At 65.3% G+C, this 57,671-nt stretch carries 42 protein-coding genes (2 of these 42 cut by a window edge); 21 read left to right on the top strand and 21 right to left on the bottom strand.

What is annotated here, in order from left to right:
• The 3 genes from CAG44_RS15860 to CAG44_RS15850 all read left to right on the top strand — a co-directional run.
• Positions 1–112, top strand: partial view of a helix-turn-helix domain-containing protein gene (locus CAG44_RS15860; RefSeq protein ID WP_003260206.1) — the 3' portion only. Its footprint begins 173 nt before the window's first position; 112 of the gene's 285 nt are visible here — the last part of the coding sequence; its start codon lies beyond the left edge, outside the window; it ends in the stop codon at positions 110–112.
• 307 nt (positions 113–419) lie between these two features.
• Positions 420–1,475: a tetratricopeptide repeat protein gene (locus tag CAG44_RS15855; protein WP_085588518.1), complete on the top strand. Its 1,056-nt coding sequence runs from the start codon at positions 420–422 to the stop codon at positions 1,473–1,475.
• Between the two features lie 80 nt (positions 1,476–1,555).
• Entirely contained in the window at positions 1,556–3,172 is a 1,617-nt protein-coding gene (locus CAG44_RS15850) for a response regulator (RefSeq protein WP_085692490.1), read from the top strand.
• Between the two features lie 6 nt (positions 3,173–3,178).
• Here CAG44_RS15850 and CAG44_RS15845 read toward each other — a convergent pair whose 3' ends face one another.
• Complete coding sequence (locus CAG44_RS15845) at positions 3,179–5,245, bottom strand: ATP-binding protein (RefSeq protein ID WP_085692489.1); 2,067 nt, start codon at positions 5,243–5,245, stop codon at positions 3,179–3,181.
• A gap of 174 nt (positions 5,246–5,419) precedes the next feature.
• Here CAG44_RS15845 and CAG44_RS15840 point away from each other — a divergent pair, with 174 nt between their 5' ends.
• Both CAG44_RS15840 and CAG44_RS15835 read left to right on the top strand, forming a co-directional pair.
• On the top strand, positions 5,420–6,100 hold the full coding sequence (locus CAG44_RS15840; RefSeq protein ID WP_085692488.1) for a type 1 glutamine amidotransferase domain-containing protein: 681 nt from the start codon (positions 5,420–5,422) through the stop codon (positions 6,098–6,100).
• Positions 6,101–6,233: 133 nt separating this feature from the next.
• Positions 6,234–7,019 (top strand): CSS-motif domain-containing protein, encoded by a 786-nt coding sequence (locus CAG44_RS15835; protein ID WP_256573533.1) that lies wholly within the window; start codon positions 6,234–6,236, stop codon positions 7,017–7,019.
• A 39-nt stretch (positions 7,020–7,058) separates the two neighbouring features.
• Here the strand turns inward: CAG44_RS15835 and hppD are convergent, their stop codons facing one another.
• Positions 7,059–8,135, bottom strand: a complete 1,077-nt coding sequence (hppD, locus tag CAG44_RS15830; protein ID WP_025339331.1) for a 4-hydroxyphenylpyruvate dioxygenase — start codon at positions 8,133–8,135, stop codon at positions 7,059–7,061.
• Between the two features lie 299 nt (positions 8,136–8,434).
• Here hppD and CAG44_RS15825 point away from each other — a divergent pair, with 299 nt between their 5' ends.
• Together CAG44_RS15825 and rarD are read left to right on the top strand one after the other, a co-directional pair.
• Positions 8,435–10,021, top strand: a complete 1,587-nt coding sequence (locus CAG44_RS15825; protein WP_085615482.1) for an EAL domain-containing protein — start codon at positions 8,435–8,437, stop codon at positions 10,019–10,021.
• Positions 10,022–10,053: 32 nt separating this feature from the next.
• The gene (gene rarD, locus CAG44_RS15820; RefSeq protein WP_025339333.1) at positions 10,054–10,941 is read left to right on the top strand and encodes an EamA family transporter RarD; all 888 of its coding nucleotides are present in this window, start codon (positions 10,054–10,056) and stop codon (positions 10,939–10,941) included.
• Here rarD and CAG44_RS15815 read toward each other — a convergent pair.
• Complete coding sequence (locus CAG44_RS15815) at positions 10,904–12,475, bottom strand: TerC family protein (RefSeq protein WP_085615478.1); 1,572 nt, start codon at positions 12,473–12,475, stop codon at positions 10,904–10,906. The genes rarD and CAG44_RS15815 overlap by 38 nt on opposite strands.
• A 395-nt stretch (positions 12,476–12,870) precedes the next feature.
• On the opposite strand from CAG44_RS15815, the gene CAG44_RS15805 reads away from it, so the two are divergent.
• Positions 12,871–13,458, top strand: coding sequence for a LysE family translocator (locus CAG44_RS15805; RefSeq protein WP_085615474.1), 588 nt, complete (start codon positions 12,871–12,873; stop codon positions 13,456–13,458).
• Positions 13,459–13,749: 291 nt separating this feature from the next.
• On the opposite strand, the gene CAG44_RS15800 is transcribed toward CAG44_RS15805, so the two are convergent.
• Entirely contained in the window at positions 13,750–14,532 is a 783-nt protein-coding gene (locus tag CAG44_RS15800; protein ID WP_085692486.1) for an AraC family transcriptional regulator, read from the bottom strand.
• 162 nt (positions 14,533–14,694) lie between these two features.
• Between CAG44_RS15800 and CAG44_RS15795 the strand changes: the two genes are divergently transcribed.
• The 4 genes from CAG44_RS15795 to CAG44_RS15775 all read left to right on the top strand — a co-directional run bounded on the left by CAG44_RS15795 (position 14,695) and on the right by CAG44_RS15775 (position 22,113).
• Complete coding sequence (locus tag CAG44_RS15795) at positions 14,695–18,522, top strand: leucine-rich repeat domain-containing protein (RefSeq protein WP_085692485.1); 3,828 nt, start codon at positions 14,695–14,697, stop codon at positions 18,520–18,522.
• A gap of 147 nt (positions 18,523–18,669) precedes the next feature.
• Positions 18,670–20,289, top strand: a complete 1,620-nt coding sequence (locus CAG44_RS15785) for an NADP-dependent glyceraldehyde-3-phosphate dehydrogenase (protein WP_025339338.1) — start codon at positions 18,670–18,672, stop codon at positions 20,287–20,289.
• 111 nt (positions 20,290–20,400) lie between these two features.
• Positions 20,401–20,868 (top strand): VOC family protein, encoded by a 468-nt coding sequence (locus CAG44_RS15780; protein ID WP_025339339.1) that lies wholly within the window; start codon positions 20,401–20,403, stop codon positions 20,866–20,868.
• Positions 20,869–20,931: 63 nt separating this feature from the next.
• Positions 20,932–22,113: a hypothetical protein gene (locus tag CAG44_RS15775; protein WP_085588495.1), complete on the top strand. Its 1,182-nt coding sequence runs from the start codon at positions 20,932–20,934 to the stop codon at positions 22,111–22,113.
• A 230-nt stretch (positions 22,114–22,343) separates the two neighbouring features.
• Here the strand turns inward: CAG44_RS15775 and ilvA are convergent, their stop codons facing one another.
• The gene (gene ilvA, locus CAG44_RS15770) at positions 22,344–23,903 is read right to left on the bottom strand and encodes a threonine ammonia-lyase, biosynthetic (protein WP_085692483.1); all 1,560 of its coding nucleotides are present in this window, start codon (positions 23,901–23,903) and stop codon (positions 22,344–22,346) included.
• 181 nt (positions 23,904–24,084) lie between these two features.
• Positions 24,085–24,516, bottom strand: coding sequence for a PACE efflux transporter (locus tag CAG44_RS15765; RefSeq protein ID WP_025339342.1), 432 nt, complete (start codon positions 24,514–24,516; stop codon positions 24,085–24,087).
• A 193-nt stretch (positions 24,517–24,709) separates the two neighbouring features.
• Here CAG44_RS15765 and nrfB point away from each other — a divergent pair, with 193 nt between their 5' ends.
• The 4 genes from nrfB (at position 24,710) to CAG44_RS15745 (ending at position 31,958) form a co-directional block, all read left to right on the top strand.
• Positions 24,710–26,884 (top strand): cyclic di-3',5'-guanylate-activated glycosyltransferase NrfB, encoded by a 2,175-nt coding sequence (gene nrfB / locus CAG44_RS15760; protein ID WP_085692482.1) that lies wholly within the window; start codon positions 24,710–24,712, stop codon positions 26,882–26,884.
• Complete coding sequence (locus CAG44_RS15755; protein WP_085692481.1) at positions 26,881–29,886, top strand: phage receptor; 3,006 nt, start codon at positions 26,881–26,883, stop codon at positions 29,884–29,886. The genes nrfB and CAG44_RS15755 overlap by 4 nt, the downstream gene beginning before the upstream one ends.
• Entirely contained in the window at positions 29,886–30,725 is an 840-nt protein-coding gene (locus CAG44_RS15750) for a DUF4434 family protein (protein ID WP_085692480.1), read from the top strand. The genes CAG44_RS15755 and CAG44_RS15750 overlap by 1 nt, the downstream gene beginning before the upstream one ends.
• 141 nt (positions 30,726–30,866) lie before the next feature.
• Positions 30,867–31,958 (top strand): diguanylate cyclase, encoded by a 1,092-nt coding sequence (locus CAG44_RS15745; protein ID WP_025339346.1) that lies wholly within the window; start codon positions 30,867–30,869, stop codon positions 31,956–31,958.
• A 116-nt stretch (positions 31,959–32,074) separates the two neighbouring features.
• Here CAG44_RS15745 and CAG44_RS15735 read toward each other — a convergent pair whose 3' ends face one another.
• Together CAG44_RS15735 and CAG44_RS15730 are read right to left on the bottom strand one after the other, a co-directional pair.
• Positions 32,075–33,373: an ATP-binding protein gene (locus CAG44_RS15735; RefSeq protein WP_085692479.1), complete on the bottom strand. Its 1,299-nt coding sequence runs from the start codon at positions 33,371–33,373 to the stop codon at positions 32,075–32,077.
• Positions 33,374–33,379: 6 nt separating this feature from the next.
• Positions 33,380–34,081, bottom strand: coding sequence for a response regulator transcription factor (locus CAG44_RS15730; protein ID WP_003259958.1), 702 nt, complete (start codon positions 34,079–34,081; stop codon positions 33,380–33,382).
• Between the two features lie 273 nt (positions 34,082–34,354).
• On the opposite strand from CAG44_RS15730, the gene CAG44_RS15725 reads away from it, so the two are divergent.
• From CAG44_RS15725 to mobA, 3 genes are all read left to right on the top strand, one after another.
• Positions 34,355–35,530, top strand: a complete 1,176-nt coding sequence (locus tag CAG44_RS15725; protein ID WP_085692478.1) for an efflux RND transporter periplasmic adaptor subunit — start codon at positions 34,355–34,357, stop codon at positions 35,528–35,530.
• Positions 35,531–35,541: 11 nt separating this feature from the next.
• A complete protein-coding gene (locus tag CAG44_RS15720) occupies positions 35,542–38,670 on the top strand; it encodes an efflux RND transporter permease subunit (RefSeq protein ID WP_085692477.1) in 3,129 nt (1,042 codons plus the stop codon).
• A gap of 61 nt (positions 38,671–38,731) precedes the next feature.
• The gene (mobA, locus tag CAG44_RS15715) at positions 38,732–39,307 is read left to right on the top strand and encodes a molybdenum cofactor guanylyltransferase MobA (protein ID WP_085692476.1); all 576 of its coding nucleotides are present in this window, start codon (positions 38,732–38,734) and stop codon (positions 39,305–39,307) included.
• Between the two features lie 218 nt (positions 39,308–39,525).
• Here mobA and CAG44_RS15710 read toward each other — a convergent pair whose 3' ends face one another.
• The 5 genes from CAG44_RS15710 to peaA form a co-directional block, all read right to left on the bottom strand.
• Complete coding sequence (locus CAG44_RS15710; RefSeq protein ID WP_085692475.1) at positions 39,526–41,199, bottom strand: fatty acid CoA ligase family protein; 1,674 nt, start codon at positions 41,197–41,199, stop codon at positions 39,526–39,528.
• A gap of 138 nt (positions 41,200–41,337) precedes the next feature.
• The gene (peaD, locus tag CAG44_RS15705) at positions 41,338–42,459 is read right to left on the bottom strand and encodes a quinohemoprotein amine dehydrogenase subunit beta (protein ID WP_015270567.1); all 1,122 of its coding nucleotides are present in this window, start codon (positions 42,457–42,459) and stop codon (positions 41,338–41,340) included.
• A 32-nt stretch (positions 42,460–42,491) separates the two neighbouring features.
• A complete protein-coding gene (qhpC, locus tag CAG44_RS15700) occupies positions 42,492–42,815 on the bottom strand; it encodes a quinohemoprotein amine dehydrogenase subunit gamma (protein WP_004375838.1) in 324 nt (107 codons plus the stop codon).
• Between the two features lies 1 nt (position 42,816).
• On the bottom strand, positions 42,817–44,247 hold the full coding sequence (gene peaB, locus CAG44_RS15695) for a quinohemoprotein amine dehydrogenase maturation protein (protein WP_085692474.1): 1,431 nt from the start codon (positions 44,245–44,247) through the stop codon (positions 42,817–42,819).
• 49 nt (positions 44,248–44,296) lie between these two features.
• Entirely contained in the window at positions 44,297–45,862 is a 1,566-nt protein-coding gene (peaA, locus tag CAG44_RS15690) for a quinohemoprotein amine dehydrogenase subunit alpha (RefSeq protein ID WP_085692473.1), read from the bottom strand.
• A 494-nt stretch (positions 45,863–46,356) separates the two neighbouring features.
• Between peaA and CAG44_RS15685 the strand changes: the two genes are divergently transcribed.
• Together CAG44_RS15685 and CAG44_RS15680 are read left to right on the top strand one after the other, a co-directional pair.
• The gene (locus CAG44_RS15685; RefSeq protein WP_085692472.1) at positions 46,357–47,850 is read left to right on the top strand and encodes an aldehyde dehydrogenase; all 1,494 of its coding nucleotides are present in this window, start codon (positions 46,357–46,359) and stop codon (positions 47,848–47,850) included.
• 152 nt (positions 47,851–48,002) lie between these two features.
• Positions 48,003–49,316, top strand: coding sequence for a hypothetical protein (locus CAG44_RS15680; protein ID WP_085615438.1), 1,314 nt, complete (start codon positions 48,003–48,005; stop codon positions 49,314–49,316).
• A 120-nt stretch (positions 49,317–49,436) separates the two neighbouring features.
• On the opposite strand, the gene CAG44_RS15675 is transcribed toward CAG44_RS15680, so the two are convergent.
• From CAG44_RS15675 to CAG44_RS15640, 8 genes are all read right to left on the bottom strand, one after another.
• Entirely contained in the window at positions 49,437–50,729 is a 1,293-nt protein-coding gene (locus tag CAG44_RS15675) for an NAD(P)/FAD-dependent oxidoreductase (RefSeq protein ID WP_085692471.1), read from the bottom strand.
• A complete protein-coding gene (locus tag CAG44_RS15670) occupies positions 50,722–51,399 on the bottom strand; it encodes a peptidase S8 and S53 subtilisin kexin sedolisin (RefSeq protein WP_085692470.1) in 678 nt (225 codons plus the stop codon). Before CAG44_RS15670 ends, CAG44_RS15675 begins: the two co-directional genes overlap by 8 nt.
• Positions 51,389–53,122, bottom strand: a complete 1,734-nt coding sequence (locus CAG44_RS15665; protein WP_085692469.1) for an ABC transporter ATP-binding protein — start codon at positions 53,120–53,122, stop codon at positions 51,389–51,391. The genes CAG44_RS15670 and CAG44_RS15665 overlap by 11 nt, the downstream gene beginning before the upstream one ends.
• A gap of 1 nt (position 53,123) precedes the next feature.
• Entirely contained in the window at positions 53,124–55,034 is a 1,911-nt protein-coding gene (locus CAG44_RS15660; protein ID WP_085692468.1) for a sigma-54-dependent Fis family transcriptional regulator, read from the bottom strand.
• 880 nt (positions 55,035–55,914) lie between these two features.
• The gene (locus tag CAG44_RS15655; protein WP_015270587.1) at positions 55,915–56,763 is read right to left on the bottom strand and encodes a CsgG/HfaB family protein; all 849 of its coding nucleotides are present in this window, start codon (positions 56,761–56,763) and stop codon (positions 55,915–55,917) included.
• 33 nt (positions 56,764–56,796) lie between these two features.
• On the bottom strand, positions 56,797–57,210 hold the full coding sequence (locus CAG44_RS15650; protein WP_085692467.1) for a curli assembly protein CsgF: 414 nt from the start codon (positions 57,208–57,210) through the stop codon (positions 56,797–56,799).
• Positions 57,207–57,608, bottom strand: coding sequence for a curli production assembly/transport protein CsgE (gene csgE, locus CAG44_RS15645; protein WP_013972855.1), 402 nt, complete (start codon positions 57,606–57,608; stop codon positions 57,207–57,209). Before csgE ends, CAG44_RS15650 begins: the two co-directional genes overlap by 4 nt.
• A protein-coding gene (locus CAG44_RS15640; RefSeq protein ID WP_013972856.1) for a type II secretion system protein crosses the window boundary here: on the bottom strand, positions 57,605–57,671 show its end. Its footprint extends 461 nt past the window's final position; only the last 67 of its 528 coding nucleotides appear in the window; the start codon falls outside the window, past its right edge; it ends in the stop codon at positions 57,605–57,607. Before CAG44_RS15640 ends, csgE begins: the two co-directional genes overlap by 4 nt.

Raw genomic sequence — 57,671 nt, 5'->3', positions numbered from 1 at the left:
GAGTGAGCTGTTGAATGGGAAGATTGACAAGTTTTCCCTGGATGCCTTGGTAAATCTGCTGGCCAATGCCGATCTGGAAGTGGATTTCACGGTGAAGGAAAAGCTCGCCTGAATCGGTGGCTGGACCATGAGGGCCAGGCCTTGCCGTTTTCAACCCGCACCGAACTGAGGCGTCGTAAGACATTTCCGAACCTGAAACCAAGCGCTACCTTCGATATCGTGTCGTACAAACAAGGGGTCGCGCGCGCCAGGCACAGAAGAGACTGGCCCGAAACAGATGTGGGAGCTGGCTTGCCGGCGATGCGCCGCGCGGGCGGCGCTCGGTCTCACAGGCGCAGAAAATGTCGAGACAGGCACCTGGTTGCAATTACCCTCCGGCTAGCCCAAGCTCTGCCCTTCCTGCTGCCACGGATCGTCCGATGCCCAGACGCAACCGCTACCTGATCGCCCTGTTGCTGTTGATCCTGGTATCGGCCCTGTTCGGCTACCTGTGGCGCGACACTCCGCCAGCCCCGCCAACCCTGCCCGCGCACAGCTACGCCAAGGCCCTGCGCCAGGCCCATGAGGGCCAACCCGGCGCTGCACGGGTGCTGTACCAACAATTGCAGCGCACCGACCTACCACCCATCCGCCGAGCGGCCTTGTATGCCGAACTGCCCAACTACCCTTCGCCCCAGGCGTTGAAACTCGCCCGCCAGGACCTGGAACATGCCGACCCGCTGGTGCGCCGTGCAGCCATTGCCGGCATCCGCCGCCTGCTGCCGGCGGCGCAGCGCAGCCTGGTACTCGGCCCGCTGCTGGATGACGACGAGCAAAGCGTACGCTTTGCCGCGGTAGATGCCCTGCTCGGCCTTGCCCCGGATGACATCGGCCTGTATTTCGGCCCGCTGCAGGTCGCCCTGGAGCAATACCAGCAGGCCCTGGAGCAACAACCCGAAGACGCAGACGCCCAGGTCCACCTGGCGCGCCTGTACCTGCACGAAAACGACTACACCCTGGCCGCCACAGCCCTGCAACGAGCCCTGACGGTAGCGCCAGGCAACCTCGACGCACTGGCGACCCAGGTACGCCTGCTGGAACGCCAGGGCCATCACGACGCCTCGCGTCAGGTACTGGGCAAAGCCCTGGCGCTGAGCCCCGACTCGGCCTTTCTGCAGTACGAACTGGGGCTCTGGCTGAACCGCCACGAGCAGCGCGAATACGCCTTGCTGGCCTTGTCCCGCGCCGTCGAACTGGACCCGGACAACGCCGACTACCGCTATACACTGGCGGTCACCCTGCATGAACTGGAACAACTCGACGCCGCGCAAAAGCAACTGGAAACCGTGCTCAGCCGCCAGCCGGCCAATCGCCGGGCACGGGTGTTGCTGATCCAGTACTGGAAGGAAACCGGCCAGTTGCAGAACGTGCAGGTACTGCTGGCCGAACTGGAGCGGCAGAACCCGGACGACCCCGTGCTGCAACAGGGCCTGTAGGCAACGTCCGAAAATTTGTTGAACCCTGGGGCCGTGCCCAAGGTCCAGTGGATATCAGACCACCCTGCAGGAGAGTCGTTTTGGCCAGTTCGTTGGCGCTGGACGAACGTGCATTGATCCTGGCGCCCCCGCCAATAGCCGCGGATACTGCTCGCCTGCTCGCTTCTGCGGGCATCGACAGCCTGTGCGCGGTCGACCTGGCCAACCTGCAAGCCTGCCTGGCCGAAGGCGCGGGCCTGGCGATCATTGCCGAGCAAGTGTTCAAACAGGGCCCAAGCGCGTTGCTGCAGGCATTCATCGACCAGCAACCGTGCTGGTCGGACCTGCCCATCGTGCTGCTCGGTCAAGGGAGCCAAGCGGCCAAGGGCTCGACCAACCACCCGGTAGGCAACCTGTTCCTGCTGGTCGCACCGTTCGAAAACGCCCTGCTGCTGCACACGACCCAGTCCGCCCTGCGCAACCGGCGCCGGCAGTACCTGGCGCGCGACCAGCTGCAGGACCTGCAGCAACGCCTTGACGCCCAGGCCGCGCCTCCCGGCGAAGACCAGCAGCGCAGCGAGTTCGCCCGCCACCAGACGCGCAAGATGGAGGCCATCGGCCAACTGGCCGGGGGGGTCGCCCATGACTTCAACAACCTGCTCACCAGCATCGGCGGCAGCTTCGAGCTGATCGACCGGCGCTTGCGCCAGGGCCGCAGCGATGGCCTGGACAACGTGCTGCGCATGGGCCGCGAGGCGGTGTCACGCGCCGCCCGCCTGACCCACCGCCTGCTGGCTTTCTCTTCCCGGCAATCGCTGCACAGCCAGCAGGTCGACCTGCACGACCTGCTCCAGGCCAAGCGTCTGAAGGCTTGCCTGAGCCCGGCAGTGAACCTGCACGTGCAAATCGCCAAGGGCCTGTGGTCGGTCGAAGCCGATGACCAGCAGTTGCAGGAAGCCCTCGACAACGTGCTACTCAATGCCTGCGAAGCCATGCCCAGTGGCGGCCAGCTGCGCATCGAGGCAAGTAACCAGCACATCGGCGCCGGGCAATTCCCCGGCGGTGCCCTGTGCGCCGGCGACTATGTACGCCTGCGAATTGTCGATGACGGCCAGGGCATGGCGCAAAGCACGCTGGATCATGCCTTCGAGCCGTTCTTCAGCACCAAGGCGATCGGCCAGGGCATCGGCCTGGGCCTGTCGATGGTGTACGGCTTCAGCAAGCAATCCCACGGCCATGTCACCCTGCACAGCCAGATCGGCCAAGGCACCCGGGTGGACCTGTACCTGCCGCGCCATGTCGACCAGGACCAGGCACCGGTCAACCCCGTGCAGGCCGTGCGAGGCTACCAGGGCCATCACGTGCTGGTGGTCGAGGACGACCCGCATGTACGCCAATTGCTATGCCAGGCCCTGCGCGAGGATGGCTTCGCCTGCCACAGTGCCGCCGACGCCAACGAGGGCCTGAAGGTTCTGCGTTCGACACAACCGGTGGATCTGCTGGTCAGCGATGTCGGCTTGCCCGGCATGAATGGCCGCCAGTTGGCCGAGATTGCACGCAACCTGCGGCCACGCTTGCCAGTGCTGTTCATCACCGGCTATGCGGAAACGGCCATGGCCCGCGAGGGTTTCCTGGAGGCGGGCATGCACCTGATCTGCAAGCCCTTCGAGCTGAAGCAGCTGCAGGCCCAGGTGACCCAGATACTGGGCAAGCCCTGAACCGCTTCACTCCTCGAGCATGCGTAGCGCCTCATCCACCAGATCCGCCAGCGCGAACGGCTTGTTCATCAATGCCGTGCCCGGCTGCTCGAGCAACTGCGCTTCGATCGGCTGACCCGCATAGCCGGTGATGAACAGGATCTTCTGCAACGGCAGCTGCATGCGCATGGCCTTGGCCACCTGGCGGCCACTGAAACCACCCGGCAAGCCGATGTCGGTGATTACCAGGTCGAACGGGCCGTCATGGCGGAAGCGCTCCAGCGCACTATTGGCGTCGCCCACATCAATGACCTCGAAACCACGCTCGGTCAGGTACTCGCGCATCACCGCACGCAAACCGAGCTCGTCATCGACCAGCAACAGGCGCTGCCCCCCGGCCAGGCGCTGCGAGCGCTGCACCAGCGCGGGCGCCTCGGGTACCGGGTCATGGCACCTTGGGAAAAGCATGCAGACCTTGGTGCCCTGGTTCGGCTCCGACTCGATCCAGGCGTAGCCCCCCGACTGGCCGACAAACCCATACACCATCGACAAGCCAAGCCCTGAGCCACGCCCGATCGGCTTGGTGGTGAAGAACGGTTCAAAGGCCCTGGCAATGTCCACCGCCGGCATGCCGCGGCCATCATCCTCCACATGCAAGGCAACGTAGTCGCCTGACGGCAGGCCGCCCTCATCCGGGAAACACGCCGTCAGCCGCTGGTTGACACTGCGCAGCGTGACATTGCCGCGATCCAGGCACGCTTCGCGGGCGTTGGTGCATAGATTGATCAAGGCATTTTCAAGCTGGGAAACATCAAGGTTCACCGCCCACGGCGTGACATCCAGCTGCCAGTGCAAACGCATCTCGGCGCCCAGCGTGCTGCGCAGCAGTGGTTCGCTCAAGCGCAATTGCCGGTTGAAATCCAGCGGCCTGGGCGCCAAAGGTTGATGACGGGAAAACGCCAGCAAGCGATGGGTCAGCTCCATGGCACGCTGCACCGAATCACGCGCCACCTCGACATAGGTCTCCACGCGCTCCAGCCGTCCTTCCTGCAGGCGCCGTTGCAGCAATTCCAGGCTGCCGCCGATGCCGGACAACAAATTGTTCAGTTCATGGCCCATGCCCCCGGCCAACTGGCCAACCACTTCCAGGCGTTCGTTGTTGCGCATCAGGGCTTCGGATTGACGCGCGGCCTCTTCATGCTCCTCGGTGATGTCCCGCCCAACGGCAGTCAGCAGGCTGCCATCGAACCGCGCACTCCAGCGAAAACAGTGGTAATGGCCATCGCAGTGACGCAGGCGCGTCTCTATCTGCTCGGCATTGCGGTATTGCAGGCACCCGGAAACGGCCACCTCAACCTCGGCGCGATCGGCCGGATGTACCAGGTCCAATACCGGAACACCCTGTACCTGCTCCTCGGCCCAGCCCAGAATGCGGTACCAGGCGGGGTTGGCGGCATGCACCTTCAGCTCGGGCGTAACCGTCATCATTGCATCACGCGACAACTGCCAGAACTGCTCGCGCTCCACCAGGTGTCGCTCGACCTGCTGCTCGAAGCCTTGCGCCTGCTCCCGCCAGTGGCGGTGCGCCTCGACGCTGGCCGTGGTCTCGATCACCGCGTGCAGAAAACCTGCCACGTTGCCCAGTTCATCGCGCAACGGTGTGTAGCCGAACGCATACCACAACGGCTCCCCGCCTTCGCCGCAGCCAATACGCAGTGGTGGGTCCTCGACAAAACTCGAGTGCCCCTCAAGCGCCTTGAACACCCACGGCCCCATCGCCGGCCATACATCGCTCCAAAGCGCATCGAAGGCCATGCCCAATGCATCCGGGGCAACCGGCCGCAACGCCCGGTAGCCAGCATTGTGGACAACGTTGAGGTCTGGCCCCCAGACCACGGCACACGGGAACGGTGACAAGTGCATCATGTCGACGGCAATGCGCAACGAGGCCGGCCAGCGCGGCAGCGGCCCGAGCGATGTGCGCCCCCAGTCGAACAGTGCAATCCGTTCGCCCATGGGGTCGATCGGTGCCAGCACAGGCGCCTGCAGAATGACCGGCGACGCAGGCTCGCGCGGCGTACCGTTTTCGACCACTATCGTGACTCCAGCATGGTTCAGGAAAAGTTTGGGCGCCCCGTGAATGTGGTTCACGGTAGCACAACACACGCCACGCAATATGGCGTACTTGCACCTGGGAGCTATGCTCATTAGGTTTTCCCTCGGGCCAGGGAGCAACGGCCCATTCAGGTTGCCGACGGGAGCGTGGTCATGAGCAAGAAAATGCTGGTGGTGCTGACCAATACAGCCAAGTATCCGACCCTCAAACGGGCGACCGGGTTGTGGCTGGGGGAAGCCGTGCACTTTGTCGAAAAAGTCGAGAAAGCCGGTTACACGGTCGATTATGTCAGCCCGCTGGGCGGCTACGTACCCGTCGACCCGCATAGCCTGCAAATGGCCCCCGACCTGGACTGGCAGTGGTATGACGACAAGCGCTTCATGGCCCGCCTGGGCAACACTTTGAGCCCTGGCCAGGTGAAGGCCGATGAGTACCGCGTCATCTATTACACCGGCGGGCACGGGGTGATGTATGACTTTCCCGACAACCAGCCGCTGCAAGACCTGGCACGCCGGGTCTACGAGAACAAGGGCATAGTCGCAGCGGTCTGCCATGGTGTTGTCGGGCTGCTGAACATCAAGCTCAGCGATAACAGCCTGTTGCTCAAGGACCGTCAGGTGACCGGCTTCTCCAATACCGAGGAGAAACTGGTCGAACTGGACAAGGTGGTCCCCTTCCTGACGGAAAACGAGCTGGGCGCGCGCGGCGGCAACTACAGCAAGCATGATGACCCGTGGCAACCGTTCGTCGTGTCCGATGATCGTCTGATCACCGGGCAGAACCCGGCCTCCACGGCACTACTGGCCGAAAAAGTGCTCGCCAGGCTGAAGTAAAGCCGACAACGAGGTTCTGCTTTTCTGTAAAACTGCAACACTTTTGGCCTACAGCCGGGGGCGTCATCAAGCACATAGGATCAGCGCTGACCTGTTCAACCCGAACAGCAAGGTTCTACGGAGCGGCGGTCCTATGGCAGCAATACCGAGTCTCGGCATCAACTGGCGGAAACTACTGCTGATATTGTCCATCGGCGCAATACCGGTGCTATCCGGGTTACTGATGATGGACTATCAGTTGCAAAGAAAACTTGAAGAGAATGCCAAGGTTTCTGTTCAGGAGGCGATTTTCAGCATCGACCAGGCACTGGGCCGCATGGAAGGCGATCTGGACCTGATCCTGCCATTGGCAGGCAAGCCCTGTGACGAAGCGCTCGGTACGCTGGAGCAGAGAGTCGCCAACAGCCCGCACCTTCGCTCATTGATACTCACCCGCGACCAACAAGCCTATTGTGCGACGGACATGGACCCTTTGGCGTATAACTCGGCATTTGCCCTGTCCGGACGGCAGACGGAGCTGGCATTCGACGCGCCATCGTCGCCTAACGCGGCGATCATCAAGATCCAGAGACCGCACAGCGACCCCGGGATAATCGCAACCGCATACGGTCGGCAGTTGCGTGACGAACTGCGTGCTTTCCAGGACGGGCTGACATTGCTTCTGGAGTTCAACGACCTGTATATCTGGAGCGAGGGAGACAGCCGCGACGCACGACGCCCCTCCCAGGCCGAATTCACCGAGCGAACGGTGTCCCAGAAATATGGCTACATGGTGATCGGCGGCTACCCAAAAGGGTACGCCGCCCAGGAGTTTCGCCTATCCCTTCACCAGGTGCTGCCCTCGCTGGTACTGGTCGGGGTCGCCAGCATGTTCATCATGTACCTGGGCCTGACCATTTCGGGCAAGAAGAAGGGTTGATACCGCCGCCATCGAATCGTGACGGCGGTACTCTCGGGATCAGTCGGTGCTCAACACACCACGGCGTACCTGGTCGCGCTCGATCGATTCGAACAGGGCCTTGAAGTTGCCCTCGCCAAAGCCGTCGTCACCCTTGCGCTGGATGAACTCGAAGAACACCGGGCCGAGCAGGGTCTCGGAGAAGATCTGCAGCAGCAGGCGCTTGTCGTCAGGCTGGGAGGCGCCATCGAGGAGGATGCCGCGTGCTTTCAACTGATCTACCGGCTCGCCGTGACCTGGCAGGCGCTCTTCGAGCATCTCGTAGTAGGTTTGCGGCGGTGCAGTCATGAAACGCATGCCGAAGCCCTTGAGGGCGTCCCAGGTCTTGAGCAGGTCATCGGTCAGGAAGGCGACGTGCTGGATGCCTTCGCCGTTGAACTGCATCAGGAACTCTTCGATCTGCCCGGAGCCCTTGGACGATTCTTCGTTCAGCGGGATACGGATCATGCCATCCGGTGCGGTCATGGCACGCGAAGTCAGGCCGGTGTACTCACCCTTGATGTCGAAGTAGCGGATTTCGCGGAAGTTGAACAGCTTCTCGTAGAAGCCGGCCCAGTACGACATGCGCCCGCGATAAACGTTGTGGGTGAGGTGGTCGATGATCTTCAGGCCGGCACCCACCGGGTTGCGATCCACACCCTCGATGAACTTGAAGTCGATATCGTAGATCGAGCTGCCTTCCTCGAAACGGTCGATCAGGTACAGCGGCGCACCGCCGATGCCCTTGATCGCCGGCAGGCGCAGCTCCATCGGCCCGGTTTCGATTTCCACCGGCTGGGCGCCCAGTTCCAGGGCGCGGGCATAGGCCTCGTGGGCGTTGCGCACGCGGAACGCCATGCCGCATACCGACGGGCCGTGTTCGGCGGCGAAGTACGAGGCGATGCTCTTGGGTTCGTTGTTCAGGATCAGGTTGATGTCACCCTGGCGATACAGGTGCACATCCTTGGAACGGTGGGTAGCCACCTTGGTGAAGCCCAGCATCTGGAATACTGGCTCGAGGACGCCAGGGGTCGGCGAAGCCAGTTCGATGAATTCGAAGCCCATCAGGCCCATTGGATTGTCGAAGATATCAGCCATGTTCGTGTCCTCATCTGCAGCGAAAAATTATTGATTGCGTGGGATGTGGCACGGAAACGGCGGTGAGCACGGGATACCCCGCACGCTGCGGGCGAGGAAGTCACCTATTATCAGCTTGAACCCATGGTATGTCATATGGACCCATTCTCGGCGGGCTTGATCCTTCGGTATCGAAGGACCTTATTGTTGTATTCGTAAATCGATTCTACATTGCGTAAAATGGTTTGTCGCGCTTTAGTTGCTCACGGCTTCCGACAAGCGGCTATCCTCTCGTAATCCTTCATACATATCAGGTCAGCATGCCCCTTACCGTCAAACGCCGCGCCGGCTTCGGCTGGCGCACCCTGTTGCCCTGGGTCGTCGGCGTGCTGCCGGTGGCGTGCGGCCTGGCCGTGATGAACTGGCAGATCGAGCGCGAAATGCAGGCCAGCAGCCAGGCCACCGCCCGCCAGGTGGTGGAACACGTCGAGCGCATTCTCGACAACCTGTCCAGCGCTGCCAATGCCCTGCTGCCACTTGTCGACAGCCCGTGCGACGAGGCCCAGCTCATGCTGCGCGCCCAGGTCACGCGCAAAGCCTTCGTACGCTCGACCAACCTGTTCCGGCACAACACCCTTTATTGCACGTCGCTGTTCGGCGCATTCGACGAGCCGGTCAACCCCGGTGACTACATCGACGGCAAGCTGTGGCTGATGGACGGCAACTCGGTCACCCCGGGCCACCCGCTGCTGGTGTATCGGGCCAGCGACGGCGATCGCGGCGCGATCAGTACGGTGGATGGCGAACACCTGCTGACGGCGCTGCGCCTGATCGGCCCCGATGAAGAGCTGCAGATCCGCGTGGGCGATGCCTGGCTGGGCAAGGATGGCATCGTGCACAAGGGCGTGCCCCCTGCCGCGGCCAGCGCGAATGTGCAACTGGGCTCGACCCGTTACCCGTTCAGCGTGCATGGCGGCTACGGCGCCGACAAGCAGGGCCAGCTGTGGCGCAGCCACTACCCCGCCCTGTTCGGCTTGCTGCTGGTACTGGGCGCGGTGGCCGCCCTGGTGTGCCGCTGGCAGGTTCGCCGCGCCACCTCGCCCCGTGCCGAACTGCGTCGGGCCCTGGAGGCCGACGAGTTCCTGCCGTACTTCCAGCCGGTGGTGCGCAAGGGCGACTACCGCTGGGCCGGCGCCGAAGTGCTGATGCGCTGGAACCACCCGCGCGAAGGCCTGGTACGCCCCGACCTGTTCATCCCCTACGCCGAACACAGCGGGCAGATCGTCGCCATGACCCGTGCGCTGATGATGCACACCGCGCAGAACCTGGCACCCTATGCCGGGCTGCTGGAGGACGGTTTCCATATCGGCATCAACATCACTGCCGACCACTGCCGCGACTTCAGCCTGCTGGACGACTGCCGCACCTTCCTCCAGCACTTCCCGCCAGGCCGGGTGGTGCTGACCCTGGAGCTGACCGAGCGCAAGCTGATCGAGGCCACGCCGGTGGCTCTGGAACTGTTCGAAAAGCTCGACGCCATGGGTGTGAAGATTGCCCTGGACGACTTCGGCACCGGCCAGTCAAGCCTCAACTACCTGCGCCAGTTCAAGGTCGACTACCTGAAGATCGACCAGAGCTTCGTCGCCATGATCGGTGCCGACGCGCTGTCGGTGCACATCCTCGAGACCATCATCGAGCTGTCGGCCAAGCTGGGCCTGGGCATCGTTGCCGAGGGCGTGGAAACCGAAGCCCAGCGCGATTACCTGGCCCGTCACGAGGTGGACTTCCAGCAGGGCTACCTGTTCGCCAGGCCCATGCCGGCTGCCCAATTCCTCGAGGCGCTGGCGGCACGCCCGGCTGCGTCGCGGTTGCCGCAAGCCGCGCCCCCTGAGATCATGCGCGGCTGATCCACCCGCTCAATTCCCTATTCGAGGCATTCGTGTCAAAAGGCATTCTTTCGTCGGTCATGGCGTCCTGTCTGTTCGCCGTGATGTACTTCTATACCTCTCTGCTCACGCCGCTCGATGGCGAAGAGATCTTTGGCTGGCGCACCCTGTTGACGCTGCCCTGCCTAACCCTGTTCATGCTTGTCTCGAAAGACTGGAAACGGGTGGGTGAACTGCTTGCCCGGGTAAAACGCACGCCGCTGCTGTTACTGGGCATGGTCGCCACATCGTGGCTGATGGGCGTGCAGCTGTGGCTGTTCCTCTGGGCACCCCTGCACGGGCGCAGCCTGGAAGTGTCGATGGGCTACTTCCTGCTGCCGCTGGCCATGGTCCTGACCGGGCGGCTGGTGTATGGCGAGCGCCTGTCACGCCTGCAGAAGGTGGCCGTGGCCTGCGCCGCGCTGGGCGTGGGCCACGAGCTGTACCAGCATGGCAGTTTCGCCTGGGAAACCCTGGTAGTGACGATCGGTTACCCGATCTACTTCGTGTTGCGCAAGCGCTGCCGCACCGAACACCTGGGCGGCCTGTGGTGCGACATGTGCCTGCTGTTGCCCTGGGCGTTGTACTTCGTGATCCAGGGCCCGCTTTCCCCTGCCGATCTGCAGGCACACCCCGGGCTGTATGCGTTGATCCCGATCCTCGGGGCGATCAGCGCCTCGGCCCTGATCGCCTACGTGCTGGCCAGCCGCCTGCTGCCGTTCAGCCTGTTCGGCCTGCTCAGCTACGTCGAACCGGTGCTGCTGGTGGGCGTGGCGCTGCTGCTGGGCGAAACCATCGGCCCGGATCAGTGGCTGACCTACCTGCCGATCTGGGCCGCGGTGCTGGTGCTGGTAATCGAGGGCTTCAAGCACCTGCTGCGTCAACGTCGCCGCTCGGTGTAAGCCGAACCTGGCGCACCCGCCGCTCCTCGACCGCCTCCACGGTCAGCGTCCAGCCATTCCAGGCCAGGCGGTCACCCACCATGGGCAGGCGGTCGAGCAGGCTCATCACCAGGCCCGCGAGGGTCTGGTAGTCCTCGGTGGCGCGGGCGCTGAAGCCGGTACGCGCCTGCACCTGGCTCAGGTTCAACGCACCGCTGACCACAAAGCCTTCACCTTCCTGGACGATGCCCGGGCCTTCGACCTCGCTGGCATCCGGCAGCTCGCCGGCAATCGATTCGAGGATATCGGTCATGGTCAGCAGGCCGGTGAAGTCACCGAACTCGTTGACGACGAAGGCGATGTGCGTCGACTGGCCTCGCATCTGCTCCAGGGCATTGAGGATGCTGAAGCTCTCCAGCAGGTTCAGCGGTACCCGGGCCATGCCTTCCAGATCGGGCTGGCTACCCGACAGCAGTTCCTTGAGCAGCTCCTTCTTGTGCACGAAGCCCAGCGGCTCGTCCACGCGGCCATCGCGGATCAATGGCAGGCGCGAGTACGGCGAATTGGCCAGGGCCTGGGCAATCGCGTCGGCCGGCTGCGCCAGGTCGATCACATCGACCTCGGCGCGGGCGGTCATCACCGTGCGGATCGGCCGCTCGGCCAGGTTCAGCACGCCACTGATCATCACCCGTTCACGGCGGTCGAACAGCACCTGCTCCTCACCGCCTTCGACCAGGTCGGCGATTTCCTCGCCCACCTCGTCAGCCTCGACCCGGCGGCCACCCAGCAGGCGCAGCACGGCATGCGCGGTGCGCTCACGCAGCGGCCGGTGCTGCTGCAGGCTGCGCTTGCGGCGGGCACGGGCCAGCTGGTTGAACAGCTCGATCAGGATCGAGAAGCCGATGGCCGCGTACAAGTAGCCTTTCGGGATATGGAAGCCCAGGCCTTCGGCGGTAAGGCTGAAGCCGATCATCATCAGGAAGCCCAGGCACAGCATGATCACCGTAGGATGGGCGTTGACGAAGCGGGTCAGCGGCTTGCTGGCAACGATCATGATGCCGATCGAGAAGATCACCGCGATCATCATCACCGACAAATGCTCGACCATGCCCACCGCGGTAATCACCGCGTCCAGCGAGAACACCGCATCGAGCACCACGATCTGCGCAACGATCGGCCAGAACGCAGCGTGGCGCACCGCGCCACTGGCCTGGGTCACATGGCCTTCCAGGCGCTCGTGCAGTTCCATGGTGGCCTTGAACAGCAGGAACACGCCACCGAACAGCATGATCAGGTCACGGCCGGAGAAGCTCTTGTCGAATACCTCGAACAACGGCGCGGTCAGGGTGACCATCCACGAGATACTGGCCAACAGGCCCAGACGCATGATCAACGCCAGGCTCAGGCCAATGACCCGCGCGCGGTCGCGCTGATGCGGCGGCAGCTTGTCGGCGAGGATGGCGATGAACACCAGGTTGTCGATACCCAGCACCAGCTCGAGGACGATAAGCGTCAACAGGCCCAGCCAGGCCGTGGGGTCGGCTAGCCATTCCATTAGCGGGTACTCACGAGGGCAGCGTCACGAGGACGGGAGAAGGAAGGCCTTGAAGGCCGGGGACTGGGGGGCTCCGCGAAGGTGCTCATATGGACCTTGATAGCAAATTGGGAAAATGATCCTACTAGCACAGCAGCTTTCCGGAATAGCGCAAAACTATTACAAAACCTGTAACAACCTTGTAGGAGCGGCCTTGTGTCGCGATCGGGCCGCACAGCGGCCCCAGCTAATGATGCAGCGCTGCTGAAACCCGGGGGCCGCTGTGCGGCCCGATCGCGACACAAGGCCGCTCCTACACAAAAATGCGCTGGCCGGGCGTGGGGTACTTTTCTTCAATACCGCAGGCTGTCGATGCCCGAGCATGGAAGCCACCCTCAACCAAACGGATCCCCCTCATGAGCCTGTCCCTGTCCATGGCCGCTTTCGCACTGGCGGCCTCGATCTCCCCCGGCCCGGTCAACATCGTTGCGCTGGGCAGCGGTGCCCGTCATGGCCTGCGTGCCAGCCTGGCGCATGTGGCTGGCGCCACGCTGGGCTTCTGCCTGTTGCTGGTGCTGGTCGGCCTGGGCCTGCATCAGTTGTTGCTGCGCTGGCCTTTGCTGGGCCTGCTGTTGCACTGGGGCGGCGTGGCGTTCCTGCTGTACATGGCATGGAAGCTGGCCAGCGACGATGGGCAGTTGGGCAATGCCCATCCCGCCCAAGCCCCCTCGGCCTGGCACGGCGCGGCGATGCAATGGCTCAACCCCAAGGCATGGCTGGCAGCGGTGGCCGGGGTTGGCGCCTACACCGGCGGCGAGCAGCAGTTGCTGTGGCTGTTTGCCTGGATCTACGGGCCGATCTGTTTCATTTCGGTGGCCAGCTGGGCGTGGGCCGGGAGCGTGGTTCGCCAGTACCTGGGCAACCCACGGCACATGCGCCTGCTGAATCGGGGCTTGGCGGTGCTGCTAGTGGGCAGCGCGGTTTATCTGGTCATTCAAGGCTAGCTGCACCAGCCCTATCGCTGCCCTCAAGACCTGCGCAGTACCTGTGGGAACAACTGTCTTGCTTAAATTCTAAAAGTTGGCGCAATCCCCTGTGGGAGCGGCCTTGTGTCGCGAAAGGGCTGCAAAGCAGCCCCAGCAATTTCAACTACTGCGCATCAATCCTGGGGCCGCGTTGCGGCCCTTTCGCGACACAAGGCCGCTCCCACAGGTACAGCGACAACCTCGAGAGCAACGCAGTACCTGTAGGAGCTGGCTTGCCGGCGATAGGGCCATCACAGCCAAAATGGCAATTCAGCCGAATGTATTGCGGTAATGCCCCGGCGTCGCTGCCAAGTGCTGCTTGAAGGCCCGCTGCAGGTGCGCCTGGTCGGCAAACCCGGCCTCCTGCGCAACTTCGGCGATTGCCCGGCCCTGGCGCAGTTGCGCCCTGGCCAGCTGCACGCGCTGGTCGAGCAGGTAGCCATGCGGCGTCAGGCCGAAGCGTTGGCGGAACGCGCGAATCAGGTAGGAACGCGACAGGCCGCAGGCCGCGCAAATGTCGTCCAGGCTCAGCGGGTCGCCCCGATGGGCGCGTATGAACGCTGCCGCCGCGTCCAGTCGCGGGTTGCCCTCGTCGTTCACGCTGGCATTACCGCCAAGCATGCCCGGCAGTGCGCCAAACAGTGCCGCCAGGCGGCCTTCGCGGTCCGGCACGCTGGCATCGAACAGGTCGGCAAAGGCCTGCAGCAGGCACCGGTACAATACCGGCGAGCTACTCCAGGCCTGGGACGGCAAGGCAAACCCCAGCGCCTGCAACCAGGGCATGTCGACGAACAACATCAGGTAGGACCATGGCTCCCCGGCGATGGGGTTGCAGGCGTGCACCACGCCTGGGTTCATCAATACCGTGGCACCAGCCGCCACCTCGATGCACTGGTCACCGTACAGGTAGGTGCTGCGCCCACCCGTGATCACCCCGATGGAAAAGCTTTCGTGGGAATGCGCGGCGTAGCACACCTGGCGCCCGTCCCCTACCCGCCGGGCTTCGACGAAGGGCAACGCCGGGTCGCGCCAGAACCGTGATACTTCGATCATCCCTCACCCCGCTCGCCGCTGCCATGCGCCTGGATACTACACGCTTGTCACGGAATCAGCAGGCAACCGCAGGCCATATATCCAACCCGCGTTATCCCATTACCACTTGGCCATCGATAAATACCGTTTGATGCCCCCTCTTCGCATGAAAGGAGCATCGACATGCCAGCCATCAACCCTCATCAACCCTTGCTCGAGGCGCAGCTGCCGCACTGGGCACGCCAGGTAACGCCCAATCAATGGGCCGCGTTGAAGCGAACCCAGATCGCCCCGTGGAAGGCGCAGGACTGGTTCGCCAATGCTGCCCCCGACCTGCGTGACACAGTGCATGCCAGCCAGGCGCGCCTGATGCAGGCGCAAGCAGCCTTGGCCAGCTCGCTCAAAGGCCTGAAACAGATCACTGAATTCGCCGAGCCATTGCTGCAACGGCGTCTTGCCGAACAAGGCTTTCACGCGCCGCTGCGCACTAGCCAACTGCTGCGGGTCGATCGCAACTGGCACTGGGCCGCCCTGCGCTATCTTTACCGCCATCGCCGCGACAACCTGCTACAGGCCGCCCTGCAGAACTTCGCCAGCGACGAGGTGTTCACCGCTGAAAGTGCCATTGCCCTGGGTGACAACATTCAGGTCACGCCGATTCTGGTACAAGGCTCCGCCCCCTTCGGCATGCAATCACCCGTCGCGCACTTTCCATTGCAGTCGGAGCACTATCAGGTGGAACGGCTGCCACTTGAGCCGGCCGCTTTCGCCACACAGTGCCGTGACCTGGACCTGGGTGAGGCTTACCAGGCCCACCTGGAACAGCACCTTGCCCAGCCCGCTACCCGAGCCTTGGCCATCAGGGTACAGAAAGATCGCCTGCGCCTGGCGGCCGACCTTGCCTATCTGCGGCACCTGCTTGACGGCAGCACGCGCGATCAGGTCGAACAGTTGTTGCTGGGTAGCGCCGTGAGGTGCTGGCAACTGGCGCTGTTCGGCACGCCCCTGCACGAGGTCATGCTGATCGATGCCGGCGGTGCGGGGCTGGCGTTATATCTGCCCGGCCATGACCCGGCCCTGCGTCAATGCAGCAACCTGGACGCGGTACACGACACGCTGGCGACCTTGCTGCTGGAGCCCGATGCCCGCCAAGCCTTCACGGCGTACATCAGGCAGGACCAACGCACGCACTTTCTCGACCTGTTGCAGCAGAACCTCGACGCCACAGGCAACACGGCCTTTGACCGCCCTTGGCAGCGCGCAGTGCAAGCGGACCTGCGCCCCACACGCGTGGCCATCACGGCCGAGCCTTTCGGCCACTACCAGGACCTGCACCTGGCCCGCCTCAAGCACGAAGCCAGCCTGCTGGCGGTCCCGACAGCAATGGCCGATGCCAACGCGCGAACCAGGCGCCTGGAGGAATGGGAAAGCCTTGGCCTGGATGCACTCGGTATTGCCGCGTTCTTCGTTCCGGGTGCAGGCACCCTGATGCTGGCCGTGACTGCCTGCCAACTGCTCGGCGAGGCATTCGAGGGCTACCAGGCCTGGCATGAAGGCGACCGCCACCTGGCGCTGCGCCACCTGGAGGCAGTCGGCCTGAACCTGGCCCTGATCGGAGGGTTCGTGGCAGCGGGCAAGGTCGTGCCCAAGCTGTTCAACAGCCCGTTGATGGAAAGCCTGCAGCAAGTACGCGGCGACGACGGGCGCTACCGGCTCTGGAATGAAGACCTCACCCCCTACCGCAGTGCCGTGACACTGCCCGAAACCCTGCAGCCCAATGCACTTGGCCAGTACCTGTATCAGGGCCGATATTTCATCCGCATGGACGGCCAGCTCTTCGAACAACGCTTCGATCACGACCTGCAGCAATGGCGGGTCATTCACCCCGACACGCCCGACGCCTGGCAGCCACCGCTGACGCACAATGCCCAAGGTGCCTGGCGCGGCCAGCATGAACAGCCCGGCCAGTGGCCATTCGCGAAGCTGGCGCGCCGCCTCGGCCCTGCATATGCCGCTTTCACGCCAGAGCAGCTGACGCAAGCCGGCCGCCTCTGCGGCATCGACGCCGCGCAGTTGCGCCGGGTGCACCTGGAGGGCCGAGCAACGCCCCCGCTGTTGCTCGATGCCCTGCAACGCATGGCGGCACAGGCCGAGGTAGAGGCGTTGGCCGACAGGGCCCCACCGGGCCTGTTCGAGCGCCTCTACAACGGCAGCACGCCCACCACCCCGTCAACGCAGAAACTGCTCGCTGCCTATCCGCGGCTTTCCCCTGCCCTGGCCACGCGTGTGCTGACACCGCTAGGCGAGGCTGAATCGCTCGCCTGGCAACAACAGGGACAGCTACCCATTCAGGTTCGCCAGGCACTGGAACAGGTGCACAGCGAGCTGCCCCTGATACGCGCCCTGGAGGGCGTGCTTCAGCCAGCCCGGGCCAGCAGCGACAGCGAACGCCTGCTGTTCAGCGCCCTGGATGCCATGCCCGACTGGCCTGCGGACCTGCGCCTGGAGCTGCATGGCGCAAGCCCCCAAGGCCCTTTGCTGGAGCAGGTCGGCAGCGAACAGGCCAGCACCCTGCGCCGTGTGATCAAAACGGCCGAAGGCTATGAGGTCGACCGGGGCGAGCGCCCTGCACCTGGACCACTTGATCCGGACCTCTGCCGTGCCATAGAGCAGGCACTGCCACGCTCGCATCGCGATACGCTGGGTATCCCGACGGCCGATGGCAGCTCGCTACGCCAGCGCGTACTGGGTTGGGTCGACCTGCACAGACAGACACTCGCCCAACGCCTCTGGGGGCACCGCGCGCTGCTGCGCAAGCCCATTGGCGGCTTGCGCGGCGGTCGGCCGCTTGACCCCGAACCGCCTCAGCCGCGCCTGGCAGGCTCGCTGGCCGGGGCCTATCGGCGCTTGTTCCCCGACGCCACCGACTGGGAATTCGAAAACTGGCTCGGCAACGACGAGGACAACCCGTACGTCGATGACATTCGCTCACCCACACAGCGGCTGCACGACCTGCAGCAGCGTCTGGATACTTTGCGCCGCGACCTGCATGAATGGGCCCGGCCCGATCCGCAGCGCCCGCACCAGCGGCACCTGGCCATCCGCCCCATCCTCAACGCCTGGCGGCGGCTGTCGACCGTAGCGCTTGAAGGGGGTGGCAGCCTGCACAGCCTGGACCTTTCCGGCCTGGAGCTGGACAACCAGGACTTGGCCAGCCTGGCCTTGCCAGACGACTTCACCCATGTGCAGCACCTGTCACTCAGCTACAACCGTTCGCTCAGCCAGTTGCCGGCCGAGTTCTACGAGCGCTTCCCCAACCTCAATCGCCTGCTGCTGGCCGACTGCCGGTTCGACACCGTGCCCCGCCTGGGTAACCCTGAGCACCTCGCCTGGCTGGATCTGGAGGGCAACCGCATTACCTGGAGTAGCCAGGCTCAGCAGGCACTGAACCGCTGCTCCGGGCTTGTAGTACTGGACCTTTCGGGCAACCCACTGCTGCAGGCCCTGGACCTGCGCGGCCTGGCCTACCTGAGGACGCTGTTCCTGAACGACTGTGCGCTCAGCGAATTGCCGCAAGGCCTGGACCAGATGATCGAGCCCATCATCGTGGATATTGCCGACAACCAGTTGCTGCGGCTGCCAGACGGTTTCACCGTGCCAAGGCCAGTCGCAGAGGCGCTGCGCCTGGAAAGCGAATGGCTGGGCGCCCCCGTGGTTGCACAGATCGAAGCTTACAACGCTGCGCATCAGGTGGACCTGATGGTATGCGCAAGCGACTATCAGGAATTCTTCGAACAGACCGGCCCGGCAGAACTGGCCCTGTGGCAGCGCTTGCCGCTGCAATATCGGCGCGACCTCAGGCCCTTGCTTGAGCTTGAACCGTTTTTGTCCCACCCAAGGCAAGCCCGTGCAGAGTTCTGGCGGCGCCTGGCCCTGATCGAGGCAGACCCCGCCCTGCGTCAGCAATGGTTGACGCACCCACCGTACGACCTGTTCAACCTCCCGCTTTGACCGCCCCCGGGTGCCTGCCTGCACAACAGGCAGGCATTTGCCGCCATGTTAAGCCAGACTGGTGTTTTTCCGGTGGCCGGTGCATGCTCGCAGCTGAAGCGATTCACCCGGCTTGAAACCCGCCCAGCAATGTGAGGTGCAGTACCCATGGACCGACTGCTCGATTCACTCTTCCCCAGCGCCGAGAACATCCCGGAAACCTGGCGCCTGGAAGCCCCCCTGGAACAACGCGACTATCTGGTGAACGGCGAGCTCAGGCGCTGGGACGGCCCCCTGGCCACGGTGCGCAGCCCGGTCTGGCTCAAGGAAGGCAACGATGAGCATCAGGTGGTGCTGGGCAGCGCCCCACTGCTCGATGCCGACACCGCGCTCACCGCCCTCGATGCCGCCGTGCAGGCCTACGACAAAGGCCGTGGCGCCTGGCCGAACATGCGCGTGGCCGAGCGCATCCAGCACGTCGAGACCTTCCTGGCACGCATGCGTGAACAGCGCCAGGCCGTGGTCAAGCTGCTGATGTGGGAGATCGGCAAGAACCTCAAGGATTCGGAAAAGGAATTCGACCGCACCTGCGACTACATCGTCGACACCATCAACGCCCTCAAGGACCTCGACCGCCGTTCCAGCCGCTTCGAGCTGGAACAGGGCACGCTAGGCCAGATCCGCCGTGCACCACTGGGCGTGGCCCTGTGCATGGGGCCATACAACTACCCGCTGAACGAAACCTTCACCACGCTGATCCCGGCGCTGATCATGGGCAACACCGTGGTGTTCAAGCCGGCCAAGTTCGGCGTGCTGCTGATTCGGCCGTTGCTAGAAGCCTTCCGTGACAGCTTCCCGCCAGGGGTGATCAACGTCATCTACGGCCGTGGCCGGGAAACGGTGAGCGCGCTGATGGCCAGCGGCAAGGTCGATGTGTTCGCCTTCATCGGCACGCACAAGGCCGCCAGCGACCTGAAGAAGCTGCACCCGCGCCCGCACCGGCTGCGCGCCGCGCTGGGGCTGGATGCCAAGAACCCGGGCATCGTGCTGCCCCAGGTGGACCTCGACAACGCCGTCGAAGAAGCAGTCACCGGTGCGCTGTCGTTCAATGGCCAACGCTGCACAGCACTGAAGATCCTGTTCGTCCACGAGGACGTGGTCGATGCCTTCCTCGACAAGTTCCAGCGCAAGCTGGCCGCGCTCAAGCCCGGCATGCCTTGGGAGCCAGGCGTTGCGCTGACGCCGCTGCCCGAGCCCGGCAAGGTCGACTACCTCGACGGCCTGGTCGCCGATGCCACCGCCAAGGGCGCACGCGTGCTCAACGAAGGTGGTGGGCACAGCCGTGGCTCGTTCTTCTACCCGGCCGTGCTGTACCCGGTGAAGAGCGACATGCGCGTGTACCACGAGGAGCAGTTCGGCCCGCTGGTGCCGGTAGTGCCCTACCGCGACCTGCAGACGGTGATCGACTATGTGCTGGACTCCGACTACGGCCAACAACTGAGCCTGTTCGGCAATGACCCGGCGACCATCGGCAGCCTGGTCGACATCTTCGCCAACCAGGTCGGGCGCATCAACATCAACGCGCAATGCCAGCGCGGCCCCGACACCTACCCGTTCAACGGCCGCAAGAACAGCGCCGAAGGCACCCTGTCGGTACATGACGCCCTGCGTGTGTTCTCGATCCGCACCTTGGTCGCAACGCGCTTCCAGGAGGCCAACAAGGAACTGATCAGCGAGATCATTCGCAACCGGCAGTCGAGTTTCCTGACCACCGACTACATCTTCTGACCGCCGCGCTTATAGAGAATCGGTCTATCACCCCTGTCGATTTTCCATCCGCGCAAACGACTCTAAGCAACAGGGGCGCCAACCGGCGCCCACTTCCAAGGAGAGTCGAACATGGCAGCCAAACCCATTCCCGAAGGCCAGCACAGCATCACGCCCTACCTGGCCATCAATGACGCCGCCAAGGCCATCGAGTTCTACAAGAAGGCCTTTGGCGCGGTGGAAATGTTCCGCCTCGATGCCCCTGGCGGCCGCGTTGGCCATGCCGAGCTGAAAATCGGTGATTCGTCGCTGATGCTGGGCGACCCCTGCGACATGGAAGGCGGCCTCACCGCCAGCCAGAAGCTCAGCGGCACAGGCGTGGGCCTGCACCTGTATGTCGAAGACTGCGACAAGGTCTACGCCCAGGCCCTGGCCGCCGGCGGCACCCAGTTGCATCCCTTGACCGACCAGTTCTACGGTGACCGCAGCGGCACCCTGAAAGACCCGTTCGGCAACATCTGGTTCGTTTCCACCCACAAGGAGGACCTGACCCCCGACGAAATTCGCGCCCGCGCGGCGAAGATGTTCGGTGGCAACTGAGCGGTAAGTTGAAAGCGGCGCGACTTTGCTTGAAGCTTGGGGCTCGTAGCTGGGAGCTGCTTCATGCGAATCATCGACAAAACCGCCGCACAGGTCCGTAGCCTGACCCCTGCAGAAGAGGAGCTGCTGGTCGGCTTTGCCACCGGCAGCCTCGCCGGCCCGCGCCTGCTGCAGGCCAACCAGTTGCTGATGAAGGTGCGCAACGCCAACCAGTGGCTGGCCTGCGACTGCCGCAACGATGCCTTGCCGGTACTCAATGTCACCCTCAACGGCAGCACCGGTACGCTGTTTCTCAAGAACAACCCGGGTACCGCCGAACACGCGCCCGGCTGCCCGTTCACCAAGGACGAGCGGGAAGCGGCCGAACGCGAGAACGACCCCGCGCCACCCGCTGCCTGGCTGCCGCCCGACACACCGTTGCGCCTGATCGGCGATTTTCGCAGCGGCACCGCCGGTGCCGGCGGCGACGGCAGCGAGCGGCGCGACCAACAGCGCCTGCTGTCACTGCTGCTGACCTGGATCGAGACCAGCGGCCTGAACCTGTATGCCACGCACCTGAAAAAGGACCTTACCGGGCAGTTTGCCGAGTTGCGCAGCGTTGCCAGCCGCTATCCGCTGCTGGAACGGGTGCCCGCCAGCAACTACCTGGAAACCCGCCTGGACATGAAGCACATGATGATGCTCAAGTCCCGCCTGCGCGAAGCCACGGTGTTCGGCAACCACCGCCGCCACGGCCTGCTGCTGGACTGCGTGGACCAGATCAAAGGGCGCAAGCTGTTCAACAACCGCAGTGAAGACGGCTTCGACTTCCAGGGCCACCACCTGTACTGGGGCGGCAACCGCACCGCCGGGCCGTTGCTGGCCTTGGCGCTGTACTCGCCGACCAGTGCCGGCAGCCATTTCTACGAGCTGATCCATGTTGCCAGCGTACCGGTGCTGTCCCGCGCCCACCTGTTCCCGGTGTATCGCGACGAAGAACGCGAGCCGCTCAAGGCCCTGGTATCGCTGGTCGACTGGATGGCCGGCAAAGGTGTGAAAGTACAGATGCGCCGCCCGGTGATCGGCGGCCAGGTGATGGATGAACTGGTAATGACTTCGGACCAGGACCGGGTGTTGTCGGTATCGTTGCTGGAGCAGCCAATCGGCCCCGAACCGGATACCGAGAACTTCAAGCGCTACGCCGACTTCAAGAGCCTGGAAACCTTCCGCAAATTCGTTGCCGGCTTCTTCATGCGTGAGCGCTGAGCCCATCTCCCGGCACACACAAAACTTGTAGGAGCGGCCTTGTGTCGCGATGGGCTGCAAAGCAGCCCCTGCAATTCATGCACTAGCACTGAAATCCTGAGGCCGCTCTGCGGCCCATCGCCGGCAAGCCAGCTCCCACCTTGACCGCATCAACCTCAAGCCATGCGCTGTCCCTGTGGGAGCGGGCGTGCCCGCGAAGAGGCCCGTACAGGCTGCATGAGGTTTACGTATCAACCCAGGAACAGCTTGTACGCCGGGTTGTCGGTCTCATCCCAGTACCGGTACCCCATCTCATCCAGCGCCAACGGCAACCCCGCCAACTCATCCCCCGGTACTTCCAGCGCCGCAAATACCCGTGCCTCCGCCGCACCATGGTTGCGGTAATGGAACAGACTGATGTTCCAGCGCTTGCCAAGCCGCTCCAGAAAGCCCAGCAAGGCCCCCGGGCGCTCGGGGAATTCGAAGCGCAGCACCCGCTCGTCAGCGCCGGGCGCGGCATGGCCGCCAACGGTATGGCGCACATGCAGCTTGGCCAGTTCGTTGTCGGTCAGGTCCAGTACGCTGTAGCCCTGCTCGCGCAGGCTGGCCAGCAATTGCTCGCGCGGGTCGTGCAGCGGGTGTGTCTGCACACCCACGAACAGCCGCGCCTCCTTGCCGGGGTAATAGCGGTAGTTGAACTCGGTGATCTGCCGCTTGCCCAGTGCCTGGCAAAAGGCGCGGAAGCTGCCCGGCTGTTCCGGAATGGTGACAGCGATGATCGCCTCGCGCTGCTCGCCCAGTTCGGCACGCTCGGCCACATGGCGCAGGCGGTCGAAATTGACGTTGGCCCCGGAATCGATCGCCACCAGGGTCTGCCCCTGCACGCCCTCGCGCGCCACGTACTTCTTGATCCCGGCCACGGCCAGGGCCCCGGACGGTTCGGTGATCGAGCGGGTATCGTCATAGATGTCCTTGATCGCCGCGCACAGCTCGTCGCTGCTCACCGTCACCACTTCGTCAACGAAGTGCCGGCACAGCTCGAAGCAATGGGCGCCGATCTGCGCCACCGCCACACCATCGGCGAAGGTGCCGACCTGCGGCAGGATCACCCGCTCACCAGCGGCCATGGCAGCCTGCAGGCAGTTGGAGTCCTCCGGCTCGACGCCGATCACCTTCACATCAGGGCGCAGGTACTTCACATAGGCGGCGATGCCAGCAATCAGCCCACCGCCACCCACCGGCACGAAGATGGCGTCCAGCGCCCCCGGGCGCTGGCGCAGGATCTCCATGGCCACAGTGCCCTGCCCGGCGATCACATCCGGGTCGTCGAACGGTGGCACGAAGGTGGCACCTTCGCTGTCGGCCAGTTTCAGCGCATGGGCCAAGGCATGGGGGAAGCTCTCGCCGTGCAGCACTACATGGCCACCGCGCGAACGTACCCCTTCCACCTTCAGCGACGGCGTGGTGGTAGGCATGACGATGGTGGCCTTCATGCCCAGGTGCGATGCCGCCATGGCCACACCTTGGGCATGGTTGCCCGCGGAGGCGGTGATCACGCCGCGCTCGCGCTGCACGGTACTCAGGCGTGACAGGCGGGTGTACGCACCGCGGATCTTGAACGAGAAAGTAGGCTGCAGGTCTTCCCGCTTGAGCAACACCTGGTTGCCCAGGCTGGCAGACAACGCAGGCGCAGCTTGCAAGGGCGTTTCGATGGCCAGGTCGTACACCGGGGCGGCAAGAATGCGCCGCACCTGCTCCGACAGCAGTTGCTGGGGGGTGAAGGTAGAACGAGGGCTGACGAAGCTGGTCATCGATGACTCCTTGGCTGTGTTCACGTTGCCCAGGAGTCAGAGAGAAGAAACCCGCCTCCAGGGCGGGTTCGGTGCACGTACGCGCTAGCCCGCCAAGCTGATAATGGCGGTAATAATAATGGCGTTGACGTGCTGGAAAGTATTCATGGGGTAGGAACTTAGCCGGTAGTGCGGCACAAAGTCAACACTTCGCCTGCTGCGCCGAAAGCGGCACATCGAACACCTTGTCGAAGCCCCACTGGAAGACAAACGCGTAAGCGAAGAAGAACACGAACAACGCCAGGTTGGTCAGCAACGCCGCCCACAGGCTGACATCCAGCCAGTACGCCACCAGCGGCAGCAGGATCAGCACCAGCCCGCCCTCGAAGCCCAGCGCATGCAGCAGGCGCCGCAGGAAAGTGCGCTCACGCCGGTGCTGGCGCGCTTCCCAGCGTTCGAACACCCAGTTGTAGGCCATGTTCCAGCTCATCGCGATGCCCGACATCAGCACCGACAGCACGGTCGACTGCGCCATGCCGGCACCGAACGCCAGCTCCAACGCGGGCGCCACGCAGGCGACGGCGATGGCCTCGTAAAGGATGGCCTGGACGATCTTGCGTGCCTTGCCTTGCATGTTCAGCTCCCTGGGTAAACGACCTGTAAAGCTACAAGAAGTGGCCCACAAGAAAAAGCCTAAAATTTGGACAACCCCGCGTTCGGCTGCTTGTATCTATCCAGTACAAACGGCGACAAGTCGTACAACTTCGTCCAGGGAATCGAACGAGGATATAGACGATGGCCCACCCCTTCCTGCCGGTGACCGGCACATGAGCCTGGCATTCATCGATTTTCTCACCTATGTGCTGTTCGGCCTGAAGATACTCGCGATCGTCCTGGCCACGCTGATGTTCCTGCTGGGCCTGGATGACCTGTTCATCGACCTTTGCTACTGGGGCCGCAAGCTGATCCGGCGCTTTCGCATCTACGACAAGTACGAAAAAGCCGACGAAAAACGCCTGTTCGAGGTACCGGAAAAGCCCCTGGCGATCATGGTCCCGGCCTGGAACGAAGTGGGCGTGGTCGGCGAGATGGCGCGCCTGGCAGCCTCGACCATCGACTACGAGAACTACCAGATCTTCGTCGGCACCTACCCCAACGACCCGCAAACCCAGGCCGACGTCGACGCGGTGTGCCTGCACTATCCCAACGTGCACAAGGTGGTCTGCGCTCGCCCCGGCCCCACCAGCAAGGCCGACTGCCTGAACAACATCATCGACGCGCTGCTGCGCTTCCAGCAGGACGCCGGCATCCAGTTCGCCGGCTTTATCCTGCACGACGCCGAAGACGTGATCTCGCCCATGGAGCTGCGCCTGTTCAACTACCTGCTACCGAACAAGGACATGATCCAGATCCCGGTGTACCCCTACGCACCGGAATGGAAAGGCTTCACCGCCGGCCACTATGTCGACGAGTTCGCCGAAAACCACGGCAAGGACGTGATCGTGCGCGAGGCCCTGACCGGCCAGGTGCCCAGCGCCGGGGTCGGCACCTGCTTCAGCCGCCGCGCCATCAGTGCGCTGCTCGAGGACGGCGACGGCATCGCCTTCGACGTACAGAGCCTCACCGAAGACTACGACATCGGCTTCCGCCTTAAGCAGAAGGGCATGAAGTGCATTTTCGCCCGCTACTCCATCACCGACCCGGCGCTGACCCTGAAGCAGGAATGGCGCCCGGGCATGAGCCGCGAATTCGCCCAGGTGATCTGCGTGCGCGAGCACTTCCCGCGCGACTGGCAGCATGCCATCCGGCAGAAGTCGCGGTGGATCGTCGGCATCGTGTTCCAGGGCACCAGCAACCTCGGCTGGAGCCGCAAGGGCGCGCTCAACTACTTCCTCTGGCGTGACCGCCGCGGCCTGTTCGCCTACCTGCTGAGTTTCCTGGTCAACCTGTTGCTGCTGGTGTTGCTGGCCATGTGGCTGGTCACGGTGATTGCGCCGGAGTCGTGGCGCTTCATGTCGATCCTCAGCGACAGCTGGCTGCTGACCACCTTGCTGTGGCTGAACGGGCTGATGCTGTTCAACCGCCTGTTCCAGCGCGCCTGGTTCGTGACCCGCTTCTATGGCATCGGCGAAGGGCTGTTGTCGGCACCACGGATGATGTGGAGCAACTTCGTCAACTTCTTCGCCAACCTGCGTGCCCTGCGCCAGGTGATGGAAATGGGTGACTCGCGGCGCGTGGCCTGGGACAAGACCACCCACGAATTCCCCGCCATCGCCGCCCCCGCCCGCACGCCGCTGGGCCAACGCCTGGTGGCCAAGGGCCTGATCAGCGACGAACAGCTGCAACAGGCGATCACCAGCCCGGTACGCCGGCGCCTGGGCCGCGAGCTGCTGTTGCGCGGCTGGCTGAACAGCGAACAGCTGGTCGCCACCCTGGCCGAGCAGATGGACCTGCCCTGGGCACCGCTCAACCCGTTCAAGCTCGACCCGCAGCTGATCGCCAAACTGCCGCGCAAGCTGGCGACGCACTATGGCGTGCTGCCGGTGGCCGAAGACGGCGACACGCTGGTGCTGGCCAGCGAAAGCCCGGTCAGCCAGGTATCGCTGGGGGTAATCAGCCGCCACCTGAAGCGCCCGGTCAGCGCCCGCCTGGCGCCCCAGGGCCGGGTGACCCTGGGCCTGCGCTACCACTACCCAAGCCCCTGGCAGAAGCCGGAAACCCGCGACATGCTGGCCATCCTCGAGCGCCACCAGGACGACGAAGTGCTGCTGGAACAGGTCAGCCACCATCAGGTGATGCTCGGCGCCTTGCTGCAGGTGCGCGGCATGGTCCCGGTCACTTTGTTCAACCAGGCGCTGATCGACTTCGACCCGGAACACCAGAGCCTCGGCGAGCACCTGATTGCCCGCGGCATCATCACCGAGCAGGTGCTGCAGCAGGCCCTGATCGAACAGGCCAGCGAACAGCAGGCCGCTTTTGACCTGACCCGGGAGGTGGCATGAAGCCGCGCTTTTCCCTCACTTTCACTGGCTTGTTGCTGTGCTCCGCCGCCCTGCCCTGCGCCGCTTCGGCGCCGATGACCGACTTTCAGCGGTTCACCAGCTACCCGTTCATGGAGCGCAGCTACCGCGAAGCGAAGAAGGACAACTGGCCCGAGGTCGAACGCCTGACCCGCCACGTGCTGGGCCGGGTGCCGAACAACGACGAAGCCCGTGCGCTGCTGGTCGAGGCACTGGCTCACCAGCGCCGCTACAAGGAGGCCGAGGCCCTTGCCGAACAGTTGGGCGACAGCCCCGAATACGCCAACGCCCTGCTTGAACTGCGCCTGGCCTGGATCGAACAAGACCCGCCGCCGGCCAGCCAGGTAGAACAGTGGCTGGCCAGCAGCGACGGCACCCACCGGGTGCGCCTGTGGCAGGCCTATAGCCTGAGCCTGGCCAAATACGGTGGTGCCGCCAAGGCGCTGGACTGGCTCAACCATCTGCCGCCTCAGGGGGACGGCCAAGTGCTGCGCCTGGCCCGGGCCAACTTCGCCGAGCAACTGCGCAACTGGAAGGAAACCATCGAACAGCTGCAGCCGTTGGCCGACCAAGGCCAGTTGCCTGCGCAAGACTGGCAGCGCCTGGCCAATGCCTATATCCAGCAGGTGGATGAAAAAGGGCTGAACGCGCTGCTGCCCAGCGCCCCTTCCCCCGAAGCAGCCAACCAGGCCCGCCTGGCGATGGCCAACCGCGCCATCGCCGTCGGCCAGAACCAGCAGGCCCGGCATTGGCTGCAGGCACTGCCCGCCGCGCAGCTGAACCAGCCCGAGCAGCGCCAGCAACTGTGGGAGCTGGCCCGCGAAGGCGACGACGCGCCGCTGGTACAGCGCCTGAGCAACGAACTGCAACGCCCCTGCCTGGAAACCGTCGACTGGCTGTCGCACCGCGACCCGGAGCTGGCGCGCGAGCAGTTCAAGGGCTGCACCGCCGGCACCGACCCCAGGGCCTATGCCGTGCTCAAGCAGCGCCTGTACGGCGACCCGCCCCAGCCCCCGCAACCACGCACCGCCGCCGAATGGGAGCAACGCTATCGGCAGAGCGGCGATATGGCCGCACTGGAGCAAGCCACCTTCCTGCTGATGCAACAGGGCCATGGCGAACACGCCCGGCAACTGCTGGAGCAGGCCTACGACCGCCACCAGGGCCGCCTTGCACCGTCGCTGCTGCAGCGCCTGGGCAACCTGTATGCGCGCAACGACGGGCCGCTGGACAGCCGCCGCATGCTCGGCCTGATCCCTCGGGTCGACGCCAGTACCCGGGCCCAGCTGCTCGGCCGCCTGGCCGAGGCTGGCCAGTGCGATGCCGTGCGCCAGGCCGTACCGGCCACCCCGAGCGAGCCCGGCCAGTACCGCGCCCTGGGCCGCTGCGCCATGCCCGACCAGCCCGGCGAAGCGGTGGTCTACTACCAGGCCGCCGAGCGCCTGGGCGACAGCGGGAGCCGCTTGCCCCTGGCCTATGCCCTGGAAGCCGCTGGCGACTCCGAAGCGGCCCTGCCCATCTGGCGCACCCAGCCGGACAGCGCCTGGACCGACAACGCCCGCCTCACCGCCGCCCGTGGCGCGCTGAACGCCGGCGACGCACAAGCGGCCCGGCGCTATTGGGACGCCGCCGCGCACGATAGCGCCGACGACTGGGCCCTGGGTGCCGCCATCGCCCAGCGCCAAGGCGATTACCAAGCCGCGCTGGGCTTCCAGCGCCAGGCCCTGGCACACAACCCGCGGGCCGACCACTACTACGCTGCCTCCAGCACTGCGCAACTGGCTGGCGACAGTGCCCAGAGCAGCGCCTGGCTGGCCGAAGCCGTGCGCCTGGCCCCCGACCAGCCACGCTACCGCGCCGACTACGGCATGCGCCTGGCCAGCTCGACGGACAAGGCCCAGCGCCGCCAGTCGATCCCCTACCTGGAGCGCGCCACCCACGATTTCCCCGAGGACTACCGCCTTGGCGAGACGCTGGCCTTGCGCTACGACGAAGCCGAAGACAGCGCTTCGGCGCGCCGCGAACTGCGCCGCATCCTCGATGTGGAGCAGGACCTGGTCGACGGCGACGACGAATACGGCAGCCTGGAAGCCCGCAAGTACCGCCAGCGCCGCGCCCACGAAAGCCTGTCGCGGCGCGACACCATCACCCTGGCCAGCACCTGGTCGCCGGCCGGCACCTCGACCAACGACAAGTTCCTCGACAATGGCCAGCGCAGCGGCACTTCGCGCCGCGCGCAATCGCAGAACGTGCAGCTGGCCATGTGGGACCACGCCCTGGGCGAAGAGCCCAGCCGCAACGGCAGCACCCTGTCGGTGTATGGCCGGGTACTGTTCGGTGGGCAAAGCCGCACCGACTACGCGCAAAGCATGGGCACCGGTGTCGGCCTGCGCTACAAGCCATTCGGCCAGGCCAACCTCAACCTGTATGCCGAGCTGTACCACCAGCGTCAGATCGACGAAGAGCACTACCGCGGCCTGAGCCTGGGCCAATTGCTGGGCCCGGCCAAGGTCGGCGGCAACTGGGGCGACCTGCGTCACCACGCCGAATCGAGCAACGACCTGCTGTTGCGTGCCACCGCCTCGTTCCTCGACCAGGGCGACTGGCGCAACGACTGGCGGGTCGATGAAGACGACTGGAACGAGCGCTTCCTCTACCTCGACGCCGCCTGGTGGACCCGTGCCGGCGACCACGCCTGGCTGTCGCGCTACCAGCAGGGCCACGCCTGGAAGCTGCCGGGCAGCTCGCCGCAAACCATCATGCCCTATGGCTTTGTCGAGTTTTCCAGCCAGGACCCGAGCAACGACTGGCGCCAGGACGCCCGGGCCGGGGTTGGTGTGCGCTGGCAATGGTGGTTCGATGACGACCGCTACAACGCCTACCGCGGTTCGCTGAAAGTGCGTGCCGAATACCAGCAATCGCTGGGCGGCAATCTATACGAGCGCGCCAACGGCGTGCTGGTCGGTGCGGAGATGACCTTCTGATGCGTACGTTCCTGGCCCTCTGCCTGCTTGCCCTGTGCCTGCCAGCCAGCGCCGACCAGCGCCTGTTCTACCAACCCCTCAACCGCGACGCCAATGTCACCCCCGCCCAGTGGCAGCAACTGTGGCACGCCACCGTGGCCCAGGGCGGCAAGACCCTGATCGTGCAGTGGAGCGCCTATGGCGACAGCGATTTCGGCGGTGCCCAAGGCTGGCTGGCCGACAGCCTGCGCAGCGCGCGTGCCCAGGGCCTGCAACTGGTGCTGGGGCTGTACATGGACCCGGCCTATTACCAGCGCATCGACGAGCTGGACGGTGAAGGCCTGAATAGCTACTGGAAGGCGCAGCTGGGGCGCTCGCTCAGCCAGTACCAGCAACTGCGCCAGGCGTGGCAGTTGCCGGTGGACGGCTGGTACCTGCCCATGGAGCTGGACGACCATCATTTTCATGAGGCCGAGCGCCGTGATGCCCTGCACACCCAGTTGCAGGCCTTCAACCGGCAACTGGACAAGCCATTGCACATCAGCGCTTTCAGCGCCGGCAAACTCTCACCGCGGGTCAATGCCGCATGGCTGGATCAACTGGCCGGGTTGGGCTTGACTGTGTGGTGGCAGGATGGCACCGGGACCGGGCGCTTGCCCGCGTTGGTGCGCCAGGGCTACGAGCAGGCCTTGCCATGCCGGGTGGGCGTGGTGCGCGAGGCGTTCCGCCAGGTGAGCGCGCCAGGCCAGGCGTTTCGAGCTGAGCCTGCCCAGCCGAAGCTGGGCGCCGGGTGCCATGCCGAGGCGGTGTTCGACCTGCGTTACCGGCCATGGGCCCGGGGTGTTCTGCCCACCAATTGAGTCTCCAGGCCCGGCCTCTTCGCGGGTAAACCCGCTCCCACAGGGACCGCACAGATTTCCACTGCTGTGGGAGGCCTGTGCGAGCGGGTTTACCCGCGAAAGGGCCAGGCCTGGTAAAGCAGTACTCTCAGGAGCCCAGCGATGTTCAAAACCATCGAAGCCCACGTTCGCAAACAGGTCGCCCCCGCCGCCCTGCGCGCCGAATTCCGCCAGCACGAATTCGAGGCCATGCGCCCATTCTGCCTGTTGGTATTCTGCGTCAGCATCCTGATCTGGCTGGTCTTCGACCTGATCGTCAGCTTCCTCGGCGGCCAGGGTTTCACCTGGCTGTCCTATCTGTTCATCACCCTGCTCGGCGCCCTCACCGTGGTGCTGCGGTTCACCCGTCGCAGCCATCATTTCGATGTGCTCAACCTGCTGTTCATCGCCTCCATCACCCTGGGCATGCGCCTGGTGATCGAAGGCATCCCGGTGGCCCTGCGCCCGGTGTGGCTGGTGCTCGGGGTCTCCACCGTGCTGTATGCCGTGTCGGTGCTACCGGTGCGGCGCTGGTCGTTCTTCTGCGCCATGGCCATCACCTGGGTGGTGCTCAACCCGTTCTACCACACCCGCATCGGGCCGGACGAACTCGAAGGCGCCATGCTGATCAGCTACGCGGTGTTCCTCAGCGGCCTGGTCATCTACAGCTACCTGCAGATGCGCAAGGCCAAGCTGCACAACTTCTACCTGTCCAAGGTGCTGCTGGACCAGGCCTATGTCGATGCCCTGACCGAAATCCCCAACCGCCGTTCGTTCATGGCCCAGGCCGACCGCCAACTGCGCCTGGCCACGGCCGAGCAGTACCTGGCGATGATCGACATCGACAACTTCAAACGGGTGAATGACCGTTTCGGCCATGACGTGGGCGATGAAGTACTCAAGCGCGTGGCCCTGCATATCAAGGCGAGCATGGCCGGTTACGAGTTTGCCCGACTGGGCGGCGAGGAATTCGCGATCTTTTTCCAGGGGCTGGACCAGCAAGGCGCCGAGCAACGGGTGGCGGCGCTGTGCCAACGAGTGCGCGAGGACGTTGGCGAGCACCCGGTGACTGTCAGCATCGGCCTGGCCCGGGTGGACCAGGGCGACAGCCTGACCACGGCGCTGGTGCGCGCCGACCAGGCGCTTTACGAGGCCAAGCACAGTGGCAAGGACCGCTTTGTGCTGTGGTCTGCCCGGCTGGCAGAAAGTGATTAGCAGGCCCAGCCTCTTCGCGGGCTCGCCCGCTCCCACAGGGACCGCACAGGCTTCGAACCCTGTGAATGCCCTGTGGGAGCGGGCAAGCCCGCGAAAGGGCCGGTACAGGCAGCCCATCACCCGGCAGGCAAGCGAATCCGGAACTGTGCACCACCCAGCGCCGACTGCGCCACGGTCAAGCTGCCACCCTGCCCCTCGATCGCCCGCCGGCTGATCGCCAACCCCAGGCCAAACCCGCCGGTATTGCGGTCACGGCTACGGTCCAGGCGGTAGAACGGCTGGAAAATCCGCTCGCGCTCCTCCACCGGAATACCAATCCCGTCATCCTCCACCGTCACCAGGCAGGCGCCATCGTCTTCCAGGCGCAAGCGCAGCAACAGGCTTTCGTCGCAGTAACGCATGGCATTGCGCACCAGGTTCTGCACCGCCCGTGCCGTCAGCCGTGGGTCCAGCACAAAACGCGGCAGATCCCCCTCGGCCCGCACCTCCCACTGGATACCCCGGCCATCGAGCTCCTCGGCAAAGCCGCCGAGCACGCTGTCGACCAGTTCCAGCAACGACACCTCGACCCGCTCGCGGGCCTGGTCGGCGTTGTACAGCCGGCTGTAGGACAACAGCTCCAGCACCAGCTCATCCAATTCACGCACATGCCCCACCAGCTCCAGCAGGCGCTTGCGGCTGGCCGGCGGCACTTCGTCGAACAGCAGCACCAGGCCGAAGTCCAGCCGGGTCAACGGCGTGCGCAACTCGTGCGACACCGCATTGAGCAGCTCGCGCTGCTGGTTGACGTGGCGCTCCAGGTCACTGGCCATGGTGTCGAACACCCCGGCCAGTTCGCCGATGTTGGAGTGCGGCGAGATGTGCGTACGCTCGGCCATCTGCCCCTGGCCCAGGCGCCGGGCGGTTTCCTTGAGGCGCTCCAGGTCGCGCCAGTGCGGCCATACCCACAGCAACAGGCAACCGAGCATCGCTGCACCGATCAGGACGGTCACACCCCACGACAGCACGTTGATATCCAGTGGGTCTGGCGGTGAGTGCAGGCGCACCAGCCATTCCTTGTCCAGCGGCGCCAGCACCGTCTCGTAGTAGCCCCATTCGGCGATGCGCACGGCGTACAGGCCGTGCTCCAGGCGCGCCTGCTCGTCCTCGCTCAGTTCGGCCTGGTCCATGCGCAGCAGTTGCAGTTCCAGCGGCGCGAAATCACTGGCCAGCTCTTGCTCCACCGCTGGCCACTGCTCGCGCGGGGCCTGGCGGAACTGGCGCACGATCAGCGACTGCACGCCCTTGGCCTGGTCCAGGTTGTAGGCCATGAAGCGGTCCTGGAACAGGCCGACGATGGTGTCCGGGATGAACAAAAGTGCACCGGCATAGGCAACGATGATCACCAGGTACAGCCGCACCAGAATCTTCAGCATGGGCGGTCAGCACTCCCACTCGACACGGCTGAACAGGTAGCCCTTGCCCCACACGGTCTTGATCTTGCGCGCTTCGCCGGCGTTATCGTCGAACTTGCGCCGCAGCTTGGAGATGGCCACGTCCACCGAGCGGTCGGTGCCGTTGAACTCGATACCCCGCAGTTGCTGCAGGATGCGGTCGCGGTTCAGCACTTCGCCGGCATTGCGCGCCAGTACCACCAGCAGGTTGTACTCGCCGCTGGACAGCTCCACCTCTTCGCCGCGCCAGCTCACGGTGCGCTCGGCCAGGTCGATGCGCAGGCCACCGATCAGGATCAGGTCGTTGTCCAGGCGCGGCTCGTTGACGCTGCTGCGGCGCAGCAGGGTGCGCACGCGGGCCAGCAGCACACGCGGCTCGCAGGGTTTGGTCACGTAGTCGTCGGCGCCCATTTCCAGGCCCAGGACCTGGTCGTGGCTGTCGTCGCGGGCGGTCAGCATCAGGATCGGCAGGCCCTGCGACTCCTGGCGCAGCAGGCGGCACAGCTGCAGGCCATCGATGCCCGGCAGCATCAGGTCGAGGATGACCAGGTCGGGCTTTTGCCGGCGGTACTCGTCCAGCACGTGATCGCCGCGGGCGATCACCTGGACATGGAAGTCGTTGCGTTGCAGGTAGCTGGCGATCAGCTCGGACAGGGCGCTGTCGTCTTCGACCAGGAAAATATTCGGCATAGGCGCTTGGAAGTCTGGGTTGGGGTAAGACCTCACCGGCCTCTTCGCGGGCTTGCCCGCTCCCACAGGGACCCAACAGCACTTGAAAGCTGTGCAGTCCCTGTGGGAGCGGGCAAGCCCGCGAAGAGGCCGGCACAGGAATACTCAGGATATAGAACACTACAGGCAGACAGGATTGTTCTTCACACTTTTTCACACTCGCCCTACAGGTATTAACAGCCACCCAAGGAACGCCTGCCGTAGCATACCGGTGGTCATCATCGGAAGATCCGCATGTCTACTACCCTCCCCCCACGCTTGCGCCCGTTGGCGCTTCTGGCGTTCCTGAGCCTGTCCCTGGCCGGCTGCGACGACAGCGCCGAACAGGAAGAACAAGCCCCCACCCCGCAAGTGCGGGTGGAAACCCTGCAACTGCAGCCATTGGCCATCAGCAGTGAGCTCAGCGGCCGTATCCTGGCGCCGCGCACCGCCGAAGTGCGTGCGCGCGTCGCGGGCGTGGTGCTCAAGCGGGTGTACCGCGAAGGCAGCGACGTCAAGCAGGGCGATGTGCTGTTCCTGATCGACCCGGCACCGTTCAAGGCCGACCACGACAGCGCCCGCGCCACCCTGGCCAAGGCCGAGGCCACCTTGTACCAGGCACGCCTGCAGGAGCAGCGCTACCGCGAACTGGTCGACGACAAGGCCGTCAGCCGCCAGGAATACGACAACGCCAAGGCCAGCTACCTGCAGGCCGATGCCGCAGTGGCCGAGGCCAGGGCCGCCCTGGAGCGCACCCGCCTCAACCTCGGCTACGCCACCGTGACCGCGCCGATTTCCGGCCGTATCGGCCGCGCCCAGGTCACCGAAGGTGCGCTGGTCGGGCAGAACGAGACCACGCCGCTGGCGACCATCCAGCAGCTGGACCCGATCCACGCCGATGTCACCCAGTCGACCCGCGAGCTCAACGCCCTGCGCCGTGCCCTGCGTGCCGGCGAGCTGCAGCAGGTCGGCGACGGCCAGGCCCGGGCCACGCTGATCCAGGACGATGGCAGCACCTACCCGCTGCCGGGCAAACTGCTGTTCTCCGACATCAGCGTCGACCCCAGCACCAACCAGATCACCCTGCGCAGCGAGTTCCCCAACCCGGACCTCGACCTGCTGCCCGGCAGCTACGTGCGCGTGCGCCTGGAGCAGGCCGTGCAGCCCAAGGGCCTGAGCGTGCCGCAGCGCGCCATCCTGCGCGACAGCGCTGGCGTGCCCAAGGTGCTGGTGGTCGATCCGCAGGCCCGGGTCAGCGACCGCCAGGTGGTACTGGGCAGCGCCCAGGGCGACCGCTGGATCGTCAGCGAAGGCCTGGCCCCCGGCGAGCGGGTGGTGGTCGAGGGCCTGCAACACGTCAAGGCAGGTGACCAGGTGCAGGTCGACAATGCATCAGGGGCATCGCCCATCGCACAGCACACTGGCCAGTGAGGGCCTGATTCATGCCGCAATTCTTCATCGACCGCCCGGTATTCGCCTGGGTGGTCGCCCTGTTCATCCTGCTGGCCGGTGCCCTGGCCATCCCGCAGCTGCCGGTGGCCCAGTACCCCAACGTGGCCCCGCCGCAGGTGGAAATCTACGCCGTGTACCCGGGCGCCTCGGCGGCGACCATGGACGAGAGCGTGGTCAGCCTGATCGAACAGGAGCTCAACGGCGCCGACAACCTGCTGTACTTCGAGTCGCAGAGCAGCCTGGGCAGCGCCACCATCACCGCCACCTTCGCCCCGGGCACCAACCCGGACCTGGCCCAGGTCGACGTGCAGAACCGCCTGAAGGTGGTCGAGTCGCGCCTGCCGCGCCCGGTGACCCAGCAAGGCCTGCAGGTGGAAAAGGTCTCCACCGGCTTCCTGCTGCTGGCCACCCTCACCTCCGAAGACGGCAAGCTCGACGAAACTGCCCTGTCGGATATCCTTGCGCGCAACGTGATGGACGAGATCCGCCGCCTCAAGGGCGTCGGCAAGGCCCAGCTGTACGGTTCGGAGCGCGCCATGCGCATCTGGATCGACCCGCGCAAGCTGATCGGCTTCAACCTCACGCCCAACGACGTGGCCGAGGCCATCGCCGCGCAGAACGCCCAGGTGGCCCCCGGCAGCATTGGTGACCTGCCCACCCGTGGCACCCAGGAAATCACCGCCAACGTGGTGGTCAAGGGCCAGCTGAGCACCCCAGAGGAGTTCGCCGGGATTGTCCTGCGTGCCAACCCGGACGGTTCCACAGTGACCATCGGCGATGTCGCCCGGGTCGAGATCGGTGCCCAGGAATACCAGTACGGCACGCGCCTGAACGGCAAGCCGGCCACCGCCTTCAGCGTGCAGCTGTCGCCGGGCGCCAACGCCATGGAAACCGCCACCCTGGTGCGGGCGAAGATGCAGGACCTGGCGCGCTACTTCCCCGAAGGCGTCAAGTACGACATCCCCTACGACACCTCGCCATTCGTCAAGGTGTCGATCGAGCAGGTCATCAACACCCTGTTCGAGGCCATGCTGCTGGTGTTCGCGGTGATGTTCCTGTTCCTGCAGAACCTGCGCTACACCCTGATCCCGACCCTGGTAGTGCCGGTGGCCCTGATGGGCACCTTCGCCGTGATGCTGGCCATGGGCTTCTCGGTCAACGTGCTGACCCTGTTCGGCATGGTGCTGGCCATCGGCATCCTGGTCGACGATGCCATCGTGGTGGTGGAAAACGTCGAGCGGATCATGGCCGAGGAAGGCCTGCCGCCCAAGGAAGCCACGCGCAAGGCCATGGGCCAGATCAGCGGCGCGATCGTCGGCATTACCCTGGTGCTGGTGGCGGTGTTCCTGCCCATGGCCTTCATGCAAGGTTCGGTGGGGGTGATCTACCAGCAGTTCTCGCTGTCGATGGCAGTGTCGATCCTGTTCTCGGCGTTCCTGGCCCTCAGCCTGACCCCGGCGCTGTGCGCCACCCTGCTCAAGCCGGTGGCCAAGGGCGAGCACCACGAACGCAAGGGCTTCTTCGGCTGGTTCAACCGCCGCTTCGAGGGCATGAGCAACGGCTACCAGCGCTGGGTGATGCAGGCGCTCAAGCGCAGCGGCCGCTACCTGTTGGTATACGCGTTGCTGCTGGCGGTGCTGGGCTATGGCTTCAGCCAGCTGCCCACGGCGTTCCTGCCCACCGAAGACCAGGGCTACACCATCACCGATATCCAGCTGCCGCCGGGCGCCAGCCGCATGCGCACTGAACAGGTGGCGGCACAGATCGAGGCGCACAACGCCGAAGAGCCCGGCGTGGGTAACACCACCTTGATCCTGGGTTTCAGCTTCTCGGGCAGCGGGCAGAACGCGGCACTGGCCTTCACCACGCTCAAGGACTGGTCCGAACGCGGCGCCGACGACAGCGCCCAGTCGATTGCCGACCGCGCGACCATGGCCTTCACCCAGCTCAAGGACGCCGTGGCCTACGCTGTGCTGCCGCCACCGATCGACGGCCTTGGCGAGTCGACCGGCTTCGAGTTCCGCCTGCAGGACCGCGGCGGCATGGGCCACGCCGAGCTGATGGCCGCCCGCGACGAGCTGCTGGCCAATGCCGGCAAGAGCAAGGTGCTGACCAACGTGCGCGAAGCCTCGCTGGCGGAAAGCCCGCAGGTGCAGCTGGAAATCGACCGCCGCCAGGCCAATGCCCTGGGCGTGTCGTTTGCCGATATCGGCTCGGTGCTGGACGTGGCCGTGGGTTCCAGCTACGTCAACGACTTCCCCAACCAGGGCCGCATGCAGCGGGTGGTGGTGCAGGCCGAAGGCGACCAGCGCAGCCAGGTCGAAGACCTGCTGAAGATCCACGTGCGCAACGACAGCGGCAAGATGGTGCCACTGGGTGCCTTCGTCCAGGCCAGGTGGGTCAGCGGCCCGGTGCAGCTGACCCGCTACAACGGCTACCCGGCGATGTCGATTTCCGGCGAACCGGCGGCCGGCTACAGTTCGGGCGAAGCCATGGCCGAGATCGAGCGCCTGGTAGCCCAGCTGCCGGCCGGTGCCGGCCTGGAATGGACTGGCCTGTCGCTGCAGGAGCGGCTGTCGGGCAGCCAGGCACCGATGCTGATGGCGCTGTCGTTGCTGGTGGTGTTCCTGTGCCTGGCAGCGCTGTACGAAAGCTGGTCGATCCCCACCGCAGTACTGCTGGTAGTACCGCTGGGCGTGCTCGGTGCGGTGCTGGCGGTGACCCTGCGCGGCATGCCCAACGACGTGTTCTTCAAGGTCGGCCTGATCACCCTGATCGGCCTGTCGGCGAAGAACGCCATCCTGATCATCGAGTTCGCCAAGAGCCTGGTCGACCAGGGCGTCGATGCCGCCGACGCCGCCGTGCAGGCCGCGCGCCTGCGCCTGCGGCCGATCGTGATGACCTCGCTGGCGTTCATCCTGGGCGTGGTGCCACTGGCCATCGCCAGCGGCGCCAGTTCGGCCAGCCAGCAGGCGATCGGCACCGGGGTGATCGGCGGCATGCTCAGCGCCACCCTGGCAGTGGTGTTCGTGCCGGTGTTCTTCGTGGTGGTGATGCGCCTTGCCGGGCGACGCCAGGCGGGTAAGGCCGACACGCAGGCCGTGACCAGCGAAAGCTGACTGGACAAGCCCCGCGTGAAATGGGAGGGTTCCCGGCAATGACTGTCCGGAACCCTTTTTCATGCCTGATGCCCTTCCCCCCTGCTCCATCCTCATTCTCGCCGGTGGCCGCGGCCAGCGCATGGGCGGCCGCGACAAGGGCCTGGTCGACTGGCAGGGCGAACCGCTGGTGGCGCATGTGCAGCGCGTGGTACGGCCGCTCAGCGATGACCTGGTGATTTCCTGCAACCGTAACCAGCAGGCCTACCGGGCGTATGCCGACCAGTTGGTGGGCGATGCCGAGGCGGACTACCCCGGGCCGTTGGCGGGGGTGATTGCCGGGCTCAAGGTGGCGCGGCATGAATGGGTGGTGCTGTTGGCCTGTGATGCACCGCTGGTTGACCGGGGGTTGATCGAGGACCTGCTAAGGCTGGCGGTGACCAGTGACAGTGCGGCCATGGTGCGCCAGGGTGGGTACTGGCAGCCGATGTTCAGCGTGCTGCCACGCCGGGTGTTGCCGGTGCTGGAGCAGGCCTGGGCGGCGGGCGAGCGGAGTTTGCAGAAGGCCTTGCTGCGTGAAGCGGTGCAGGGGCTGGAATGTAGTGACGATGATCGCAGGTTGAGCAACTTCAACAGCCCGGAGCTGTTGCAAGGCTGAGATCATCTACTGCCTGTGCCGGCCTCTTCGCGGGTAAACCCGCTCCCACAGGTACTGCACAGGCCTCAAGGGCGTTGGAGACCTGTGGGGAGCATCTACTGCCTGCACTGGCCTCTTCGCGGGCACGCCCGCTCCCACAGGTATGTCACAGGTCTGACGGGCAGTGAATTTCCTGTGGGAGCGGGCGTGCCCGCGAAGAGGCCAGCACAGGCGACACATCACCCGGCAGACAATTCCTCGACACTGATCTCGCGCATGCGGAACTTCTGCACCTTGCCGGTCACCGTCATCGGGAACTCATCGACAAAGCGGAAGTACCGCGGCACCTTGAAGTGCGCTATCCGCGCCTTCGCCCACTCGCGCAGTTCTTCCGCACTGGCCGTATGCCCCGGGTGCAGCCGCACCCAGGCCACGATCTCTTCACCGTACTTGCTGCACGGCACGCCAATCACCTGCACATCAGCCACCGCCGGGTGGGTGAAGAAGAACTCCTCCAGCTCGCGCGGGTAGATGTTCTCGCCGCCGCGAATGATCATGTCCTTGCTGCGCCCGACAATACGCACATAGCCCTGCTCGTCCATCACCGCCAGGTCGCCGGTGTGCATCCAGCCTTCCTCATCGATGCTTTCGGCCGTGGCCTTGGGGTTGTTCCAGTAGCCCAGCATCACGCTGTAACCCCGCGTGCACAGCTCGCCAATCTCGCCACGCGGCACGCTGTTGCCATCGGCATCGATCACCTTGTTCTCCAGCCGCGGCTGGGTGCGCCCGACGCTGGTCACGCGGCGCTCCAGGTCGTCGCTGGCGCCGGTCTGCAGCGACACCGGGCTGGTTTCGGTCATGCCATAGGCAATCTGCACCTCGGCCATGTGCATCTCGCCAATGACCCGGCGCATCACTTCGATCGGGCAGGTGGCACCGGCCATGATCCCGGTGCGCAGGCTCGACAGGTCGAACTCGCCGCGCTGGGGGTGGTCCAGTTCGGCGATGAACATGGTCGGCACACCATACAACGCCGTGGCCTTTTCTTCCGCCACCGCACGCAGGGTGGCCAGCGGGTCGAAGGCGTCGTTGGGGTAGATCAGGGTGCTGCCGTGGGTCATGCAGCCGAGGTTGGCCATGACCATGCCAAAGCAGTGGTACAGCGGCACCGGCACCACCAGCCGGTCATGCTCGGTCAGGCCCAGGCTTTCACCGACCATGTAGCCGTTGTTGAGGATGTTGCTGTGGCTGAGGGTGGCGCCCTTCGGGAAACCGGTGGTGCCCGAGGTGTACTGGATGTTGATCGGGTCGTCGCAGCGCAGCTGTGCCTGGCGCTCGGCCAGGGCTTCGCGGCTGACGGCCTTGGCACGGGCCTGCAGCTCGTGCCAGGCCAGGAAGCCCGGCGGTGGCGCGACGGCCAGGCTGACCACACCGCGCAGTTCGGGGAAGCGTTCGCAGATCAGGGCGCCCGGCTGCCCGCCGGCCAGGCCCGGGACCAGCCCCAGCAGCATGGCGTGGTAGTCGGAGCTCTTGAACGCGTCGGCGCAGATCACCCAGCGGCAGCCGGACTGGCCGAGGGCGTAGTCCAGTTCGCTGGAGCGGTAGGCCGGGTTGATGTTGACCAGGATCGCGCCCACCTTGGCGCTGGCAAACTGGGTGATGCACCATTCTGCGCAGTTGGGTGCCCAGATACCGAGGCGGTCACCGGGCTGCACGCCCAGGGCCATCAGCGCACGGGCATGCTGGTCGACGGCTTCGGCCAGTTGCTGCCAGGTGTAGCGCAGGGCCTGGTGGCGGACGACCAAAGCGTCACGGTCGGGGAAGCGGGCGACGGTGGTGTCGAAGGCGTCGCCGATGCACTGGGTAAGCAGGGGTTTGTCCTGGTTGCCCTGGGAGTAGCTTGGCTGGGGCATGGGCGGTCTCTTGTTGTTCTTGTGTTGTCTGTACCGGCCTCTTCGCGGGCTTGCCCGCTCCCACAGGTACCACACAGGTTTCCAGGCCTGTGCAGCCCCTGTGGGAGCGGGCAAGCCCGCGAAGAAGCCAACACCGGTTTAACGGATGAACACCTGCGGCGTAGTGGTGGACATGTCCCCACCCGGCAACTTGATGTTCTTCACTTTCTCCAGCGTATCCGGGTTGAACACCGCCAGGTCGTTGAAGGTGCCGCCCAGGTACAACTTGTCGCCCTTCTTGTCGAAGGCCACGCAGTAGTAAGTGTGGTCCAGATTCGCCGCCTTGATCAGCTTGCGCTGTTTGAGGTCGTACTTGGCCAGGCGGTTGAGCACGCCGTAGATCTGGTTCGGGTCTTTCGGCGAACGCAGCCCGGTGAAGTACAGCTCGGTCAGGTCGGCAAATTCCTGGGTGTGGGTCTTGCCGGTCTTCAGGTCGACGCTCAGGTAGCCATACAGCAGATCGGCGGTGGCCGGGTCCTGCTTGTCATCCTTGAACCTGGCAATGGTGTACAGCATCGAGAACTCGTGGCGCGGGCTCTGGTGCGGCCAGAAGTACAGCACGTCCGGGGCGCTGTAGCCTTTGCGGTTCCAGTTGCGCAGCGGCAAGGCCACCGTGTACTTGCCGGTCTTCACGTCCATCTTGTAGATGTCCGGCCCGGCGACGTACAGGCTGCCATCGTCCGCCGCACGCATCAGGTACACCTGGCGCGGCATCGGGAAGGTGCGCACCGGCTTGGCCTCCAGGCCATCGGCGGTGCTGAACACTTCCAGCCGCGGTGGCTTGACCACGTAGTGGTCGTTCAGGCGCTGGGTCGGGTTGACCGTGGCGTACACTTCCTTGCCGTCCGGGCTGATGGCGAACGAGTACATCGACCGGCCCACCTCACCCGGCACACTGGACAGGTTGGCGTGGAAGGTGTTCTTGCAGGTGTCCAGGTCGATGCCGTAGATGTCGCCGTAGTGGTTGTTGAGCACGTAGGCGGTGCGGTTGTCCGGCGCCATCATCGCGGTGCCGGGGCCGAACTTGTCGGGCATCACGCAGCTCTTGTACACCGTGTCACTGGCCACATCGACCACGTGCAGGTTGTTCGGGTAGTTGGTCACGATCATGTATTCGTGGCCAGCCTTCAGCGCCGGCCCGGTGTCGGCGGCCTGTACCAGCCCGGCACAGGCCGTGGCGGCGATGGTGAGCGCGAGTGACGCGCAGCGTCCAGCTTTCATGCGGTTTCCCCTTGTCATTCTTGTTGGGCCGGTCACTTGTCTTTCGGGAACACGGTGCCGAGGTTGCGCCAGTCTTCCGCCGAGTTGCTCGCCTGGGCGTTCCAGTCCTGGTAGGTGCTCATCATGTCCGGCACCTGGGCCGGCCACCAGCAAGGGTCGGAGCAGCCATACAGGTCGGCCTCCATCGGCTGGCACAGCGAACTCACGCCACCAAAGGCGTCCACTTCCCAGCCCGGGTCGGTGGTGGCGGTGCAACCCGCCACTGCGCTCATGGCCATGACTTCTTCGACGCGGTCTTCGGCGGCGGCCTGCTCGAGGATGCGCGCCTTGTTGTTCAGGGGCTTCAAGTGCTTCATGTCAGTGCGCCTTCCGCGGGGTGATGTAGCAATCGATGAAGGCCGGGTTGGCGGCCATGATGCGGCTGTAGACTTCGATGCCGAAGTCGACCCAGTCGCGCATCAGTTCGCAATAGTGGTAGGTCGGGTGCTGCGGGTCGCCATAGCGGGCATAGCTTTCGTGGTAGCAGCCGCCGGAGCACAGGTTGCGGATGCGGCAGCTGTCGCAGCCGGTGTTGCTGCGGTCCAGGCGCTGCGACAGGAAGTCGTTGAGCTGCGCCTGCTTCACGCCCTGGTGCACATTGCCGAAGGTCGGCAGGCTGGAGCCGGTGAAGCGGTGGCACAGGTTCAGCTCGCCCTCATGGTCCACGGCCAGCATCTTCAGCCCGGCGCCGCACGGCAGGGCCTTCTTGTGGCCTTCGTGGATGTCGGTGATCAGCTGGTGCAGGTTGGAGAAGCCGATGTTGCGGTGCTCCAGCGCAGCCTCCAGGTAACGCCGGCCCAGCGCCTTCATGTTGGCGAACACCTGCACCAGTTCTTCGCCGGTGAGGTTGAAGTTGGCCATGTCACCGGAGGTGACCGGGGCAAAGCCGACTTCAGCGAAGCCCAGTTCGTTGAACAGGTGGTTCCAGATGGTCTCGACGTCGGTGATGCCACGGGTCAGCGTGACCCGCGCGCCCACCGGGCGGCTGTGGTAGCGCGACAGCAGCATGTCGACCTTGCGCCGCACCACGTCATAGGTGCCCTGCCCGCCCACGGTGATGCGGTTGCGGTCGTGCACGGTCTTGGGGCCGTCGATGCTGATCGACAGGCCGAAGCGATGGGCATTGAGCCAGTCGATGATCTCTTCGGTGAGCAAGGTGGCATTGGTGGTCATGATGAACTCCACCTGCTTGCCCGCCTCGGCGAAGCGCCGCTCGCAGTAGGCAACCATGTGCTCGATCAGTGGCCGGTTGGACAGCGGCTCGCCACCGAAGAACACCACGCTGTAGCGCTGCTCGTCGGGCGACTCCTTGAGCAGCATCTCCACCGAAGCCTCGGCGGTGGCGGTACTCATCTTCTTGCCCGCGGACGGTTTGTCCAGGTCTTCCTTGTAGCAGTAGGTGCAGCTGAGGTTGCAGCCGGTGTTGACGTTGAGCACCACGGTGTTCAGCGCCGTGCGCTCGACCTGCTTGAGGGCGATTTCCGGGGTCAGCGGCGAGCCGTCGCTGACCAGTTCCAGCGCGATCAGCTCGCGCAGGGTGTCCTGGATATCGCTGCCGGCAAACTGCTGGCCAAGGCGCTGCATCAGCTCCTCGGCCGAGCAGCCTTGCTGGCGCAGGGTGTCGATGATGCCGCCGGTCACCGCGTCGGCGGTGAACAGCGAACTGCTGGGGATATGGAACAGCATGCGGTCGGCGTCGACCTGCACTTCATGCAGGTTGCGTTCGACCAGGTTCAGTAGCGCGCCCATGGCGACCTCCCGATAATCGATCCGTTGGAAAACCGTAAGCCCCCTGCCGTTATGGCAGCGGCGGGTTGTTCCAGCGCTGTACGGTGACGATCATGTGCCCTTCGCCAGTCTGGCCACCGTCGGCCAGGGTGGCGATGACCTTCAGGTTGCCGGCGTTGTTGGTCATCATCTTGCGCTCCGGGTTGGGGCCGGCACCGCCTGGCACGAACACGCCATCGGCCTGCATCTTCCCGGCGAACTTGACGTCTTCGTCCTCGACCGCACGCTCGTTGAACGGCTCGACCTTCCAGCTGGCCGGCAGATAGCCGATGCGCAGCGGCTGGCCATTGGCGTCCTTGCCCCAGGCTTCGGCCTCGAAGCGGCCCTGCACCTTGGGCACCGAGGCGCCGTTTTCGCCGATGCGGGCGATGGAGAACGCCGGCACCACTTTCACTTCCTCGACCTTGTCGTACACCGCCAGGTTGACGCCCTTGAGCGCCCCTACGGCGACTTCGCGCTGGCCAGGCTTGGCATCGGCCGCGGCGCGGGCCTTCACCCGTACCAGGGTTGGGGTCTGCTCCAGCACCTCGGTCACTTCCACGCCAGTGCCCAGGTCCGGTTTGCCGGTCAGGCCGCTGCCGACCAGGGTAATCTCGCTTTCGCCACCAGCCTTGATGAACGCCGGCTGTACCGCCAGCAGGCGCGCCTTGCCCTCCTTCACCGCGGTGAAGTCCAGGCCACGCTCGTCGTGCTCGGCCTCGAACATGCGGCCCTTCATTTCGCCATCCAGCGCGGCGAACACCTGACGCAGGTTGGCATCGCCGACCTTGACGTTGCCACGCCATTCATAGCCGTTGTAGAGGATCGCCGAACCGCTGCCATTGAACGGCGTGCCGTCGGCATAAGCGCCCTTGACCTCGACCTTGAAGGTGTCACCCTGGTCAGGCGTGACACTCATCACCCCGCGTACATCGCCCTTGGCCAGCATGTGGCCGCTGAATGCCCACTGGCCCGGCAGCGCATCGGCCTTTGGCCTGGCCTTCTGCCATTCGGCCCACGCCGCGCTTTCCAGCGGGTAGCGCTTGGCCAGGTCCGGCACCACTTGTTGCAGGGCGATCGGCAGCCAGTCGCGGTCACGCGCCTGGGCCTGGTATTCGAGGGACGGCCACTGGCCGAGATGGAAGTTGACCAGGTGCTCCCATTCCTTGGCCGGGCGCCGCTGCAAGGCGACACGGGCACCGGAGTGGCAACGGCCACAGGTTTCGCTGAGCTGGGTGTCGAACTGCTCGACGGTATTCAGCCGGCGCTCCATGGCATAACGCACGCCATCGGTTTCGCTGGGCGCCAGGCCCTGCTTGTCGGCCAGGTACTTGACCAGGGTGCGGCGGTCGTCGTCGCTGATCTGCAGGCCGTGCATCACCTGCATGCGGGCGATGCTCATCAGCCAGCCTTCCGGCGTCTTGCGCTGGTGGCTGATACGGCTGTAGGTGTCGTTGCCTTCGGGGATATGGCACCCCATGCACTTGTTCTGCAACAGGCTCGGGCCCTGCTCGGCCGCCATGGCCTGGGTGCTCAGCAGCGCGGCGGCGACCAGCGCCAGTTTGCCCGCATGCCGCCGGAGTCGAGTCGTCTTCAAGGTCAGACCTCCACGGTTGTTGTTCTTATCGTTTTCGCACGCTTTGGTACAGCAGGTGTGCATGTGACGGTTGTGATACAGGAACTGTGCCAGGTGATGTAAAAGTGTTTTCTTTCAACCTTTTAGCCAGTTTTCCGGCCTTGGCCAGCAGCAGGCATGGCCAATTGCAGCGTGCCATTTCGCGACAGGGTGTTTCATCCTGAGACAAGGGCCTGCTGCGCAGGCCTTCGCGGGCATGCCCGCTCCTACAGGTATCACACCGGCTCCAGGCATTGTGCATTCCCTGTGGGAGCGGGCGTGCCCGCGAAGAGGCCGGAACAGCCACTGTTTCACCACCGTCTCACACCGTCTCAATGTGCAACAGCGCAACCCTGCAATCCCAACCTTGCACCAGGACAAAACCCAACCCGTTCAACGGCTTGCGACCATCTACCGACCTTGGCACGCCCATTGCGCCTATGCCTGTCACATCCAATGACAAGAGGCACCGTCCCATGCTTTCCGAACTGCCCATCCTGCCCGCCACCCGCGCCTTTCTCGAACGCAAGCTGAAGATGCGCATCGGCGCCGACTGGCAGGACGCCGCCAGCGGTCGCACCCTGTCGTTCCGCAACCCGGCCACTGGCGAGGTACTGGGTGAAGTGCCCGCCGCCGAGGCCGAAGATGTCGACCGCGCCGTGCGCGCCGCGCGCCTGGCCTTCGATGATTCGCCGTGGAGCCGCCTGCGCCCACGCGAACGGCAGAACCTGCTGTGGCGCCTGGCCGACCTGATGGAGCGCGACGCCCGCCAGCTGGCCGAACTGGAATGCCTGAACAACGGCAAGAGCGCCGCCGTTGCCCAGGTGATGGACGTGCAACTGGCCATCGACTTCCTGCGCTACATGGCCGGCTGGGCCACCAAGATCGAGGGTAGCACCGTCGAAGCCTCGATGCCGTTGATGCCCAACGACCAGTTCCATGGTTTCGTGCGGCGCGAGGCAGTGGGCGTGGTCGGCGCCATCGTCGCCTGGAACTTCCCGTTGCTGCTGGCCTGCTGGAAGCTCGGCCCGGCCCTGGCTAGCGGTTGCACCGTAGTGCTCAAGCCCGCCGACGAAACACCGCTGAGCGTGCTCAAGCTGGCTGAGCTGGTGGACGAAGCCGGCTACCCGGCAGGCGTGTTCAACGTGGTCACCGGCACCGGCCTGAACGCTGGCGCCGCACTCAGCCGCCACCCCGGCGTGGACAAGCTGACCTTCACCGGCTCCACCGAGGTCGGCAAGCTGATCGGCAAGGCGGCCATGGACAACATGACCCGCGTCACCCTGGAACTCGGCGGCAAGTCGCCGACCATCGTCATGCCCGACGCCAACCTGCAGGAAGCCGCCGCCGGCGCGGCTACGGCGATCTTCTTCAACCAGGGCCAGGTGTGCTGTGCCGGGTCCCGCCTGTACGTGCACCGCAAGCACTTCGACAACGTGGTGGCCGACATCGCCGGCATCGCCAACGGCATGAAGCTGGGCAGCGGCCTGGACCCGGCGGTGCAAATGGGCCCGCTGATCTCGGCCAAGCAGCAGGACCGCGTCACCGGCTACATCGAGCTTGGCCGCGAGCTGGGCGCGACCATCGCCTGCGGTGGCGAAGGCTTCGGGCCGGGCTACTTCGTCAAGCCGACAGTGATCGTCGATGTCGACCAGCGCCACCGCCTGGTGCAGGAAGAAATCTTCGGCCCGGTGCTGGTGGCGATGCCGTTCGATGACATCGACGAAGTGATCGGCATGGCCAACGACAATCCCTATGGCCTGGGTGCGAGCATCTGGTCCAACGACCTGGCCGCCGTGCACCGGATGATCCCACGCATCAAGTCGGGGTCGGTGTGGGTCAACTGCCACAGCGCCCTCGACCCTGCCTTGCCCTTTGGCGGCTACAAGATGTCCGGCGTCGGCCGTGAGATGGGGGCGGCTGCCATCGAGCACTACACCGAGCTGAAGTCGGTGTTGATCAAGCTCTGATCTTCAGCCTGTACCGGCCCTTTCGCGGGTAAACCCGCTCCCACAGGATCACCACAGGCCTGAACACTGTGGGGTCCCTGTGGGAGCGGGTTCACCCGCGAAGAGGCCGGCACAGGCAACCCGAAAACAACAACAAAAACATGGAGCACACCATGAGGCACAAACTCGCCTGCACATTGGCCCTGCTGTTCGCCGCCCCGGTCACCCAGGCCTACGAGCTGTACAACCACGACGGCACCACCCTCAACGCCGACCTCGAAGCCCTGTTCGGCGCCTTCCACAGCGACGAAAGCTTCAACCTGGCCGGCAACCGCAAGCCCGGCAGTACCGCCTGGCAGGAAGGCTACGTCAAATATGGCCTCAGCGGCAGCCAGGCCCTGGCCGACAGCGGCGCGCTCTACGGCGCCTTCAACCTGCTCAGCTCCGCCACCTGGGGCGACGGCGACGCCGCCGGCCTGACCCTGGGCGACGAGCGCCGCACCGCCATCGAAGACCTGTACCTGGGCTGGCGCTCGGCCAACCTGTTCCCGGCCCTGGGCGAAGACGGCGTGGACATTTCCGGCGGCCGCCAAGTGGTGACCCTGGGCGACGGCTTCCTGATCCAGGGCGACCCGGTGAACCTGGGCAAGGTCGACCTGGGCGCCAACTTCGACCGCGGCGGCGCCTACTACCTGGCCGCACGCAAGGCCTTCGACCGCACCGCCGTGCTGCGCCTGGGCGGCAAGCAAGGCTGGCGCAGCGACCTGATGTGGCTGAAGTCCGACAACCACTACCAGGCCGACACCTCGCTGGCTGTGGCCAACCTGGAGCACGTCGCCGACGCCGGCACCGTCGGCCTGAGCTGGATCCGCGGCCTTGACGTGGACCAGCGCTACGCGCAGATCATGGGCCTGGAACACCGCGACGGCATGGACACCGCCAGCCTGCGCGGGCGTGGCAACCTGGGGGTGAAAGACCTGGAGCTGGCCGCCGAGTACGTGACCCAGGACAAAACCGGCGGGCGGGAGAACGCCTGGTACCTGGAAGGCAACTGGACCTTTTCCGAACTGCCCTGGTCCCCCACCGCCACCTACCGCTACAGCCGCTTTTCCGAAGACTTCGACCCGCTGTTCTATGGCCTGAGCCGTGGCTATGGCACCTGGTTCCAGGGTGAGGTGGCAGCCAACTATGCCGGGCCGTTCAACAGCAACAGCCAGGTGCATCACGTGGCGCTGAAGGGCAAACCACGGGACAACCTCACCGTCGGCGCGCTGTACTTCGACTTCGATACGCTGGACACCGACCAGGGCAACCTGGGCGGGCGGGAGCTGGACCTGTATGTGGAATGGATGGTCAACGACCACCTGCTGATCAGCCCGCTGGTAGGGTTCTACAAGCCGGAACGCAGCGCGGCCAATGGCGGGACGCAGCTGGGCGGGCGGGATACCGGGACCTATATGCAGTTGATCGTCGGGACTTTCTTCTGATTCAAGGGCCCTATCGCCGGCAAGCCAGCTCCCACAGGTACAGCACATGCCTCTGGCTCTGTGGCAACCTGTGGGAGCTGGCTTGCCGGCGATAGGGCCGCAAAGCGGCCCCCGGCAATCTCAAGCCAAGCCCTGCTCCAACAACCACCGCCGCACCATCACCTGCTGCTCCCCTGGCAGGCCTGACAACACTGCCTCGATAGGTCGGCCGCTACGCAGCCCCCGCACCACCGGCGCCAGCTCCACCCCCTGCAAATGCCACACCCCCAACGGCTGATCCGCCGTCACCACCACCTCGGCCTCATCCACCAGCCCGTCACGCAACACCGGCCGCCGCTCGACCCTCACCGCGCTCCAGTCCGCCGCCACGTGCAATGCCTGCGTGTCCGGCCAATCCTGCCGCCGCGCCCAGAACGGCTGCCCCACCCGCCCCTGCTCTTGCCCATAGAAATCCCGCCCGATCCGGGCAAAACGCAAAAACAGCTGTTCGATCCGCTGCTGGTGAAACTGCCGCGCCAACCCGGCCCGCTCGGGCCTGCGCAGCAAGGTATTGATCACCACCGGCGCCTGCAGCGCCGAAGACAGCGACTGGAAGATCCCGTTGCCCGACAGTGGGTCAACGGCCATCGCAGCATCGCCCACGCGTATCCAGTCCTGCCCGACGCACTCACCGGCCAGAATCGCGGTGCTGCTGCGCGCATGCACCTCTGCCGGCGCCAATGCCCTGGCATCGAACAGCTCGGCCACCAGCGCGCTGTCGGCTCGCCGCGCCGCGCAATAATCCGCCAACCCGGCCTTGCCCGGCAGCCCGGCGGCGTCCAGGGTGACTTGCCAGTAGCAGCGGCCGTCTTCCAGGCGCGCCATCCACGCCCAGCCATCCGCCAGGCTCTCTACCGCCGACGCGGGCGCCCCGGGGGCGGCCTGCCAGACATTCAGCAAGCTGACCGTCTCCGGCCCGCGCAGGCGGTCTGCGGCCAGCGGGGCCTGGCGGCCTCGGGCTTCGACCAGGAAATCGGCCTGCAGTACCTGCCCGTCGTCCAGGCGAATGCCATGACCGACTTCGCGAACCACCTCACGCACCCGCCCCTCGACCACGCTCACCCCCGCACGCTGAAGGTCGTCGCGCAGCGCCCGGTCAAACCTTTGCCGATCCAGCAGAAACTCCTGGTTCAGGTGCAGCTGCTGGCCGTTCCAGTGCACTTGCCGAGTCGCCGGCATCGCCGCCTGGCTCAACGCCCCGCCAAGGCCGGCGTGGCGCAGACCGTCCAGCACCCGCTGCGAAACCCCTTCGACCGCCGCGAACCGGCGCCACTCGGACACCACCGTCACCGCATAGCCCAGCCGCCGCAAGCCAATGGCCGTGGCCGCACCCGCAGGGCCTGCCCCCAGCACCACAATGCGCGGTTCAACCATGGCCGGCACCTCGTCGCTCGGGGCCGGTAAACGCCGCGTGGTGGCGCAACCAGTCATGAACCTGCTGGTGGCCCATGCCCGGCTCATCACGCAGCAACGCAGCAATCCTGCCACTCAGGGCCGCACAGCCCAGGCTCGCGCCCGCCCTGCCGCCCGCCCCCACATAACCGCCAAAGTCCGCCTGCCGGGTACCCAGCCAGGACCACTGGCCCGGTGCACAGCGGGCGTCGCCGGTAACCCGGATCACCCCGGGGTAGCTGGCCGGGTACACCGGCCCGCCCTGCGCCGGGCTGGAGGCGCACAACAGCACACCCGCAGCCAAAGCCTCGGCGCAGGCCTGGTGCAGCACTGGCCGGTCCTGCTGCAGGCCAAGGCTGAGGTTGACCAGCGTAGCCCCCGCCTCCACCAGCCACAGCAGCGCGGCCGCCACCTGCAAGGCACTGGTACTGGCCTGGGCGCCGAAAACCTGGGCCAGCAGCACGGGCACCGGCCCCGCCTCCCGCTGCAAGCCGGCAAGCACCGCGCTACCGTGCCCAAGCTGGTCGGGCAGCATGTCACCTTCGCGCAACTGGCCGTCCTCCAGCCAGAAGCGGCGCGCGCCCAGCAAGGCGCTGGCCTGCTCTGGCGTGCAACCACTGTCGATCACGCCAACACGCACGTCAGTGCCCATGCTTGATCACCTCCTCGGGCAGCACCTGCAACTGGCCAGCGTGCAGCTGCAGGTGCAGGTCGGCATCGGCCAGGGTCGAAGCACGGTGGCTGATCAGGATGCGCGTACGGCCGGCGAACAGCTGGTCGATGGCCGCGATCACTTCGCGCTCGGTGGCTTCGTCCACCGCCGAGGTGGCCTCGTCCAGCACCAGGATCGCCGGCGCCTGCAGCACCGCGCGGGCGATGGCAATGCGTTGTTTCTGCCCGCCCGACAACTGCTGGCCACGCTCACCCAGCAGGCCGTCCAGGCCCAGCGGCAGGCTGTCGACCAGGCCGTCCAGCCGCGCCAGGCGCACCACCCGTTCCAGTTCCTCACGGCTTGCCTCGGGCACGCCGTAGGCCAGGTTCTGTGCCAGGGTGCCGCGGAACAGCACGATATCCTGGCTGACCACCGCAATGCGCCGGCGCAGCGCGGCCAGGTCCAGTTCGCGCAGGTCGGTGCCGTCCAGCAGGATGCGCCCGGCGTCCGGGTCGTAGAAGCGCTGCAGCAGGTCGATCAGGGTCGACTTGCCCACCCCCGAGGCACCGCTGATGGCCACCTTCAGGCCACCCGGCACGCACACCTGCACGTCGTTCAGCACCGCGCCCTGGCGCCCTTCATGGGCAAAACTCACCCCCTCGAGGCGCAATTCGCCCGGGCCGTCGGGCATCGGCTGCGGGTTGGCTGCCGGGCGCACGGCCACGGCCTCCTGCTTCAGTTCCATCACCCGCCCCAGGCTCACCGCCATGCGCTGTACCGCCACGTACAGGCCCAGCAGGCTCTGCACCGGCCCTACCGCCATGCCCATGTAGGTGGAAAAGGCGATCAGCGCACCCAACTGCCAGGTACCCTGAATCACCCACCAACCGCCGACCAGGAACGCGCAGGCGCGGCACCAGGAGGTCAGCGTGCCGGGGATGGCCTGGGTGAAGAATTCGGTCACCTGCACCTTGAGCAGCTGGCGCATGTAGCCCTGGCCCAGCTGGTCCAGGCGCCCCGCCTCGCGGCCTTGCTGGCCGGCGGCCTGGATGAACTTCATCGCAGGCAGGGTTTCGACCAGGAACGACGACACATCTGCCGAGCGTTCGCGCAGGTTGCGTACTTCGCGCTCCACCTTGCGCCGCATCCAGCGCAGCCACAGCACTTCGATCGGCACCAGCAGCGCCAGCAGCAGCGACAGTTGCCACGACAGCATCAGCATCAACACCACCGCGCCTACCAGGCCGATCACCGCCGACACCGCCGAAAACAGCGAATCCACGGCAAAGCGCTGGATTTCCGCCACATCGCCATCCAGCCGCGAAAGGATGTCGCCGATGCGCCGCCGCCCGTAGAACGTCGGCGACAGCTGCTGCAGGTGGCGGTAAAGGTCGTCACGCAGGGCAAACAGGATGCGCCCCGACAAGCGCGTGTGCAGGTAACGGTTGACCCCGGCCAGCACGGTACCCAGCAGGCCCGCGCCGATCATGATCGCGGCCATGTGCCAGAGGGTCTGGTAGTCCTTGGCCAGCAGCCCCTCGTCGATCAGCGTCTTGACCAGCCAGGGTTGTGCCAGCGCCAGCAACGAGGCGCCCAGCGACAAGCCGAGCAACAGGCCGATGGCGCGTCGATGGGGGCGCACGAAACCATACAGCCAGGCCAACGCCTGGCGCATGAGCACAGGGTCGCTGGACTCCACCAGCCGGGCGAACAGGCCGCCCACGTCAGCCGCGCAACTGTTTGAGCTTGCGGTACAGCGTCGCCCGGCTGATACCCAGCGCCTCGGCCGCCGCGGACACGTTGCCCTGATGGCGCGCCAAGGCGCCACGGATCAGCTCCAGCTCGTTGTCCTTGAGGCTGCCGGAAGGCGCGGTGCCGCTGGCCAGTTCGTCCAGCAGGCAGTCGGTGAGGTGGTCGAGGGTCAGCACCTGCTCGCCGTCCTCGCGCATGGCCAGTGCGGTGCGCACGACCATTTCCAGCTGGCGGATGTTGCCCGGCCAGTCGAAGCCTTCGAGCAACGCGGTCAGGGCCGGGTCCAAGGTCACGCCCCGGGCATCGGACTTGTCCAGCAGCCCCTGGATGATCGCCGCCAGGTCATCGCGCTCGCGCAGTGCCGGCAGGCGCAGCGACACGCCGTTGACCCGGTAGTAAAGGTCTTCGCGGAAGTGCTGCTCCTGCACCAGGCGCTTGAGGTCGCGGTGCGTGGCACAGATCAATGCCACGTCGATGTCCTGCTCGTCGCCCGCCCCCAGTGGTGCCACGCGCCGTTCCTGCAGTACCCGCAACAAGCGCGCCTGCAGCGCTAGCGGCATGTCGCCGATTTCGTCGAGGAACAGCGTGCCGCCATGGGCCTGCATCAGCCGGCCGACCATGCCGCCCCGGCGCGAACCGGTGAATGCGCCTTCACGGTAACCGAACAGTTCGGACTCGATCAGCCCTTCGGGGATGGCCGCACAGTTGACGGCCACGAACGGTTTGTCGGCGCGCGGGCTGGCCTGGTGCAGGGCCCGGGCGACAACCTCCTTGCCGGTACCGGTCTCGCCCAGCAGCAGCACCGGCAGGCCATTGCCCAGCCCCTGGCGGGCCATGCGCAGGTTGCGCGCCAGACGCGGGTCGCCACCGGCCAGGGCATCGAGCGCCGGCGACTGCTTGCCCGGCGCCGGCTTGCTCACCGGCGTACTGCCGTTGACCCGGCCGTGGCGCGGCAACTGCAGGGCGCGGAAGTAGAACTCGCCCTTGGCCGTTTGCACACTGCTCACCCCGCCCTGCCACAGGCGGGCGATGAAGGCCGGTGACCGTTCACCCAGCAGGTCGCTGCTGCGCCGGCCCAACAGCTCATGGCGCGGCACCTGCAACAGCTGGCAGGCACTGTCGTTGGCAGCCAGCACTTCACCGTCCAGGCTCAGCGCCAGCAGGCCATGCCAGGCGCTGTTGAGGTATTGCGGGCGGCTGTGGAAGGCCAGCACCAATTGCTTCGGATGGCACAGGCCGAACATGCGGCTTTCGATGTTGCCGGCCGCCAGCATCAGCGTCGACAGGCTGTCCTGTGGTTGCGCCATCACCCCTTCACGGGTGATGTCGAGCACGCCGATCACCTCGCCGCGCGGGTCGCGCAGGGGTACCGAAGTGCAGGAGAACGGGCTGAGGCGGTCGAGGTAATGTTCGCCGCAGTTGATCAGCGTCGGCCGGCCTTCCACCACTGCCGTGCCGATCGCGTTGGTGCCACGCAGCGACTCGCTCCAGCAACTGCCCGGGTGCAGGTCGCGCAGGCCCTCGCGCTGCAGCACGTGCTTCTGCCCTTCGATGGCCAGCACGTTGGCCTGGGCATCGCCGAGGATGACGATGCCGGCCTTGCCTTGGCGCGCGACCAAGTAGTCCAGTTCCGGGGTAACGGCGTCGACCAGCAGGCGGTTGCGCTCCAGCAGCATGCGCAGGTCATGCCCGTGCTCCAGGCCCAGGCCGACCTGCTCGCCCTGCAGGCAGTCCAGGCCATGGCCCAGGCTGCGGCGCCAGGAGGCATCGATCTCGTCGCGCAGCATGCCCAGTGGCAGCTCGCCTTCGCTGGCCAGCCTCAGGCGGGCCTGGCGGGATTCGTGCAGCGGGTCGTGGGCGTTTGTTATTAGTTGTCGCGCCATTTTCTACTCCGGCTGTGCCCCGCTAGATGGCGGGGAACGGGCTTGGGAATTTTCCGCAGTGTGCGGGAGAAATCCCTGGCCGTCATCAGGCTGAGGTAGAAGGTGGCATATGGTGACGTTTACGTAAAGGGACACGCAGGAGCGCCGCATTGTTCAAGATCTGAAAGCTTGCGCAAGCCTTGTGGGAGCGGGTTCATCGAGGTCGATCACGGCTGCCGCTTGATTTCAACAAAGCCCAGGTGCCCGCCAGATACCTGGCACCGGCCCATTCGCGGATAAACCCGCTCCCACAGGGCCGGCGTCGCACTTGAGATCACACGGTACCTGTGGGAGCGGGCATGCCCGCGAACACCGGCAAAGCCGGTGCCATCCACCGCGTCGTCTGCTTCGCGGGCGCGCCCGCTCCCACAGGGACGGCGCGGGCTTCGAGTTGGTGCTGAACCTGTGGGAGCGGGTTCACCCGCGAAGAGGCCATCGAGGTCAATCACGGCTGTCGCCTGATTTCAACAAAGCCCAGGCGCCCGCCAGACACCCGGCACCGCCCCATTCGCGGGTAAACCCGCTCCCACAGGGCCGGCGTCGTACTTGAGATCACACGGTACCTGTGGGAGCGGGCATGCCCGCGAACACCGGCAAAGCCGGTGCCATCCACCGCGTCGCCTGCTTCGCGGGCGCGCCCGCTCCCACAGGTACTGCGCTGGCTTCGAGTTGACGCTGAACCTGTGGGAGCGGGCAGGCCCGCGAACACCGGCAAAGCCGGTGCCATCCACCGCATCGCCTGCTTCGCGGGCGCGCCCGCTCCCACAGGTACTGCGCGGGCTTCGAGTTGACGCTGAACCTGTGGGAGCGGGTTCACCCGCGAAGAGGCCCTCGAAGCCAATCACGGCTGCTGATTCTGGCTCAGGTACTTGTCCACCGTAGCCTGCCCCTCCCCCGCATCCCCCGCCACCTGCCACAGCCGCCGTTCAATCCCCTGCGCCAGCAAGTGCCCCACCGCCGCCTCGATCGCCGACAGCACGCACAGCTGCGCCGGTTCGTTGGTGGTGTACCCCACCTCGGCCTCGAGCAGCTTCTTGAACTCGATGAACTTGAACACCCCGGCGCTGCGGCCGACCGAATAGATGGTCTTGCTGGTCATCACATTGGCCAGCACCTGCCCGGTGCGCACGTCCACCGCGCGCAGGTTAACGGTCACCTGGTCGACCCGGTACTCGCGGGAGATGTCTATGCCCAGGTAACGGGCACCTTCGCCGCCGCTGCGCACGTTGGTGTCGTAGGCAATGATGCCGCCCTCCAGCATCAGGTTGGCGGCCTGCAGCGGTGGCAGCTCGCCCATGATGTTTTCCGGTACATCGGGCTTTTTCTGCGAAGCACGAATGATCTTGCGCTCGGTCAGCAGGTTCTGCAGGCCTTCACGCTCCAGCACCACGAACCAGCCGCTGGCGTTCAGGGCGTCCATCAGCATGCTTGCCGCGCCCTGGGTGACGCTGGTGGAGAACGAGCTGGCCGGGGTCGGCTTGTACTGCCCGGTCTGGTCGCGGAAACCGTACACCACCGCCATCAACCGGCCCTTGGGCCGTGGCATGTTGATCAGGTCGTAGTAGGTCGACGCACGGGGGGTCAGGGTCGGGGTTTCCGAGTCCTGTTCGGCGGGCATCGGTTCGCGCAGGCCACAACCGTGCAGACCCAGGGCGGTGAGGATCAGCAGCGTGCTCAGCAGACGTTTCATGGTGTTCTCTCCCCAACAAATAGCCTTGCCCCCTCAAGGGTTCAGGCCGCTGACCTCAATGATCGAAATTTCTCCTGTGGCGCGATCGGTGACCTTGATACTCAAGGCCCCGGAATCGTCGATGACGTCGATGAGAAACGCATCGGTCGCCATGCTGCCGGTGTTGCCGTTACTGATGTTGTCCAGCAACTGCGACAACATCCGCGACTCCAGCTGGTTGCTGAAGCGCTCCAGGGCCGTGGTGCCGGTAAAGGCCGAGGAACGGTCCTTGAGGTCGGGGTCGTCGTGGTCGTTCTGCGCCTGGGCGTTGTTCAGCAACCAGGTGCCATTGAGCGGGTTGCCGCCAAAGGCCGGGTTGACCGGGGTGTACACCAGCTCGGTGGCCTGGGCGGCACATGTGCTGGCAAACAGGCAGGCGGCGATGCAACGGGGTATGTGGTACTTCATAGCTCGTCCCTCTCCAGATCGGTGGTGTCCTGCAGCAGGCGTTGCAACTTGCGTTGGATGATTTGCTGCTTGACCAGGTCGGCTGCTGCAACGGCCTCGTCCTTGAGCTCGGTGGTGTTCGGCGGCAGGAAGCGGCGGTACACCACCTCACGCTCGAATTCCACGGTGACCAGGCTGCCCCAACGGGCATCCGGGCGTTCGCGCACCACCAGGTTGAAATCAAGCCGGCTGGTGGCGCGCAGGCGGTCGGCGAAGTAGTAGTAAAAGTCGTGGCCGATGTGCGAGATGGTGTTGTCGACGATGAAGCCTTGCATCTCGTCCTCATCCCCGGCCCTGGCCGAGGTGGCAAGCACTGCCACCAGCAGCAGGCCCAGGCACAGCGCGGCCAGGCGGCTCATGGCGTGTCTCCCGGGCCGGCATGGGTCTGCACGCCACCGGCACTTTCGGTAAAGGCCTGCTCG

The sequence above is a fragment of the Pseudomonas sp. B13(2017) genome, assembly GCF_002113245.1.
GTDB lineage: Bacteria > Pseudomonadota > Gammaproteobacteria > Pseudomonadales > Pseudomonadaceae > Aquipseudomonas > Aquipseudomonas putida_Z.
This window is presented reverse-complemented; position numbering and strand designations above follow the sequence as displayed.

Bases quoted from the DNA above. Each gene is read 5' to 3' on its own strand.
- CAG44_RS15855 (WP_085588518.1), top strand. From the start codon at position 420: ATGCCCAGACGCAACCGCTACCTGATCGCCCTGTTGCTGTTGATCCTG.
- CAG44_RS15840 (WP_085692488.1), top strand. From the start codon at position 5,420: ATGAGCAAGAAAATGCTGGTGGTGCTGACCAATACAGCCAAGTATCCG.
- CAG44_RS15835 (WP_256573533.1), top strand. From the start codon at position 6,234: ATGGCAGCAATACCGAGTCTCGGCATCAACTGGCGGAAACTACTGCTG.
- hppD (WP_025339331.1), bottom strand. From the start codon at position 8,135: ATGGCTGATATCTTCGACAATCCAATGGGCCTGATGGGCTTCGAATTC.
- CAG44_RS15825 (WP_085615482.1), top strand. From the start codon at position 8,435: ATGCCCCTTACCGTCAAACGCCGCGCCGGCTTCGGCTGGCGCACCCTG.
- CAG44_RS15815 (WP_085615478.1), bottom strand. From the start codon at position 12,475: ATGGAATGGCTAGCCGACCCCACGGCCTGGCTGGGCCTGTTGACGCTT.
- CAG44_RS15805 (WP_085615474.1), top strand. From the start codon at position 12,871: ATGAGCCTGTCCCTGTCCATGGCCGCTTTCGCACTGGCGGCCTCGATC.
- CAG44_RS15800 (WP_085692486.1), bottom strand. From the start codon at position 14,532: ATGATCGAAGTATCACGGTTCTGGCGCGACCCGGCGTTGCCCTTCGTC.
- CAG44_RS15795 (WP_085692485.1), top strand. From the start codon at position 14,695: ATGCCAGCCATCAACCCTCATCAACCCTTGCTCGAGGCGCAGCTGCCG.
- CAG44_RS15785 (WP_025339338.1), top strand. From the start codon at position 18,670: ATGGACCGACTGCTCGATTCACTCTTCCCCAGCGCCGAGAACATCCCG.
- CAG44_RS15780 (WP_025339339.1), top strand. From the start codon at position 20,401: ATGGCAGCCAAACCCATTCCCGAAGGCCAGCACAGCATCACGCCCTAC.
- CAG44_RS15775 (WP_085588495.1), top strand. From the start codon at position 20,932: ATGCGAATCATCGACAAAACCGCCGCACAGGTCCGTAGCCTGACCCCT.
- ilvA (WP_085692483.1), bottom strand. From the start codon at position 23,903: ATGACCAGCTTCGTCAGCCCTCGTTCTACCTTCACCCCCCAGCAACTG.
- CAG44_RS15765 (WP_025339342.1), bottom strand. From the start codon at position 24,516: ATGCAAGGCAAGGCACGCAAGATCGTCCAGGCCATCCTTTACGAGGCC.
- nrfB (WP_085692482.1), top strand. From the start codon at position 24,710: ATGAGCCTGGCATTCATCGATTTTCTCACCTATGTGCTGTTCGGCCTG.
- CAG44_RS15755 (WP_085692481.1), top strand. From the start codon at position 26,881: ATGAAGCCGCGCTTTTCCCTCACTTTCACTGGCTTGTTGCTGTGCTCC.
- CAG44_RS15750 (WP_085692480.1), top strand. From the start codon at position 29,886: ATGCGTACGTTCCTGGCCCTCTGCCTGCTTGCCCTGTGCCTGCCAGCC.
- CAG44_RS15745 (WP_025339346.1), top strand. From the start codon at position 30,867: ATGTTCAAAACCATCGAAGCCCACGTTCGCAAACAGGTCGCCCCCGCC.
- CAG44_RS15735 (WP_085692479.1), bottom strand. From the start codon at position 33,373: ATGCTGAAGATTCTGGTGCGGCTGTACCTGGTGATCATCGTTGCCTAT.
- CAG44_RS15730 (WP_003259958.1), bottom strand. From the start codon at position 34,081: ATGCCGAATATTTTCCTGGTCGAAGACGACAGCGCCCTGTCCGAGCTG.
- CAG44_RS15725 (WP_085692478.1), top strand. From the start codon at position 34,355: ATGTCTACTACCCTCCCCCCACGCTTGCGCCCGTTGGCGCTTCTGGCG.
- CAG44_RS15720 (WP_085692477.1), top strand. From the start codon at position 35,542: ATGCCGCAATTCTTCATCGACCGCCCGGTATTCGCCTGGGTGGTCGCC.
- mobA (WP_085692476.1), top strand. From the start codon at position 38,732: ATGCCTGATGCCCTTCCCCCCTGCTCCATCCTCATTCTCGCCGGTGGC.
- CAG44_RS15710 (WP_085692475.1), bottom strand. From the start codon at position 41,199: ATGCCCCAGCCAAGCTACTCCCAGGGCAACCAGGACAAACCCCTGCTT.
- peaD (WP_015270567.1), bottom strand. From the start codon at position 42,459: ATGAAAGCTGGACGCTGCGCGTCACTCGCGCTCACCATCGCCGCCACG.
- qhpC (WP_004375838.1), bottom strand. From the start codon at position 42,815: ATGAAGCACTTGAAGCCCCTGAACAACAAGGCGCGCATCCTCGAGCAG.
- peaB (WP_085692474.1), bottom strand. From the start codon at position 44,247: ATGGGCGCGCTACTGAACCTGGTCGAACGCAACCTGCATGAAGTGCAG.
- CAG44_RS15685 (WP_085692472.1), top strand. From the start codon at position 46,357: ATGCTTTCCGAACTGCCCATCCTGCCCGCCACCCGCGCCTTTCTCGAA.
- CAG44_RS15680 (WP_085615438.1), top strand. From the start codon at position 48,003: ATGAGGCACAAACTCGCCTGCACATTGGCCCTGCTGTTCGCCGCCCCG.
- CAG44_RS15675 (WP_085692471.1), bottom strand. From the start codon at position 50,729: ATGGTTGAACCGCGCATTGTGGTGCTGGGGGCAGGCCCTGCGGGTGCG.
- CAG44_RS15670 (WP_085692470.1), bottom strand. From the start codon at position 51,399: ATGGGCACTGACGTGCGTGTTGGCGTGATCGACAGTGGTTGCACGCCA.
- CAG44_RS15660 (WP_085692468.1), bottom strand. From the start codon at position 55,034: ATGGCGCGACAACTAATAACAAACGCCCACGACCCGCTGCACGAATCC.
- CAG44_RS15655 (WP_015270587.1), bottom strand. From the start codon at position 56,763: ATGAAACGTCTGCTGAGCACGCTGCTGATCCTCACCGCCCTGGGTCTG.
- CAG44_RS15650 (WP_085692467.1), bottom strand. From the start codon at position 57,210: ATGAAGTACCACATACCCCGTTGCATCGCCGCCTGCCTGTTTGCCAGC.
- csgE (WP_013972855.1), bottom strand. From the start codon at position 57,608: ATGAGCCGCCTGGCCGCGCTGTGCCTGGGCCTGCTGCTGGTGGCAGTG.